Annotated in this window: 58 protein-coding genes and 1 pseudogene; 29 read left to right on the top strand and 30 right to left on the bottom strand. The window is 64.3% G+C overall.

The genetic code is table 11. From position 1 onward, the window contains the following. The 6 genes from MK313_RS02450 to MK313_RS02475 form a co-directional block, all read right to left on the bottom strand. On the bottom strand, nt 1-630 hold a 630-nt coding region (locus MK313_RS02450; RefSeq protein ID WP_287779980.1), incomplete at its 3' end, for a ParA family protein. Further along, nucleotides 614-1,228: a 16S rRNA (guanine(527)-N(7))-methyltransferase RsmG gene (gene rsmG / locus MK313_RS02455; RefSeq protein ID WP_416054105.1), complete on the bottom strand. Its 615-nt coding sequence runs from the start codon at nt 1,226-1,228 to the stop codon at nt 614-616. The genes rsmG and MK313_RS02450, both read right to left, overlap by 17 nt. A gap of 16 nt (nt 1,229-1,244) precedes the next feature. Beyond that, on the bottom strand, nt 1,245-3,131 hold the full coding sequence (mnmG, locus tag MK313_RS02460; protein WP_287779982.1) for a tRNA uridine-5-carboxymethylaminomethyl(34) synthesis enzyme MnmG: 1,887 nt from the start codon (nt 3,129-3,131) through the stop codon (nt 1,245-1,247). 75 nt (nt 3,132-3,206) lie between these two features. Beyond that, the gene (gene mnmE / locus MK313_RS02465; RefSeq protein ID WP_287779983.1) at nt 3,207-4,544 is read right to left on the bottom strand and encodes a tRNA uridine-5-carboxymethylaminomethyl(34) synthesis GTPase MnmE; all 1,338 of its coding nucleotides are present in this window, start codon (nt 4,542-4,544) and stop codon (nt 3,207-3,209) included. Between the two features lie 23 nt (nt 4,545-4,567). Beyond that, complete coding sequence (locus tag MK313_RS02470; RefSeq protein ID WP_040706405.1) at nt 4,568-4,921, bottom strand: (2Fe-2S) ferredoxin domain-containing protein; 354 nt, start codon at nt 4,919-4,921, stop codon at nt 4,568-4,570. 26 nt (nt 4,922-4,947) lie between these two features. Next, nucleotides 4,948-5,211, bottom strand: coding sequence for a DUF6489 family protein (locus MK313_RS02475; RefSeq protein WP_040706404.1), 264 nt, complete (start codon nt 5,209-5,211; stop codon nt 4,948-4,950). A 169-nt stretch (nt 5,212-5,380) separates the two neighbouring features. Between MK313_RS02475 and MK313_RS02480 the strand changes: the two genes are divergently transcribed. From MK313_RS02480 to MK313_RS02495, 4 genes are all read left to right on the top strand, one after another. Beyond that, nucleotides 5,381-7,423, top strand: a complete 2,043-nt coding sequence (locus MK313_RS02480) for a thioredoxin domain-containing protein (protein ID WP_287779984.1) — start codon at nt 5,381-5,383, stop codon at nt 7,421-7,423. Further along, nucleotides 7,420-7,902: a methylated-DNA--[protein]-cysteine S-methyltransferase gene (locus MK313_RS02485; RefSeq protein ID WP_287779985.1), complete on the top strand. Its 483-nt coding sequence runs from the start codon at nt 7,420-7,422 to the stop codon at nt 7,900-7,902. Before MK313_RS02480 ends, MK313_RS02485 begins: the two co-directional genes overlap by 4 nt. 65 nt (nt 7,903-7,967) lie before the next feature. Then, complete coding sequence (locus tag MK313_RS02490; protein WP_287779986.1) at nt 7,968-8,663, top strand: dienelactone hydrolase family protein; 696 nt, start codon at nt 7,968-7,970, stop codon at nt 8,661-8,663. Between the two features lie 12 nt (nt 8,664-8,675). After that, a complete protein-coding gene (locus MK313_RS02495; protein WP_287779987.1) occupies nt 8,676-9,650 on the top strand; it encodes a quinone oxidoreductase family protein in 975 nt (324 codons plus the stop codon). A gap of 107 nt (nt 9,651-9,757) precedes the next feature. On the opposite strand, the gene rho is transcribed toward MK313_RS02495, so the two are convergent. From rho to hemE, 4 genes and pseudogenes are all read right to left on the bottom strand, one after another. After that, entirely contained in the window at nt 9,758-11,014 is a 1,257-nt protein-coding gene (gene rho, locus MK313_RS02500; protein ID WP_008943222.1) for a transcription termination factor Rho, read from the bottom strand. Nucleotides 11,015-11,241: 227 nt separating this feature from the next. Then, a complete protein-coding gene (gene hemJ, locus MK313_RS02505; RefSeq protein ID WP_287779988.1) occupies nt 11,242-11,679 on the bottom strand; it encodes a protoporphyrinogen oxidase HemJ in 438 nt (145 codons plus the stop codon). Nucleotides 11,680-11,721: 42 nt separating this feature from the next. Further along, entirely contained in the window at nt 11,722-12,753 is a 1,032-nt protein-coding gene (gene hemH, locus MK313_RS02510; protein WP_287779989.1) for a ferrochelatase, read from the bottom strand. Nucleotides 12,754-12,795: 42 nt separating this feature from the next. Beyond that, nucleotides 12,796-13,836 (bottom strand): annotated as a pseudogene (hemE, locus tag MK313_RS02515) (uroporphyrinogen decarboxylase). A 437-nt stretch (nt 13,837-14,273) separates the two neighbouring features. Here hemE and MK313_RS02520 point away from each other — a divergent pair. From MK313_RS02520 to dnaQ, 4 genes are read left to right on the top strand one after another with little or no spacing between them, the layout of a single operon-like run. After that, nucleotides 14,274-15,113 carry a pyruvate, water dikinase regulatory protein gene (locus MK313_RS02520; RefSeq protein ID WP_287779990.1) on the top strand — a complete coding sequence of 280 codons (840 nt, stop codon included), beginning with the start codon at nt 14,274-14,276 and terminating at the stop codon, nt 15,111-15,113. Continuing rightward, complete coding sequence (locus MK313_RS02525; protein ID WP_287779991.1) at nt 15,094-15,747, top strand: Maf family protein; 654 nt, start codon at nt 15,094-15,096, stop codon at nt 15,745-15,747. The genes MK313_RS02520 and MK313_RS02525 overlap by 20 nt, the downstream gene beginning before the upstream one ends. After that, on the top strand, nt 15,747-16,373 hold the full coding sequence (coaE, locus tag MK313_RS02530) for a dephospho-CoA kinase (protein ID WP_287779992.1): 627 nt from the start codon (nt 15,747-15,749) through the stop codon (nt 16,371-16,373). The genes MK313_RS02525 and coaE overlap by 1 nt, the downstream gene beginning before the upstream one ends. Then, a complete protein-coding gene (gene dnaQ / locus MK313_RS02535) occupies nt 16,366-17,061 on the top strand; it encodes a DNA polymerase III subunit epsilon (protein WP_287779993.1) in 696 nt (231 codons plus the stop codon). Before coaE ends, dnaQ begins: the two co-directional genes overlap by 8 nt. A 27-nt stretch (nt 17,062-17,088) precedes the next feature. On the opposite strand, the gene secB is transcribed toward dnaQ, so the two are convergent. From secB to MK313_RS02550, 3 genes are all read right to left on the bottom strand, one after another. Beyond that, the gene (gene secB, locus MK313_RS02540; protein ID WP_287779994.1) at nt 17,089-17,601 is read right to left on the bottom strand and encodes a protein-export chaperone SecB; all 513 of its coding nucleotides are present in this window, start codon (nt 17,599-17,601) and stop codon (nt 17,089-17,091) included. A gap of 107 nt (nt 17,602-17,708) precedes the next feature. After that, nucleotides 17,709-18,263, bottom strand: a complete 555-nt coding sequence (locus tag MK313_RS02545) for a histidine phosphatase family protein (RefSeq protein WP_008943213.1) — start codon at nt 18,261-18,263, stop codon at nt 17,709-17,711. Next, nucleotides 18,260-18,808 carry an FxsA family protein gene (locus MK313_RS02550; RefSeq protein ID WP_121221364.1) on the bottom strand — a complete coding sequence of 183 codons (549 nt, stop codon included), beginning with the start codon at nt 18,806-18,808 and terminating at the stop codon, nt 18,260-18,262. The genes MK313_RS02545 and MK313_RS02550 overlap by 4 nt, the downstream gene beginning before the upstream one ends. Before the next feature lie 147 nt (nt 18,809-18,955). Here MK313_RS02550 and MK313_RS02555 point away from each other — a divergent pair, with 147 nt between their 5' ends. From MK313_RS02555 to MK313_RS02585, 7 genes are all read left to right on the top strand, one after another. Continuing rightward, nucleotides 18,956-19,630 (top strand): Tim44/TimA family putative adaptor protein, encoded by a 675-nt coding sequence (locus tag MK313_RS02555; protein ID WP_287779995.1) that lies wholly within the window; start codon nt 18,956-18,958, stop codon nt 19,628-19,630. Between the two features lie 6 nt (nt 19,631-19,636). After that, nucleotides 19,637-20,836, top strand: a complete 1,200-nt coding sequence (locus MK313_RS02560) for a murein transglycosylase A (RefSeq protein ID WP_287779996.1) — start codon at nt 19,637-19,639, stop codon at nt 20,834-20,836. Nucleotides 20,837-20,924: 88 nt separating this feature from the next. Next, the gene (locus MK313_RS02565) at nt 20,925-21,710 is read left to right on the top strand and encodes a (Fe-S)-binding protein (protein ID WP_287779997.1); all 786 of its coding nucleotides are present in this window, start codon (nt 20,925-20,927) and stop codon (nt 21,708-21,710) included. A gap of 4 nt (nt 21,711-21,714) precedes the next feature. After that, nucleotides 21,715-23,136, top strand: coding sequence for a LutB/LldF family L-lactate oxidation iron-sulfur protein (locus MK313_RS02570; RefSeq protein ID WP_287779998.1), 1,422 nt, complete (start codon nt 21,715-21,717; stop codon nt 23,134-23,136). Continuing rightward, complete coding sequence (locus MK313_RS02575; protein ID WP_121221372.1) at nt 23,136-23,819, top strand: LutC/YkgG family protein; 684 nt, start codon at nt 23,136-23,138, stop codon at nt 23,817-23,819. Before MK313_RS02570 ends, MK313_RS02575 begins: the two co-directional genes overlap by 1 nt. A 2-nt stretch (nt 23,820-23,821) precedes the next feature. After that, a complete protein-coding gene (locus MK313_RS02580) occupies nt 23,822-24,442 on the top strand; it encodes a Smr/MutS family protein (protein ID WP_287779999.1) in 621 nt (206 codons plus the stop codon). Further along, on the top strand, nt 24,439-24,807 hold the full coding sequence (locus MK313_RS02585) for a helix-turn-helix domain-containing protein (RefSeq protein ID WP_008943205.1): 369 nt from the start codon (nt 24,439-24,441) through the stop codon (nt 24,805-24,807). The genes MK313_RS02580 and MK313_RS02585 overlap by 4 nt, the downstream gene beginning before the upstream one ends. 72 nt (nt 24,808-24,879) lie before the next feature. Here MK313_RS02585 and phoB read toward each other — a convergent pair whose 3' ends face one another. The 8 genes from phoB to MK313_RS02625 form a co-directional block, all read right to left on the bottom strand. Beyond that, nucleotides 24,880-25,581 carry a phosphate regulon transcriptional regulator PhoB gene (gene phoB / locus MK313_RS02590; RefSeq protein WP_287780000.1) on the bottom strand — a complete coding sequence of 234 codons (702 nt, stop codon included), beginning with the start codon at nt 25,579-25,581 and terminating at the stop codon, nt 24,880-24,882. A gap of 64 nt (nt 25,582-25,645) precedes the next feature. After that, a complete protein-coding gene (phoU, locus tag MK313_RS02595) occupies nt 25,646-26,356 on the bottom strand; it encodes a phosphate signaling complex protein PhoU (protein ID WP_121221378.1) in 711 nt (236 codons plus the stop codon). Nucleotides 26,357-26,496: 140 nt separating this feature from the next. Continuing rightward, nucleotides 26,497-27,876: an ATP-binding protein gene (locus MK313_RS02600; protein ID WP_008943202.1), complete on the bottom strand. Its 1,380-nt coding sequence runs from the start codon at nt 27,874-27,876 to the stop codon at nt 26,497-26,499. An 80-nt stretch (nt 27,877-27,956) separates the two neighbouring features. Continuing rightward, entirely contained in the window at nt 27,957-29,486 is a 1,530-nt protein-coding gene (locus MK313_RS02605) for a UxaA family hydrolase (protein WP_287780001.1), read from the bottom strand. A 42-nt stretch (nt 29,487-29,528) separates the two neighbouring features. Further along, the gene (locus MK313_RS02610) at nt 29,529-30,809 is read right to left on the bottom strand and encodes a TRAP transporter large permease (protein ID WP_287780002.1); all 1,281 of its coding nucleotides are present in this window, start codon (nt 30,807-30,809) and stop codon (nt 29,529-29,531) included. A gap of 43 nt (nt 30,810-30,852) precedes the next feature. Then, nucleotides 30,853-31,407, bottom strand: a complete 555-nt coding sequence (locus MK313_RS02615; protein ID WP_008943199.1) for a TRAP transporter small permease — start codon at nt 31,405-31,407, stop codon at nt 30,853-30,855. 47 nt (nt 31,408-31,454) lie between these two features. Next, nucleotides 31,455-32,429, bottom strand: a complete 975-nt coding sequence (locus MK313_RS02620) for a sialic acid TRAP transporter substrate-binding protein SiaP (RefSeq protein WP_287780003.1) — start codon at nt 32,427-32,429, stop codon at nt 31,455-31,457. Between the two features lie 165 nt (nt 32,430-32,594). Beyond that, nucleotides 32,595-34,868 (bottom strand): NADP-dependent malic enzyme, encoded by a 2,274-nt coding sequence (locus MK313_RS02625; RefSeq protein WP_287780004.1) that lies wholly within the window; start codon nt 34,866-34,868, stop codon nt 32,595-32,597. A 266-nt stretch (nt 34,869-35,134) separates the two neighbouring features. Here MK313_RS02625 and mutS point away from each other — a divergent pair, with 266 nt between their 5' ends. Continuing rightward, nucleotides 35,135-37,756 (top strand): DNA mismatch repair protein MutS, encoded by a 2,622-nt coding sequence (mutS, locus tag MK313_RS02630; RefSeq protein ID WP_287780085.1) that lies wholly within the window; start codon nt 35,135-35,137, stop codon nt 37,754-37,756. A 192-nt stretch (nt 37,757-37,948) separates the two neighbouring features. Here the strand turns inward: mutS and hslU are convergent, their stop codons facing one another. The 3 genes from hslU to hslV are packed head-to-tail and all read right to left on the bottom strand — an operon-like array spanning nt 37,949 to nt 40,858. After that, nucleotides 37,949-39,259, bottom strand: a complete 1,311-nt coding sequence (gene hslU / locus MK313_RS02635) for an ATP-dependent protease ATPase subunit HslU (protein WP_121221385.1) — start codon at nt 39,257-39,259, stop codon at nt 37,949-37,951. 58 nt (nt 39,260-39,317) lie between these two features. Next, nucleotides 39,318-40,301: a glycerophosphodiester phosphodiesterase gene (locus MK313_RS02640; protein ID WP_287780005.1), complete on the bottom strand. Its 984-nt coding sequence runs from the start codon at nt 40,299-40,301 to the stop codon at nt 39,318-39,320. Nucleotides 40,302-40,309: 8 nt separating this feature from the next. Continuing rightward, nucleotides 40,310-40,858 (bottom strand): ATP-dependent protease subunit HslV, encoded by a 549-nt coding sequence (gene hslV / locus MK313_RS02645; protein ID WP_121221388.1) that lies wholly within the window; start codon nt 40,856-40,858, stop codon nt 40,310-40,312. Nucleotides 40,859-41,026: 168 nt separating this feature from the next. On the opposite strand from hslV, the gene hisB reads away from it, so the two are divergent. Genes hisB through MK313_RS02685 form a run of 8 tightly spaced genes read left to right on the top strand, consistent with a single transcriptional unit; the run spans nt 41,027 to nt 45,495 of the window. Beyond that, the gene (gene hisB / locus MK313_RS02650) at nt 41,027-41,626 is read left to right on the top strand and encodes an imidazoleglycerol-phosphate dehydratase HisB (protein ID WP_008943140.1); all 600 of its coding nucleotides are present in this window, start codon (nt 41,027-41,029) and stop codon (nt 41,624-41,626) included. A 9-nt stretch (nt 41,627-41,635) separates the two neighbouring features. Continuing rightward, nucleotides 41,636-42,292: an imidazole glycerol phosphate synthase subunit HisH gene (gene hisH / locus MK313_RS02655; protein ID WP_287780006.1), complete on the top strand. Its 657-nt coding sequence runs from the start codon at nt 41,636-41,638 to the stop codon at nt 42,290-42,292. Then, on the top strand, nt 42,289-42,855 hold the full coding sequence (locus tag MK313_RS02660; RefSeq protein ID WP_121221391.1) for a GNAT family N-acetyltransferase: 567 nt from the start codon (nt 42,289-42,291) through the stop codon (nt 42,853-42,855). Before hisH ends, MK313_RS02660 begins: the two co-directional genes overlap by 4 nt. Continuing rightward, nucleotides 42,852-43,589, top strand: coding sequence for a 1-(5-phosphoribosyl)-5-[(5-phosphoribosylamino)methylideneamino]imidazole-4-carboxamide isomerase (gene hisA / locus MK313_RS02665; protein ID WP_287780007.1), 738 nt, complete (start codon nt 42,852-42,854; stop codon nt 43,587-43,589). The genes MK313_RS02660 and hisA overlap by 4 nt, the downstream gene beginning before the upstream one ends. Before the next feature lies 1 nt (nt 43,590). Continuing rightward, on the top strand, nt 43,591-44,367 hold the full coding sequence (gene hisF / locus MK313_RS02670) for an imidazole glycerol phosphate synthase subunit HisF (protein WP_287780008.1): 777 nt from the start codon (nt 43,591-43,593) through the stop codon (nt 44,365-44,367). Then, the gene (locus MK313_RS02675) at nt 44,364-44,684 is read left to right on the top strand and encodes a phosphoribosyl-ATP diphosphatase (RefSeq protein ID WP_287780009.1); all 321 of its coding nucleotides are present in this window, start codon (nt 44,364-44,366) and stop codon (nt 44,682-44,684) included. Before hisF ends, MK313_RS02675 begins: the two co-directional genes overlap by 4 nt. 11 nt (nt 44,685-44,695) lie before the next feature. After that, a complete protein-coding gene (locus tag MK313_RS02680; protein WP_008943134.1) occupies nt 44,696-45,064 on the top strand; it encodes a histidine triad nucleotide-binding protein in 369 nt (122 codons plus the stop codon). Nucleotides 45,065-45,069: 5 nt separating this feature from the next. Further along, nucleotides 45,070-45,495 carry a VOC family protein gene (locus MK313_RS02685; RefSeq protein WP_287780010.1) on the top strand — a complete coding sequence of 142 codons (426 nt, stop codon included), beginning with the start codon at nt 45,070-45,072 and terminating at the stop codon, nt 45,493-45,495. 15 nt (nt 45,496-45,510) lie between these two features. Here the strand turns inward: MK313_RS02685 and ppa are convergent, their stop codons facing one another. The 3 genes from ppa to MK313_RS02700 form a co-directional block, all read right to left on the bottom strand. Beyond that, nucleotides 45,511-46,044, bottom strand: coding sequence for an inorganic diphosphatase (gene ppa / locus MK313_RS02690; protein ID WP_121221399.1), 534 nt, complete (start codon nt 46,042-46,044; stop codon nt 45,511-45,513). 109 nt (nt 46,045-46,153) lie between these two features. After that, a complete protein-coding gene (locus MK313_RS02695) occupies nt 46,154-47,485 on the bottom strand; it encodes an AmpG family muropeptide MFS transporter (protein WP_008943131.1) in 1,332 nt (443 codons plus the stop codon). Then, a complete protein-coding gene (locus MK313_RS02700) occupies nt 47,482-48,477 on the bottom strand; it encodes an adenosine kinase (RefSeq protein ID WP_287780011.1) in 996 nt (331 codons plus the stop codon). Before MK313_RS02700 ends, MK313_RS02695 begins: the two co-directional genes overlap by 4 nt. Before the next feature lie 29 nt (nt 48,478-48,506). Between MK313_RS02700 and MK313_RS02705 the strand changes: the two genes are divergently transcribed. The 3 genes from MK313_RS02705 (at nt 48,507) to MK313_RS02715 (ending at nt 50,657) form a co-directional block, all read left to right on the top strand. Beyond that, nucleotides 48,507-49,337 carry an EI24 domain-containing protein gene (locus tag MK313_RS02705; RefSeq protein ID WP_287780012.1) on the top strand — a complete coding sequence of 277 codons (831 nt, stop codon included), beginning with the start codon at nt 48,507-48,509 and terminating at the stop codon, nt 49,335-49,337. Nucleotides 49,338-49,512: 175 nt separating this feature from the next. After that, nucleotides 49,513-50,004: a bactofilin family protein gene (locus MK313_RS02710; RefSeq protein ID WP_287780013.1), complete on the top strand. Its 492-nt coding sequence runs from the start codon at nt 49,513-49,515 to the stop codon at nt 50,002-50,004. 35 nt (nt 50,005-50,039) lie between these two features. After that, nucleotides 50,040-50,657: a hypothetical protein gene (locus MK313_RS02715; protein WP_156816140.1), complete on the top strand. Its 618-nt coding sequence runs from the start codon at nt 50,040-50,042 to the stop codon at nt 50,655-50,657. Nucleotides 50,658-50,664: 7 nt separating this feature from the next. On the opposite strand, the gene nth is transcribed toward MK313_RS02715, so the two are convergent. Continuing rightward, the gene (gene nth / locus MK313_RS02720; RefSeq protein WP_008943126.1) at nt 50,665-51,312 is read right to left on the bottom strand and encodes an endonuclease III; all 648 of its coding nucleotides are present in this window, start codon (nt 51,310-51,312) and stop codon (nt 50,665-50,667) included. Nucleotides 51,313-51,423: 111 nt separating this feature from the next. Between nth and MK313_RS02725 the strand changes: the two genes are divergently transcribed. Next, the gene (locus MK313_RS02725) at nt 51,424-51,936 is read left to right on the top strand and encodes a DUF2244 domain-containing protein (RefSeq protein ID WP_008943125.1); all 513 of its coding nucleotides are present in this window, start codon (nt 51,424-51,426) and stop codon (nt 51,934-51,936) included. Here MK313_RS02725 and dapB read toward each other — a convergent pair. Beyond that, complete coding sequence (gene dapB / locus MK313_RS02730; RefSeq protein ID WP_287780086.1) at nt 51,926-52,729, bottom strand: 4-hydroxy-tetrahydrodipicolinate reductase; 804 nt, start codon at nt 52,727-52,729, stop codon at nt 51,926-51,928. The genes MK313_RS02725 and dapB overlap by 11 nt on opposite strands. A 234-nt stretch (nt 52,730-52,963) precedes the next feature. Here dapB and MK313_RS02735 point away from each other — a divergent pair, with 234 nt between their 5' ends. Then, nucleotides 52,964-53,500 (top strand): PadR family transcriptional regulator, encoded by a 537-nt coding sequence (locus MK313_RS02735; protein WP_287780014.1) that lies wholly within the window; start codon nt 52,964-52,966, stop codon nt 53,498-53,500. 204 nt (nt 53,501-53,704) lie between these two features. On the opposite strand, the gene dnaJ is transcribed toward MK313_RS02735, so the two are convergent. Then, on the bottom strand, nt 53,705-54,847 hold the full coding sequence (gene dnaJ / locus MK313_RS02740; RefSeq protein ID WP_287780015.1) for a molecular chaperone DnaJ: 1,143 nt from the start codon (nt 54,845-54,847) through the stop codon (nt 53,705-53,707). Nucleotides 54,848-54,920: the final 73 nt, after the last annotated feature.

A 54,920-nucleotide genomic window follows, 5' to 3' on the forward strand; every position in this document is an offset into this window, starting at 1 on the left:
CGACAGGTTGTTGCGGCGGTCGAACATGGTCAGCACCACGCCCTGAATTTCCAGCCGCGGGTTCAGGTTCTTCTTCACCCGTTTGATGGTGTTCAGAAGGTGGCTCAGCCCTTCCAGGGCATAGAATTCACACTGCAGCGGGACCAGCACCGCATCCGAGGCGACGAGCGCGTTCAGCGTCAGCAAGCCAAGCGACGGCGGGCAATCGACCAGGACATAATCGTAGGAATCGGCAAGGCCCGCCAGCGCATCCTGCATGCGGTATTCGCGGCGCTCGAAATTCACCAGCTCGATCTCGGCCCCGGAGAGATTGACCGAGGATGGCACGATCGACATGCCCGGAATGACCGTCGGTGCCACAGCAGCCCCAATATCCAGCCCGTCGCAGATCACGGCGTAGATATCCTGTTCGCGGGCCGTCCTTGGGATACCGAGGCCGGTTGATGCATTGCCCTGCGGATCGAGATCGATCAGCAATACCGATTTCCCGCACGCGGCAAGTGCCGTCCCCAGATTGATGGTGGTCGTCGTCTTGCCGACGCCGCCCTTCTGATTCACCACGGAAATGATACGCGGCCCTTGCCGCACCATGGCGGCCGGCGCTTCAGACTCGTCAAGCATCTCCAACATGACGTATGCCCTCCAGTTGAAGGATCACCCCGTCCGGCGCCGTGCGGCTGGGATATTTGGTGACCCGCATTTCCCAAAGCGATTCCACCTCTTTTAGCTCCTCATCGACACCCTTGCCCTTGAGGAAAAGGCACCGGCCCTCCGGCTTCAGGTATGGCCAAGTATAGCCAAGGAGTCCGGCCACATTTGTCAGCGCCCGGGCGGTTATCAGATCGGCCCTCCTGGCCGGAAGCGTCTCGATCCGGCCATGAAAGACCTCCAGTTCCGTCTCGCTCACCCGCGCCGCCTCCCGAAGAAAGGCAGCCTTGCGTGCATCCGATTCGACCAGAACCATCCCCCTAACCCCCGCGATTGCCAGGACCAGTCCCGGCAGGCCGGCGCCACTTCCAAAGTCGAGCGCAGAAGCGGTTTCTTTAGGACTATACGGCATTAGCTGAAGGGAATCGAGAATATGGCGACGCCAAACATCTTTTAGCGTACGAGGACCGACCAGGTTGACTGCTTTTTGCCATTTGGCCAGCAACGCCACATAGGCCTCCAGACGCTCCAGTGTTTCACGTGAAACATTCGTGGCCATCTGGACGTCTCCCGGCGTCAAAGGCGCTAATGACGCCTCACCCGGCAAGATCAACCTCGTCTTTCGCGGCTGAAGAGCGGTTCCGCACATGGCGCAACAGAGCTGTCAGTGCCGCTGGGGTCACCCCAGGGATGCGGGCTGCAGCACCCAGGGTGGCCGGGCGCGCCCGGTTTAGCTTGTCGCGAATTTCCGTCGACAGTCCACCAACCGACCCATAATCGAGCCCGTCGGGCAGCAGTAGAGATTCATCCCGGCGATAGGCATCGACATCGGCTTGCTGGCGCTTGAGATACCCCGCATAGGTCCCGTCGATCTCAAGCTGTTCGGCAATGGAGGTCTCAATAGCGGACAGCTCCGGCCAAATCTCCGCCAAGCGCGACAGGTTAATATCAGGATAGGAGAGAAGTTCTGCCGCCGAACGGATCACGCCGTCCTGATTAATCGGGACGCCCTGCCGGGCCAGCGTCGTCGGAGTTGCCCGCAGACCCTCCAGCAGAGTCCGCGCTTCAGACAAAGCAGCCTTCTTCTCCGAGAAGACTCGTGCCCGCTCGCTTCCAACAACACCGAGCGCCATTCCCTTTTCGGTCAACCGCTGGTCGGCGTTGTCGGCGCGCAACAGCAGGCGATATTCGGCGCGGGAGGTAAACATCCGATAGGGTTCGTCCGCGCCGCGCGTCACCAGGTCGTCGATCATCACGCCGATATAGGCCTCGGCGCGGTCCAGCATGAAGGGCTCCGATGCGCCGCCCGCAAGCAAGGCCGCATTGATACCGGCGACCAGCCCCTGCCCTGCCGCCTCTTCATAGCCGGTGGTACCATTGATCTGGCCGGCGAGAAACAGGCCCGGCAGACGCCGCGTCTCCAGGCTTGGCGTCAGCTCGCGCGGGTCAATGAAATCATATTCGATGGCGTAGCCCGGCTGCAGGATGCGTGCCTGTGCCAGGCCCGGCATCGTCGCGATCAGCGCCTCCTGCACGTCAACGGGCAGAGAGGTGGAGATGCCGTTGGGATAGACCGTGTCATCGTCCAGCCCTTCCGGCTCCAGGAAAATCTGGTGCCGCTCCTTCTCTGCGAAGCGCACCACCTTGTCCTCGATGGACGGACAATAGCGCGGCCCGGTTCCTTCGATCTGTCCGGAATAAACCGCCGAGCGATGAAGATTGGCGCGGATGATCTCATGGGTTTCCGGCCGCGTCTCCGTGATATGGCAGACGATCTGCGGCGTGGTGATCCTGTCGGTCAGAAAGGAAAATGGCACCGGCGGCTCATCGCCTGGCTGAACCTCCAGCGCCGCCCAATCGATGCTCTTGCCGTCCAGCCGAGGCGGTGTCCCCGTCTTCAGCCGCCCCATCGCGAAGCCGGCGCGCTCCAGCGTTCGCGCCAGACCGAGAGCCGGCGCTTCGCCAACCCGGCCTGCCGGAATTTGCTCGTCGCCACGATGGATGATCCCGCGCAGGAAAGTGCCCGTCGTAACCACGACTGCGGCGGCCGCGATTTCCTCGCCGCTGGCCAGGATAACGCCTGTCACCTTCCCGTGGGCACCAAGGCGCAAATCCTCGACCGCCCCCTCCTGGATTGACAAGCCCGACTGTTCCGCCAGCAAAGACTGCATCGCTTCTTTGTAGAGGCGTCGGTCGGCTTGCGCACGGGGTCCGCGTACGGCAGCGCCCTTGCTGCGATTCAGCAGCCGGAACTGGATGCCCGCGCGATCAATGGCACGGGCCATCACACCATCCAGCGCATCGATCTCCCGCACCAGGTGGCCCTTGCCCAGGCCACCAATGGCCGGATTGCAGGACATCGCACCGATCGTGCCGAGCCGGTGCGTCAACAACAACGTGCGGGCGCCAAGGCGCGCCGAAGCGGCTGCCGCCTCGCATCCGGCATGCCCGCCGCCAACAATGATCACATCATAGCTTTGCATGGCCGGACTTTAGCGAGTCAGACGCCGATCATAAAGCGGTGTTTCACGTGAAACATGCCAGCAACTATCACCCCGTCATTTCCCGAGGCAGAAATCTCGGAAGATGACGTCCAACAGATCCTCGACATCCACGCGGCCGGTAATCCGCCCGATCTCCCGCACAGCCAGCCGCAAATCCTCGGCCGCCAGATCAGGCGACGGTGCCTGAAGAAACCGCATCAGCGATTCCCTCGCAGACTCCAGGGCCATACGGTGGCGAATCCGCGTCAGCGCCGGTGCCTCTCCGGGAGCCGCCAGGTGCGCTACCTCCAGCTCCAGCCGCGCCAGAAAATTGGCCATTCCCTGCCCTGACTTCACCGAAACAGACAGGGTCTCACCTACCGCAGTAGCGCTGGTAGGCCACGACATCATGAGGTCTGACTTATTTACAGCCACAAGAGATGGATTCTCTTGGCTCGTGAATTCCGCAGCTTGCCGCTCATCATACGCTGCGCCATCGAGCAGCAAAATACGGTAGTCCGCATCCTGCGCCCAACGCCGCGCCCGTCGTATTCCCTCTTCTTCCAGCGCATCCACGGTCTCCCGCAAGCCTGCCGTGTCGGCCAGCAAAACTGGGTAGCCGCCCAGGTCCAGATGCACCTCGATGACATCGCGCGTGGTTCCCGCAGTAGCAGAGACGATGGCCGCATCACGCCCGGCCAGCCAATTCAGCAGACTGGATTTCCCGGCATTTGCCGGCCCGATGATTGCGACACGGATACCTTCGCGCAGCCTCTCGCCACGCCGGGAATCCGCCAGATGCGCGTCGATTTCTTCCAGTAGAGCCATCACCCCGGCCCGCAGATGCGCATTGGTTTCTTCCGGCAGATCCTCATCCGGAAAGTCGATGATCGCCTCCGCATGCGCCAGAACCCGCAACAGCCGCGCACGCCAGCCCTCATAGAGCGCCGACAGGGCGCCGCCCATCTGGCGCAGAGCCTGGCGCCGCTGCACCTCTGTCTCCGCATCGATCAGATCCGCGAGCCCCTCGACCGAGGTCAGGTCCATCTTGCCCGCCAGAAAGGCGCGGCGCGTGAATTCGCCAGGTTCGGCCAAACGCAAGCCAGGCTGGCGCGACAGGACCTGCATCACTGCGGCGATAACCGCACGGCCGCCATGCAGATGGAGCTCCGCCACATCCTCACCGGTGAAGCTGCCGGGGGCTGGAAACCAGAGAATCAGCGCCGAATCCAGCACCTCGCCCGTCTCCGGGTCCCGCACGGACCGGAGCACGGCCTTCCGGCCCGGCGGCAAGCGTCCGTCCGTTATCTTCTGCAAAACCGCACCGGCAGATGGGCCCGACAGCCGCACGACAGCAACGCCGGAGCGGCCCTGAGGCGTCGCCAGCGCAAAGATGGTCTCTGGAGATGTCATCCCGCTGCCTGAAACGGAGAATGTCAGCCGGCCTTGTCCGGCCCGTCCTCGGGGCGCAGCAGCAGCCGCTCGACCCGGCCGCCGTCACGCAAATGCACGGTCAGAATTTCATCGATATCGGCCTGGCTCTGATAGGTGTACCAGACGCCTTCCGGGTAAATGACCAGCACAGGGCCAAGCTCACAGCGGTCGAGACAACCGGCCATATTGATGCGGACACCGGGAAGTGCCAGCTCCTTCGCCCGCGCCTTCATGTAGGCGCGAAGCGGCTCCGCGCCCCGTTCGGCACAGGAACCGCGCTTGTGCCCGTCAGGCCGGCGGTTCGTGCAGCAGAACACATGGCTTCGGTAGTACTGCTCGAAGTCCTCTTGATTCATATCGGTAATTCCGGTCGAGATATCGGTCACTCTGTCTTTTCTCCCTTATTTCCGGCGTCACCGAACTGGCTCCAGAACATTTTCTGAAGCGCTTCCATCGAGGCCATACCACTGGGCACTCCCTGGAACCAGTTCTTCAGCATGGTGTCCGGATCCATCTGCTTGATGCCACCAAGCAGCCTTTCCTGCAATTCGGCCATCACGGCCTCCTGCATCGGCTGGACATCGGGCAATCCGAAGAAGCGTCGGGCCTCTTCCGGCGTGCAATCGATATTGACCGTGATCTTCATGGACACCTCATATACCGCTTGCGTAACGATTTTCTGGCCCTGACGATCCTGATCGACGTCCAGACCGTCCGCAGACTTGAAGTCAAGCGACGGATTGCCAACCATTAAGACTGGCACAGCCAAGCCGAAATCAACCCTATACCGGGCACAGCAGGCGGGAAAGGCACAGATGAGCGGCAACCTCCTAGCACAAGAAGCCAGCCCCTATCTCCTGCAGCACAAGGATAATCCCGTCCATTGGATGTCCTGGGGCCGCGAGGCGCTGGATCGCGCCCGAGCCGAGGGCAAGCCGATCCTGCTGTCCGTCGGCTATGCCGCCTGCCATTGGTGCCACGTCATGGCCCATGAAAGCTTCGAGGATGACGAGACAGCTGCGCTTATGAACCGGCTGTTCGTCAATGTGAAGGTGGATCGTGAGGAACGCCCCGACATCGATCACATCTACCAGTCCGCCCTTGCCATTCTGGGCGAACAGGGCGGCTGGCCGCTCACGATGTTCCTGACGCCTGACGGCGATCCGTTCTGGGGCGGTACCTATTTTCCAAAGGAAGCCCGCTACGGTCGGCCTGGCTTCAAGGCGGTGCTGCAGGCCATCGCGGATGCTCATGCCGAGGGTTCCGACAAGGTGTCGCGCAATGCCAGCGCACTGCGCCAGGCGCTGCGGCAACTGGCCGAGCCGGCGGCGGGTGAGGGTATCGAGCCGGGCCTGCTGGATCGCATCGCCGAGCGACTGCACCGGGAGATCGATCCGATCCATGGCGGCATCGGCGGGGCGCCGAAATTTCCCCAGCCTGGCATGCTGATGCTGCTGTGGCGGCACTGGCTGCGTAGCGGCAATCAGGACTCTCGCGATTATGTGCTGCTAACACTCGAACGCATGTGCCAGGGTGGCATCTACGATCATCTGGGGGGCGGTTTTGCCCGCTATTCGACCGATGCGCAGTGGCTGACGCCGCATTTCGAGAAGATGCTGTACGACAATGCCCAGCTGATCGAAATGCTGACCCATGCGGCGCTGGAGACTGGCCGCCCACTGTTCCGCCAGCGCCTGGAGGAGACGATCGGCTGGGTTCTCCGCGAGATGGTCACCGATGAAGGTGGTTTCGCCAGTTCGCTGGATGCCGACAGCGAAGGCGAGGAAGGCAAATTCTATGTCTGGCGCGAGGCTGAGATCGATCAGCTGCTCGCTCACCTGCCGGGCGAGGCCCTGGAGAGCTTCAAGCGCGCCTATGATGTGACGCCGGAGGGCAACTGGGAAGGCGTGACCATCCTGCATCGAAACCGCCGGCCCGATCTCGGGAATGGTGCGGCGGAGAGCCAGCTCGCACAAATCCGGCAGTTCCTTTTCGAGCATCGCGCGCAGCGGGAAAGGCCCGGCTGGGACGACAAGGTGCTCGCCGACTGGAACGGGCTGATGATCCGCGCCCTCGCTCAAGCCAGCTTTGCCTTTGCCCATGCTGACTGGCTCCGTGCGGCCATCCGGGCCTTCGATTATGTTGTCGAGAAGATGACCCTCGATGGAAGGTTGCGGCACAGCCGGCGCGGCGATATCCTGCGCCACCCGGCAACGCTGGAGGATTATGCCAACATGGCCTCCGCGGCGCTCGCGCTGTTCCAGATTTCCCGTCATCAGCGTTTCCTTGGCCAGGCCATTGCCTGGGTGGATGTGCTGGACCGCCACTATTGGGATCATGATAGTGGCGGTTATTTCACCACCGCCGACGACACGAATGATGTCGTGCTACGCGCCAAAAATGTCCAGGATAATGCCGTCCCGGCCGGAAACGGGACCATGCTGCAGGTGTTGACAACGCTTTATCACCTGACTGGTGACGACAGCTACCGCGGCAAGGCCGATCGCCTGATCCCACGCTTTGCCGGCGAGATCGGGCGCAATTTCTTCCCGCTGGCGACCTTCCTCAATGGCTGCGACATCGCACAGCGGCCGCTACAGATTACCCTCACGGGCGATCCGGCAACACCGACCTATGTCGGCTTGCTGCGCGCCATCGCCGAAGTCTCCGCGCCGGGCCTGATCCTGCACCAGCTGGGGCAGAAGGGCGCCCTGCCCTCGAACCACCCGGCCAGCACCGCGCTGGAAGGCACTTTGCAGAGCGCTGCGTACCTGTGCGTCGGCCAGCGCTGTTCCCTGCCCCTGCGGGAGCCAAAAGCGCTCAGCGAGGCCCTGCTGACCGCCCGGAGCGATACATGACTGCGCCGCTCGCCCGCCTCACTCTGAACAGCCCCGTTGGTCCCCTGACACTGACGGTGCAGGATGGCGCAATCTGTGCGGTGCGATTCGCGCAAGGCGGCCCGGATAAAAGCGAGAATCCTGTCCTGCAGGAAGCTGCCAAGCAGATATCCAGCTATTTCGCACGAGAGCTGAAGCAGTTCGACCTGCCGCTCAACCTGCGTGGATCGGATCACAATCTTGCCGTCTGGCAGGAAATGCTGACCATCCCCTATGGCGAGACGCTCACCTATGGCGATATCGCGCAGCGCATTGGTTCCAATCCCCGCGCTGTTGGCACCGCCTGCGGCGCCAATCCCATCCCGCTGATCGTTCCCTGCCATCGGGTGATTGGCAAGGATGGCACTCTGGTGGGTTTCAGCGGCGGCGATGGCAAGAAAACCAAGGCCCGGCTGCTGGACCATGAAGCGCCAGCGCTTCCGCTTCTGGCCGGATTGTAGGAGCGGCTTGAATCTTTGCCTCAAGCCGCCATGATCTCCCCATCTGTGCACACTCGGAGGAACAAATGCCCGAGATAAATATCAAAGCCGCCGATGGCGGCTCTTTCATGGCCTATGTCGCCAAACCCAAGGTGACGCCTGCCCCTGTCATTGTGGTGATCCAGGAGATTTTCGGCGTCAATGAGGTGATGCGGGATATCTGCAACGACCTTGCCAGCGATGGCTTCATCACAATCTGCCCAGACCTGTTCTGGCGCCAGGAGCCCGGCATCCAGATCACCGACCAGAGCGAAGCCGAATGGGCACGCGCCTTCGAGCTGTTCAACGGCTTCGATGTCGAGAAAGGCGTCTCCGATCTGGTGGAAACCATCAAGGTCGCCCGCAGCATCGATGGCAGCAACGGCAAGGTCGGTACGATGGGCTTCTGCCTCGGTGGCAAGATGGCCTATCTGATGGCCACCCGCTCCGATGCCGACTGCAATGTCAGCTATTACGGCGTCGGAATTCAGGATCTGCTGGGCGAATCCGCAAAGATCAAGAACCCCCTGCTGATGCACATTGCTGCCCTCGACAAGTTCGTGCCGAAAGAGGCGCAGGAGAAGATCCTGGCCGGCCTGAAGGATCATCCTCAGGTCGAGGCCCATGTCTATCCGGGGGTCGATCACGCCTTCGCCCGCATCGGTGGCGAGCATTACAACAAGGAAGCTGCCACGCTGGCGCATCAGCGCACAGCTGCCTTCCTGAAAAACAACCTGTCCTGAGGAAAAAGCCCAATGGTCCAAGCAATCCGCATTCAGCAGCCCGGCGGCCCGGAAGCAATGCAATGGCAGGAAATTGATCTGCCCGCCCCCGGCCCCGGCCAGGCCCGCGTCCGCCATACTGCGGTTGGCCTCAACTATATAGACACCTATCACCGCAGTGGCCTTTACGCCCTGCCCCTGCCCTCAGGCATTGGCATGGAGGGTGCCGGCATCGTCGAGGCTGTCGGGCCTGACGTGAAGGATCTGGCGGAAGGCGACCGCGTTGCCTATGCCGCCGGCCCTCCCGGCAGCTATTCCGAAGCCCGCATCATCGCCGCTGACCGTCTGGTGAAGATCCCCGAGGGCATCAGCGATCAGCAGGCCGCAGCCATGATGCTGAAGGGCCTGACCACCCAGTATCTCATTCGCCGCACCTACAAGGTGAAGCAAGGCGATACAATCCTGATGCATGCCGCCGCCGGCGGTGTCGGCCTCATCCTGTGCCAGTGGGCCGCTGCACTGGGGGCCACCGTCATCGGTACGGTCGGCGACGAGAAGAAGGCCGAGCTGGCAAAAGCTCATGGCTGTCACCACACCATCCTGTACAAGCAGGAGGATTTTGTCGAACGGGTGAAGGAGATCACCGGCGGCAAGGGCGTACCGGTGGTCTATGACGGTGTCGGCAAGGACACCTTCATGAAGTCGCTGGACTGCCTGTCCCCGCTGGGCCTGATGGTGGCCTTCGGCCAGTCCTCCGGCAATGTGCCGCCGCTGGAGCTGGGCGTGCTCTCCGCCAAGGGATCGCTGTTCCTGACCCGGCCGACAATGATGACCTATACCGCCAAGCGGGAAGATCTGCTGGCCATGTCGGCAGAGCTGTTCGACATCGTGAAATCCGGCAAGGTGAAGATCGACATCAACCAGACCTATCCGCTGAAGGATGTCGTTAAGGCTCACCAGGATCTGGAAGCGCGCAAGACCACCGGCTCGACGGTCTTTCTGCCGTAACCGGGTCCCTACCCGGGTAGGACTCTGTTTCACGTGAAACAGCCGATAGAGAAAGGGCGGGAGAAATCTCCCGCCCTTTTTTCATACCCAGCCCTACCGACGCCAGATCAGGTGTTCATCGAATCGAAGAAGTCGGAGTTGGTCTTGGAATATTTCAGCTTGTCGAGAAGGAACTCCATCGCATCGACCGTGCCCATGGGCATCAGCACGCGGCGCAGCACCCACATCTTGGACAGCGTGCCCTTATCGACCAGCAACTCTTCCTTACGGGTACCGGACTTGGTGATGTCGATGGCCGGGAAGCTGCGCTTGTCGGCCAGCTTGCGATCCAGGATCAGTTCCGAATTGCCCGTACCCTTGAACTCTTCGAAGATCACTTCGTCCATGCGGCTGCCTGTATCGACCAGCGCGGTGGCGATAATGGTCAGCGAGCCACCTTCCTCGATGTTACGCGCGGCACCGAAGAAGCGCTTCGGGCGCTGCAGCGCATTGGCATCGACACCGCCGGTCAGCACCTTGCCGGAGGACGGCACGACGGTGTTGTAGGCACGAGCCAGGCGGGTGATCGAATCAAGCAAGATGACAACGTCCCGCTTGTGCTCGACAAGGCGCTTGGCCTTTTCCAGCACCATCTCGGTGACCTGGACATGGCGGCTGGCCGGTTCGTCGAAGGTCGAGCTGATGACCTCGCCCTTAACCGAGCGGTCCATGTCCGTCACTTCTTCCGGCCGCTCGTCGATCAGCAGGACGATCAGATAGACTTCCGGATGATTGGCGGCAATCGCATGGGCGATGTTCTGCAGCATCACTGTCTTACCTGTGCGCGGCGGCGCCACCACCAGCGCGCGCTGCCCCTTCCCCATCGGCGAGATCAGATCGATGACGCGAGTCGTCGGGTCCTTGGCCGTCGGATCGTCGATCTCGAACTTCAGCTTCTCGTCCGGATAGAGCGGCGTCAGATTGTCGAAATTGATCCGATGACGCACAGCCTCCGGCGGCTCGAAATTGATCTCGTTGACCTTCAGCAGCGCGAAATAACGTTCGCCATCCTTCGGCGCCCGAATCTGACCTGACACCGTATCGCCGGTCCGCAGCCCGAAACGGCGCACCTGGCTCGGCGAGACATAGATATCATCCGGACCTGGCAGATAGTTCGATTCCGGGGATCGCAGGAATCCAAAACCGTCCTGCAGTGTCTCCAGCACGCCTTCCCCGAAGATCGGGATGTCCTTTTCCGCCAGTCTTTTCAGAATGGCGAACATCATATCCTGCTTGCGCAGGGTGCTGGCGTTCTCCACCTCCAGTTCTTCGGCAAAGGCCAGCAGCTCGGAAGGCGATTTGGATTTGAGTTCCTGCAAATGCATGGATGTTTCTTAATTTTCAGGTGGTGGGGAAACCAGAAGCGCGTTCCAACGAACGGTCCTTGTGGAAGGACGATCGGCATGAAAGCCGGTGGAAGCGGGCGGTTTTTTTTGGGAATGATATTGATGGCGAGCGAACGCCATATTTTTCAGACAAATAGTGCGTCCTAAGCAGCAAGTCAATCCGCCATCGCACCACGCCTCTGACGTTTCTTTCGTTTTGCCCCGGATCAGAAGGGTTTCACAATAACCATGATGACGATCACGATCATCAGCACCGTCGGTACTTCATTGGCAAATCGATAGAATTTCGCCGAGCGCTGATTGCGGTCGGCTTCGAAGTCACGCCGCCAGCGCGAGAGGAACATGTGATAGGCGCCCATCAGGATGACCATCGTCAGCTTCACATACCACCAGCCCTCTGACCAGACGGAGGGGCCGAGCAGGACCAGCATCCAGATGCCGAAGATGAAGGTGGCAAACATCGCCGGATTGATGATCGCCCGCAGCAGCCGGCGTTCCATTACCTTGAAGGTCTCGGACTGCGGTGAGCCGACCGGTGCCGCCACATGATAGATATAAAGCCGCGGCAGGTAGAACATGCCCGCCATCCAGGCGATCACGCTGATCACATGCAGCGCCTTGATCCAAGAATAGAGATCGCCCATCCCTAACCCTCTCGACTCACGAAATCCTGTACTGACCGATCCTCAGGCAACCTGCCGACAGGCGCATTTTCCAAACTGCGCCGGGCAGATTCGCGTTCCCTCACCGCAATCCACCCCCACCGGCCGGAGAACCGCCTCGCGCACCAGCTTGGCCAGCGCGTCGATGAACAACGGATGGTCACCAGGCGTCGGCACCCTGGCGAAGGCCGGCACGCCCGATTCCTCTGCCAGCTCCCGATATTCCATTTCGATTTCTACAAGAGTTTCAGAGTGTTCTGAAACAAAAGCAATAGGACAAACGATAACGCCAACACCGTCATTGCCTGCCCTCTGGATCTCCGCATCGGTTGAGGGACCGATCCATTCCAGCGGACCGACACGGCTCTGATAACAGACGATCCAGTCCAGATCCGGGATATTCAGCGCCTTCACGACCTCCTCGGCGCTGCGTTCTACCTGCCACTGATAGGGATCGCCCTTGTCCACGACCTTCTTTGGCAGGCCATGGGCAGAAAACAGCACCCGCCTGGGCCCATTCATGCCGTCATAGGCCTTGCGCACCAGTTCGGCGACGGAGCGGATATAGCCGGAAGACCTTGGATAACAGCCGATAACATGCGTCGGGACAGAAAGACCTGCCTTCTCCGCTTCTTTATTCCATAAACGTAATGAAGACGCTGTCGTGGTCGTCGAATATTGCGGATAAAGCGGCAGCAGGACGATGCGGTCCGGCGCGAAAGCCTTCACCGCCTGGACCGTCTCGGCCGTCATCGGATGCCAGTAGCGCATGGCGATGAAGCTCTTCACTTCGCCGATGTCCGAAAGAGCAGCATCGAGGGCACTGGCCTGGGCCTGCGTATTGGGCAGCAGCGGCGAACCGCCGCCCAGATGATCGTATATCTCGCGGGCAATCGGCGCGCGCTTGCGCGAGATCAGCTTGGCAACCAGAAACCGGAATGGATTCGGCAGGGAAATGATCGCCGGATCGTTGAACAGGTTGAACAGGAAGGGCTCAACCGATTCCGGCCGGTCCGGGCCGCCAAGATTGAAGAGGATAATGGCTGTCTTTGTCATGGCGAAGAAGTGGTACTCCTGTCCGCACTTTCCAGCCCGATCCTAGCCATCTGCGCGCAAACGCCGCGCCAGCCGCTCGACATTCTCCGGCGGTGTCGTCTGAGTCACGCCATGGCCGAGATTGAAGATGTGCGCGCCGCCCGAAAATCCCTCGAGGATACGGTCCGCCTCACGGTCGAGGGCTTCGCCGCCGGCAACCAGCAGGATCGGGTCGAGATTGCCCTGCACCGGCAGTTTCGGCTGCAGCGTCCTGGCCGCCCAGCTGATCTCCATGGACGTATCCAGCGAGACCGCATCCACACCGGTCTCCATCGCATAATCATGGCACAGCGTGCCTGCCCCGCGTGGAAAACCGATGATCGGGATATCGGGATGACTCCCCTTCAGCGCGGCAATAATCTTTCGGGTCGGCTCGATGCACCAGCGCCGGAAGGCCGGCTCCGGCAGCACGCCAGCCCAGCTGTCGAACAGCTGCAGCACCTCGGCACCGGCCTCAGCCTGGCGCTTCAGATAGGCGATGGTGGCCTCGACCAGCAGATCGATCAGCTGTGCGAAACCTTCCGGATCGCCATAGGCCCAGCGCTTCACGGCAACGAATTCCTTGCTGCCGCCGCCTTCGGCCATATAGGTCGCGACCGTCCATGGCGATCCGGCAAAGCCAATCAGCGTGGTTTCCTTGGGCAGGGCCTCGGCGAGGCGGGAAACCGTCTCATAGACCGGGGCCACGCGTTGGTGAAAACTATCTAAGGACAAACGCTTCAGTTCACTGGCGTTGCGGATGGGGTCGAGAACAGGGCCTTCGCCTTCCTTGAAAGCCACCTGCTGTGCCAGCCCGTGGGGAACGACGAGAATGTCGGAGAACAGAATGGCAGCATCCATCCCATAGCGGCGGATGGGTTGCAGCGTCACCTCGCAGGCAAGCTTTGGCGAATAGCAGAGATCGAGGAAGCCCCCGGCCTGGCTGCGTACTACGCGCTATTCCGTCAGATAACGCCCGGCCTGACGCATGAGCCAGAAGGGCGGTTTATCGAGTCGCTCCCCGCTCAGGGCACGCAGCATCCGTTTTGCGGGTTTGGCAGCCATTTTCGTCTCCTGAAGGCGGGGCCGATAGCGCTAAGGCCTGTATTTCCTTACCTAAACTAGACTCTAAAATATAGTGGTAGCGGTAGTATGTAGGGGTGAGGATCGGGGATTATTCGGATCGCCGGCTTTCTCCACAGGCTTGGTCACATTGTCTTATGCCATCGGCGCCACTGTGGATTTCATCGGCTGTAAGCGGCATTCTCCAAGCCATGCTGGCCATTCGACCGGGCTATGCTGAAAAGCTGAATCATGGGGATGAAATTGGAATCTCGCTTGGGTAGGACCCTTTTCCCGCAGTCCCCCGGATATTTGTCCCGGGCAGAACAAATGCCCGTGGGAAAAACCCGGTGCCGGGATCGTTCTGGCGGCGCGGGGGATAAGTCGGCCTTTATCCCCCGGATTCACGATTATTCACAGGCTGAGCCGGGCCTCCTGGTATGATGGCCACCGAGGGGCCGGTCCATCTGCATCTCGTCTCGGACTCCACGGGCGAGACGATCCATCAGGTGGCCCGTGCCTGCCTTGTCCAGTTCGAGGGGGTCAAGGCCATCGAGCACACCTGGTTCCTGGTCCGCACGGCGGCCCATGTGGACAAGGTCATTGCCGGCATCGAAGCGCATCCAGGCCCGGTCCTGGTCACGCTGGTGGACCCGCATCTCCACAGCAAGCTGGAGGCGGCTGGCCGCGCCTTGAAGGTGCCGGTGATCTCGGTTCTCGATCCGGTTCTGGGCGCGCTGCATCATTATCTGGGGAAAAAGGCACGTGGCCGCCCCGGCCGGCAGCATGAAATGGATGCGGCCTATTTCAGCCGCATCGAGGCGATGCAGTTCACCCTGATGCATGATGACGGGCAGCATCTGCACGATATCGACCTTGCCGATATCGTGCTGGTCGGTGTGTCCCGCACCTCCAAGACGCCGACCTGTCTCTATATCGCCAATCGCGGCTTCAAGGTCGCCAACGTGCCGCTGGTGCCGGGCATCAGCCTGCCGCGCGAGCTGACCACGGCCACGCACCCGCTGATCGTCGGGCTGACCAATGATCCGAACCGGTTGGTGCAGATCAGGCGCAACCGGCTGCTGATGCTCAATCAGGGCTCCGAGAGCGATTATATCAATCTCGACGAAGTTCGCCGCGAGGTCACGGAAGCCCGCCGCCTGTTCGAACGGCAGGGCTGGCCGGTCATCGATGTGACTCGGCGTTCCATCGAGGAAACAGCAACCGAAATTCTGCAGATTTATCAGGACCGTAAAGACAGTGACATCGACCGGAACTAAGAGCGGGGCGACCCTCCTGGCAGGGGACGCCACCAGCGACACCACACTGATCCTGGCCTCCGGCAGCACCATCCGTGCGCAGCTTCTGCGCGGCGCCGGGCTGGATTTCATCATCGAGACGGCGCCGGTCGATGAGGCGGAAATCCGTATCGCCCTGCAGGCGGAGGGTGCCAGCGCCGGCGATACCGCTGTCGCCCTGGCTGAGGCGAAGGCCCTGCGGGTGTCCCGCAAGCGCCCCGGTGCGCTGGTCATCGGCTGCGACCAGATGCTCGATTGCAACAATGTCTGGTTCGAAAAGCCCGGCGACCGCGATCATGCCCGCGCCCATCTGCAGGCCTTGCGGGGCCGCGCCCACACGCTGTCCAGCGGCATCGTCGTCGCCCGGGACGGGCAGCGCATCTGGCATGAGCTGTCGACCGCGCGCCTGACGATGCGGCCCCTGAGCGAGGAATTCATCGAAGCCTATCTTGATGCGGCCGGCGATGCCGTGCAGAGTTCGGTTGGCGCCTATCAGCTGGAAGGACTTGGTGCACAGCTGTTCAGCCGTATCGAGGGCGATTATTTTACCATCCTGGGTCTGCCCCTGCTGCCTTTGCTGGATTTCCTGCGCCAGCACGGCCTCCTGAAACGCTGATGTTCATCCTCGGCCTCACCGGCTCGATTGGCATGGGCAAGACCAGTGCCGCCCGGTCATTGCGCCGGCTCGGAGTACCCGTTCACGATGCCGATGCCACCGTGCATCGCTTGTTGGGAGCCGGCGGCAAGGCGGTTCCGGCGATCCAGCGGCTTTTTCCCCGGGCGGTCGAGAATGGGGCCGTCAATCGGCGCACCCTCGGCGGGATCGTGTTCGCCGATCCGGCCGCCTTGCGCCAGCTGGAAGCCGTCCTGCATCCGATGGTCCGCGAAGCGGAGCGCACCTTTCTGAAGCGGATGCGCCGCCGCCACCAGCCGCTCGTGGTTCTGGATATCCCTCTGCTGTACGAGACCGGCGGCGCCGCCCGGATGGATGCGGTTGTCGTGGTTTCCGCCCCCGCCTTGCTGCAGGCGCGGCGTGTCCTCGCCCGTCCGGGCATGACGCCGGAGAAGTTCGCGCAGATCCTGCGGCAGCAAACGCCGGATGCCGAGAAGCGCCGGCGCGCGGATTTCGTCGTCACCACCGGCCTCGGCCACGATAGAAGCTTGCGGCAGCTGAAACGCATCGTCAGACTCATCCGGGAGAACCCGGACCTTTACCACCGCCGACGGAGACAGCATGCGTGAGATCGCGCTCGACACGGAGACCACGGGCCTTGACCCCAAGGCGGGCCATCGCATCGTCGAAATCGCCTGTGTCGAGCTGGATAATTTCCTGCCGACGGGCCGTACCTATCAGCAATATATCAATCCCGAACGGGACATGCCGGAAGAGGCATTCAAGGTCCACGGCCTGTCCGCCGACTTCCTCGCCGGCTATCCGGTATTTTCCGTGATCGCACAGGACTTCCTGGATTTTATCGGCGATGCCCGGCTGGTGATCCACAATGCCGAGTTCGACATGCGGTTCCTGAACGCGGAACTGACACAACTCGGCCATCCCGCCCTGCCGAAGGATCGCGCTGTCGATACGCTGGCCATCGCCCGCCGGAAATTCCCGGGCGCACAGAGCAGCCTGGATGCGCTGTGCCGGCGTTTTGGCATCGATAACAGCCATCGCGACCTGCATGGCGCGCTGGTCGATGCCGACCTGCTGGCCGCGGTCTATCTGGAACTCATCGGCGGCCGGGAGCCGGGCCTTCTGCTGGCCGGGACGGGCGAGGAAAAGCAGGTGGCCGACACAGTCCTGGTCGTGCCGCCCGGTGCCGAGCAGAAACGCCCGGTGCGCGCGCACGCCCCCATCCCGGCTGAGCTGGAGGCGCATGCACGCATGCTGGAGAAGCTGAAGAACCCGATCTGGCTGAAAGAGGGCTGAAATCAGGGCTCTTCTAGCGCCGGCGCCTCAGGCGGTGCCTTCGGCCTCGCTGTTGGCCAGGGAATCGCCCTGCTGGGCCAGGCGACGCCGGTACAGCTCCACGAAATCGATGGGCTGCAGCATCAGCGGCGGGTAGCCGCCGTCGCGCGTGGTTTCGGAAACGATGGCGCGGGCATAGGGGAACAGCAGGCGCGGGCACTCGATCATCACCATCGGGTGCAGATGCTCCTCCGGCGCGCCGCGCAGGCTGAACACGCCGCCATAGGTCAGCTCCAGCAGGAACAGCTGCTGCTCCTCGTTCTTGGTCTGGGCGCGGATCGTCAGCAGGACCTCGAAGACGGGATCTTCCTCTCGCATCCGGCGCGCCTGCACATCGACACCAACCTCGACATCGGGCTGCTTGCCGGTCGGCTGCAGGCTCATAGGCGCGTTGGGGTTCTCGAAGGAGAAATCCTTGATGTACTGCGCATGCACGACCAGCGGCAGCCCGCCCGCCTGTGTCGCCTGATCCTGCCCGTTGCTCGCCGTCGTGTCGGTCATATCGCTATCGCCTCTCGGTTCGGTAACTGGCCGGCTCGCTATCACGGATCAGCCGGCGGAACAAGCGCGGCCCGAAGAAACCGTTGGGCCGCAGGAAAATGGGTGGTTCAGGCCATCTCGCGTGGGTGCAGCAGTTCAGCCGCGCCCGGTGCCGTAAAGCGCACCAGATGGCCGTTGCCGACACGCAGGCCGGTCAGTGCCCGGATGAAGCCCCAATGGGTGACGACCAGTGTACGCGGCCTTGCCTCATGCGGTTCGATCAGGCCCCAGAAACGCTGGCAGCGCGCGTGCAGCTGCTCTTCCTCCTCCGCCTCCGGCCACCAGCGATCCGGCAGGTGGTCGAAGCGCCAGTCCGGCCAGCGTTTCGCCAGGTCGCGCGCCGAGGTGCCGATGTCGCAGACGAAAGCGGCATGCTCATGCACCAGGGGCTCGATCTCGACCGGCAGCTTCAGCGTATCGGCGATGATCTCTGCGGTCTGCAAGGTGCGGGTGAAGGGGCTGGCCAGCAGCCGTTCGATCTCATGCTCGCGTAGTATCTCGGCGGCGGCCTGTGCCTGCCGTCGCCCCTCTTCGGTCAGGGCCGGATCGACAATGCCGGGATCGACCCGGGTCTTGGCGAAATGCACATTGAATTCGGACTGGCCGTGGCGGACCAGAATCATGGCTGTTTATCCGTCTTGTCGGAGGGGGTGTCGGGCGCGTTGGCGTCGGGCAGCTGGCGCCAGGGCGAGTCGGGATTGCCCGGCTGGCCGCCTTCGGTCTCGGTGATGTCGCGATAGTCGCCATCGATGATCGGTCCACCCCGGCGCGGGCCACCGGGGAACGGCGTGCCGACCACATGAAAGCGGCCGCTCTTCACAAGGCTACGCCATAGCCAGCGGCCGATGCCGCGCCGGATGGCCGGTATGAACAACAGCAGCCCGACGGTGTCTGTGGCAAAACCGGGGGTCAGCAGCATCGCGCCGGCAATGGCGAGACCGATACCGTCCAGCATTTCGCGCACCGGCATCTCGTCGCGTGCCATGGCGGCGCGGGCCCGCGTCAGCGTCGACAGGCCCTGGACACGCAGCATCAGGCTGCCGGCCAGCGCGGTGGCAATACAAAGGCCGATGGTGGGCCAGACGCCGATCTCCTCGCCAATCTCGATAAACAGGGCGATTTCGACCAGCGGGATACCGATCAGCAGGGCGAGTATCAGGAGGGGCATGCTTGCTCTTTCATCTGTTCGCCCCTATTTAGGGATTGATTCGTCTATTGAAACAGCACGCATCATGCTGTCATGGCTGACAGACGTGATTTTACTTAGCGCAAAGGGCGGGTGACGGTCCAGTTTGGTCCGGCCCGATGTAACTAGATGGGCGACGGACTACCATTTCTGGACATCATTTTTTTCGCCATGGTGGCGGCTTTCCTCATTCTGCGCCTGCGCAGCGTGCTTGGCCGCCGTACCGGTAACGAGCGCGACCGGCCTGATCCGTTCAGCCCGAAGCCGGAAGCCGAGAGTGATGCGGACAATGTCGTGGCCTTGCCGCAGCGCGCGAAGCTGGCCGCCGAGCTGGAGAACGCCCCTCCCGGTTCGGTCGCGGCAGGCCTGACCCAGATCAAGCTGGCCGATGGCAACTTCGAGGAAAAGCAGTTCGCCAACGGCGCGCGTGCCGCCTTCGAGATGATCGTCCTGGCCTTCGCCAATGGCGACAAGGACACGCTGCGCCCGCTGCTCGCCAACGATGTCTATGACCGTTTCGTTGGCGCCATCGATGCCCGTGAGGCCCGCAAGGAGACGCTGGAGACCCGCCTTCTGTCGCTTAATGCCGCCGATATCACCGAGGCGCGGATGAAGGGATCGGTCGCCGAAGTGACCGTCGAATTCGTCAGCGAGCAGGTCAATCTGACCCGCAATGCGGAAGGCGAGGTGATCGACGGTGACCCCGACGGGATCGAGAGCGTCGTGGATATCTGGACCTTCCGGCGCGACACGCGGTCAGACGATCCGAACTGGCTTCTGTCCGCGACCCGCACGCCCAGCTGACGGTTCATGGTTGCCCGCTCAGGCCTCAACCGGCTCCCGGATCATTTTCTTGCCCTGACGGCAGGCCTGCTCCTGCTGGTCGTGGCAGCCTGCGCACCGGTAACGGAAAAGCCGGATCAGCTGACCCTGAAACCGGTCGGCTATGCCGATCTGCCGGGATGGCAGGCAGATTCCCTCGCCGAGGTCATGCCGGCCCTGCTGAAATCCTGCGATCGGCTGAAGCCGCAGCCGCCTGCCCGCAATTTCGGACCGGACGAGCGCTTCGGTACCATCGGCGACTGGCTGCCGGTCTGTGAGACGGCACGTGCTGTGCCGGCGGGTGACGCGACCGCCGTCCGTACCTTCTTTGAATCGAACTTCCGCCCCTATCGCGCCGGCAACAACGGCGCGCCGGAGGGGCTGTTCACCGGCTATTACGAGGCGGAGCTGCGTGGCGCCTTGCAGCGCTCGGCGCGCTATCCGGTGCCGCTGCATCGCCGGCCGGACGATCTTGTCATGGTCGATCTCGGCCAGTTCCGCGACGAGCTGAAGGGCCAGCGCATCGCCGGCCGTGTGGTGGGCGGCAATCTAAAACCCTATGAGGACCGCAAGGCCATCGTCGAGGGTGTCCTTGATCCTCGCAAGCTGGAGATCGTCTGGGTGGACGACCCGGTCGATGCCTTCTTCCTGCAGATTCAGGGCTCCGGCCGGGTGACGCTGGAGGATGGAAGGGTGATGCGCCTGGGCTATGCCGGGCAGAACGGCCACCCCTATGTCGCCATCGGGCGGGAGCTGATCGCGCGTGGCGCGCTGACCCGCGAGACTGTCTCCATGCAGTCGATCCGCGCCTGGCTGGCGGCCAATCCGGGCGAGGCGGCGGCGCTGATGAACACCAACCCGTCCTACGTCTTCTTCCGAGAACTGCCCGGCGACGGGCCGCTGGGTGCACAGGGGGCCGCTCTGACGCCGTTGCGCAGTCTGGCCGTCGACCGCCGTTTCGTGCCGCTGGGCACGCCGGTCTGGCTGGACGCCCAGCATCCGGATGCTGGTGCCGAGCGGTTGCGCCGGTTGGTCGTGGCCCAGGATGTCGGCGGGGCGATCCGCGGCCCCGTGCGCGGCGACCTGTTCTGGGGCCATGGCGATGCCGCTGCCGATCGGGCCGGACGGATGAAGTCCAACGGCCAGTATTATCTGTTGCTGCCCAAGGGTCTGGCGCCGGCTTCCTGACTGGTAATACCGGTCCGGCTTGTCAAGCAACTCGGCAACCGTCATCTTAGCGGCGAAGCAAGAAATGCCACGGCAGGAAGAGCCCGCAATGGTTGAGGAAGCGCCGCAGAAGAAGCCCCGGGTCGGGCTGTTCGTCACCTGTCTCGTCGATCTGTTCCGCCCGTCCGTCGGTTTTGCTGCGATCCGGCTGCTGGAGCAGGTGGGCTGCATTGTGGAGGTGCCGGAGGCGCAGACCTGCTGCGGCCAGCCGGCCTATAATTCGGGCGATTTCCAGGACACGAAGGACATCGCGCGCAACACCATCCGCGCCTTCGAGGGTTTCGATTACGTGGTCGCCCCTTCCGGCTCCTGTGCCGGGATGCTGCGCGATCATTATGCCGAATTGTTCAAGGAGGATGCCGAATGGGGGCCACGCGCCCATCATGTCGGCCACCGCACCCATGAGCTGGTCTCCTTCCTTGTCGATGTGATGGGGATGAAGGGCGTCGAGGCGCATTTCGACGGTACGGTGACCTATCACGACAGCTGTTCCGGCCTGCGCGAGCTGGGCGTGAAGCAGCAGCCGCGCAGCCTGCTCGGCTCGGTTGAAGGGTTGAAGCTGAAGGAACTGCCGGGTGCGGAAACCTGCTGCGGGTTCGGCGGCACCTTCTGCATCAAGTACCCTGACATTTCCGACCGCATGGTCTCCGACAAGGCCGACGACATCGTGAAGACCGGTGCCGGGACCCTGCTGGCCGGCGATCTCGGCTGCCTGCTGAACATGGCCGGCAAGCTGAAGCGGCGCGGCGAGAAAGTGCAGGTCCGCCATGTTGCCGAGGTGCTGGCCGGTATGACCGATCAGCCTGCCATCGGCGAACCCGGACGCGGGAGCTGACGCCATGCAGCCCACCAGCCACGCCTTCAAGGACAATGCCCACACCGCACTGCATGACGAGCGGCTGCAGCGCGCGCTGGGCAACATGCGCGCCGGCTTCCAGGACAAGCGCCGTGCGGCCATCGACAGGTTGCCGGAGTTCGAGGCGCTGCGCGACCAGGGCCGCGACATCAAGAACCATACGCTGGCCCATCTCGATTATTACCTGGAGCGCTTTGAGCGCCGGGTGACCGAGAATGGCGGCCATGTGCACTGGGCACGCACGCCGCAGGAAGCGCGCGAAAAAATCCTGGAAATCTGCCGCTCGGTGGAGGCGAAGACCGTCACCAAGGGCAAGTCGATGATCGCCGAGGAGATCGCGCTGAACGATTTCCTGGAAGAAAGCGGGATCGAGCCGATCGAGACCGATCTGGGCGAATATATCATCCAGATTCGCAAGGAACCGCCCAGCCACATCATCGCGCCGGCGGTGCATCTGAACCAGTCGGATGTCGAGGAAAGCTTCCGCAAGATCCACACCGACCTGCCAGCCGACCGGCCGCTGTCGGAGCCGCGCCAGCTGCTCGACGAGGCACGCGCGAAACTACGGAACAGGTTCATCAAGGCCGATGTCGGTATTACCGGGGCCAACTTCCTGATCGCCGAGACCGGCTCGACCGTCATAGTGACCAACGAGGGCAATGGCGACCTGACCCAGACCCTCCCCCGAATCCATATCGTGCTGGCCAGCCTGGAAAAGACTGTGCCGACGCTGGAGGATGCGGCCACGATCATGCGCCTGCTGGCCCGCTCGGCCACCGGGCAGGAAATGTCGGTCTATACTACCTTCTCCACCGGGCCGCGGCGGCCGGAGGATCTGGACGGGCCGGAACAGTTCCATGTCGTGCTGCTGGATAATGGCCGCAGCGCCATGCTGGGCACCGAATTCCAGGAAATGCTGCGCTGTATCCGCTGCTCGGCCTGCATGAATCACTGCCCGGTTTACAGCGCGGTTGGCGGCCATGCCTATGGCTGGGTCTATCCCGGGCCGATGGGCGCGGTGCTGACCCCGACCCTGGTCGGTGTCGAGGAGGCCGGGCACCTGCCGAACGCCTCCACCTTCTGCGGGCGCTGCGAGAGCGTATGCCCGATGCGTATTCCGCTGCCGAAGATGATGCGGCATTGGCGCAAGCGGGAATATGAACGCAAGCTGTCACCGGCCCCCTACCGCTCGGGCCTCGCCCTCTGGGCGTTCTTCGCCAAGCGGCCGGCGCTCTATCAGCGCCTGACCGGCATTGCCATGAAGCTGCTTGGCCGGTTCGGCCGGGATAAGGGGCGGTTCCGGTCGCTGCCGCTGGCCGGGGGCTGGACTTCGGTGCGCGACATGCCCGCCCCGCAGGGTCGCACCTTCCAGGAGCTTTACCGCGAAAAGAAGGGGGCCGCCTGATGCCCGACATGTCCCCGCGCGATCAGATCCTGGCCGGCATCCGCCGGTCGCTTGGCCGCAGTGCGCTGGACGGCGAGCCGGCGGCGCAGCTGGAACAGCGGATCGCGGAGCACAGGCCGAACCTGATCCCGCAGCGGGCGCAGCTGCCGCACGACCAGCAGGTCACCCTGTTCGTCGAGATGGCTGAAGGCGTGCAGGCCACCATCAGCCAGGTCGCGGATGCCGCAGAGGTCCCTGACGCCATCGCCGAGTATCTGGCGCAGCATAATCTGCCGGCCGAATTGCGCGTGGCGCCGGATGCCTGGCTGTCCGGCCTTCCCTGGGACAAGCGCCCGACCCTGACCATCAATACCGGCAAGGCCGAGGAGCCGGATACGGCCAGCGTGACCCCGGCCTTTGCCGGCATTGCCGAGACCGGCACGCTGATGCTGACCTCCGGCCCGCACAGCCCGACCACACTGAACCTGCTGCCCGAGACCCATATCGTGGTGCTGAAGAAGAGCCAGATCGTCGGTTCCTACGAGGATGGCTGGGCGCGGCTGCGCGATGCGCAGGCGAAGGATTCCATGCCGCGCACGGTGAATTTCATCACCGGCCCGTCGCGCACCGGCGATATCGAGCAGAAGATCCTGATGGGCGCCCACGGACCGCGCCGGCTGCACATTGTCCTGATCGACGGCTAGGCATGGCCCGGCGGCGCGCCAGCAAGGACGAGGCTGAGCTTTTCCGCCAGGTCGTGAAGGACGCCAAGCCGCTGCCGCAGGATAAGCGCCTGCGGCTGGGCATGCTGGATGAGCTGCCGCCGGAACCGGTTCCCGCCGTGCCCGAGGCCGAAGGCATGGCGCCGGCCAGCCGCAAGCGCGGTCGGGTGTCAAAGGATGAGCCACTTCCTCAGCCGGTCGCACCGCCGGTCAAGGCGCCGGTCGTTCTGCCGACCCTGAAGCATGACAGCGCGCCGGGGCTCGACAAGCGCAGCCAGATGCGCCTGAAGCGCGGCCAGGTCGCCATTGAGGCGCGCATCGATCTGCATGGCATGACGCAGGATGCCGCCCATGTGGCGCTGAACGGATTCATCGCCCGGTCGCAGGCGCGCGGGCTGCGCTGCGTGCTGGTGATCACCGGCAAGGGGACGCGGCGTGACGAATTCGGCCGTTACGAAGCCGGTGTGCTGAAGCGCGAGGTGCCGCGCTGGCTGAATGAGGGCGGCAACCGCGAGAAGGTGCTGGCCTTCGTCCATGCGCAGCCGAAGGATGGCGGGGGCGGCGCGCTCTATGTCCTGCTGCGACGGGTGCGGGAGGAGGCATGACGCCGTTCGGGGAAAGGCTGCGGGCGCTGCGCGCCGCGCGTGGCGTTACACTGAAGGAGATGGCGGCGGCGCTGCAGGTCTCCTCGGCCTATCTCTCGGCGCTGGAGCATGGCCATCGCGGCCGGCCCACCGACGGGCTGATCCATCAGATCTGCGGTTATTTTGGGCTCATCTGGGACGATGCGGAAGCGCTGAATCGGCTGGCGGAGATATCCCATCCGCGCGTCACCATCGACACGGCCGGCCTGTCGCCAAGCGCCACCAGGCTGGCGCACCAGCTGGCGCGGAAGATCGGGATCCTGGACGAGGAGAGGCTCGCGGCGCTCTTGAGCCAGCTCGAAGACTCGCCGAAAAAGCCGGAATGACAGGGCGATAAACGGCAATAAAATAATATTTTACATTAATTTCTTATATAGAGTCGACGCACTGATGGGGTGTCAGGCGAATTGCGGCGCGACGGCATCCAGCGCATAGCCGGCCGACCGGACGGTGCGGATCGGATCACCCTCGGCATCCTCGTTCAGTGCCTTGCGCAGGCGGCGGATATGCACATCCACGGTGCGCGGCTCGACATAGACATCCGCTCCCCAGACCGAATCCAGCAGCTGCTCGCGGGAGAAGACGCGGCCCTGATGCTCCAGGAAATGGCGCAGCAGGCGGAATTCGGTCGGCCCCAGATGCACATCGCGGTCGCCGCGCTTCACCTTGTGGGCGGCAACGTCCATGACGATGTCGCCGCAGCGCAGCGTCTCGGCATCGGCGGCAGGCCGGGCGCGGCGCATGACGGCGCGGACGCGGGCCAGCAGTTCGCTGGGGCTGAAGGGCTTGGTGACGTAATCGTCGGCGCCGGCATTCAGGCCTCGTACTCGGTCGCCTTCCTCGCCGCGGGCCGTCAGCATGATGATCGGGATGCTGCGGGTCTGCGGGGTGCGGCGCAGCCGGCGGCAGACCTCGATGCCGGACAGCAGCGGCAGCATCCAGTCCAGCAGGATCAGGTCGGGCCGGCGCTCGGTGGCCAGCAGCAGCCCTTCCTCGCCGTCGCGCGCTTCGAGGACCTGGAAGCCCTCGCGCTCCAAATTGTAGCTGAGTAGCGTGACGATCGCGGCTTCGTCTTCGACAATCAGGATCAGCGGCTTCATCGTGTGGTCCAATCTCGGCAGGCCTCAAGGGAAAAAGGCCAGTGGAAATGTTTCAAACCGTAGGTCAGTTCTCCGGCTCGACGACGGTGAACGCGCTGGTGTCGCCCTTCGGCCGCTCGGCGGTCAGCGGCCGGCCGGTTACCTGGTAGTACAGCGTCTCGGCGATATTGGTGGCGTGGTCACCGATGCGCTCAATGTTCTTCGCCATGAACAGAAGATGCGTGCAGGGCGTGATGTTGCGCGGGTCTTCCATCATGTAGGTCAGCAGCTCGCGGAACAGGCTGGTGTACATCTCGTCCACCTCCTCGTCCCGGCGCCAGACCAGCAGGGCCTTTTCGGCATCCTGTTCGACATAGGCGTCCAGCACTTCCTTCAGGATCTGCTGCACCATCCGGCCCATGCGCGGAATACCTGTCGCGGGCCGTGCCGGCGGCACCTGGTTCAGGGCGACTGCCCGCTTGGAAATGTTCGCGGCGTAGTCGCCAATGCGCTCCAGATCGGCGGAAATCTTCAGCGCGCCAACAACGCGGCGCAGATCCTCGGCCAGCGGCTGGCGCAGTGCCAGCATGCGAACCGTCAGATCGTTCACATCATGCTCCAGGCTGTCGATCTTCAGATCGCCCTGGATCACCCGCTCGGCGATGGTGCTGTCGCGCTTCGCCAGGGACTGGATGCAGTCCTGCACCTGCGTCTCCACCAGCCCGCCCATCTGCGAGATGAGATTCATCAGCCGCTTCAATTCCTCGTCGAAGGATTTCACGGTATGGGTGGGCATGAGACTTCCTTTCCAAGGGCATGATCGATGGCGGACCGTGCGCCTGCGCTATCAATAACGGGCTTGCACGGCATAAATACTACGTTTCGATGACGCTTTTATTACATCGACATCGAATCGGGGGTTTTCGCGGCGGCCGTTCAGCCCGCGGATGCGGCGACCGGCAGATAGACGGTGAAGGCGCTGCCCTTGCCGACCTGGCTGTCGACGGAAAGCGCCCCCCGGTGGCGGCTGACGATGTGCTTCACGATGGCAAGGCCAAGACCGGTGCCGCCAAGATCGCGGCTGCGCGCCTTGTCGACCCGGTAGAACCGTTCGGTCAGGCGCGGAATATGCTCGCGCGGGATGCCCTCGCCCTGGTCCTGAACACGGATCAGGACCGCGCCATGCGGTGCCTTGGGGAAGGCTGCCGGTACGCTGTCGGCGCGCCGGGCCGTCACCCGGATCGGGGTGCCGGGTCGGCCATATTTGGTCGCATTGTCGATCAGGTTCTGCGCCACCTGCGCCAGCTCGTCCTCGTCGCCGGTGACCGGCGGCAGCCCGTCCTCGATATCGAGCTGGATGTCCATGTCCTTGGTCGCCGCCTGCATGTCCAGCGTCGCCTTCACGCTGGACAGAATGCGCGACAGGTCGGCCAGCCCGCGCGGCGGCGTATGCTCGTTCAGCTCGATCCGCGAGAGCGACAGCAAGTCGTTCACCAGCCGCGACATGCGCAGGCTCTGCTCATGCATGATTTCCAGGAACCGCTCATGCGCTTCCGGATCGTCCTTGGCCGGGCCGCGCAGCGTCTCGATGAAGCCGACCAGCGTGGAGAGCGGCGTGCGCAGCTCATGGCTCGCATTGGCAACGAAATCGGCGCGCATCTGCTCCGTGCGCTTCATCGCCGTCAGCTCGTGCATCAGGATCAGCGCCCGGCTGTCATCCGGCCCCGGTTCGCGCAATGGTTCGACACTGACGGCGAAACTGCGCTCGATGGGGACCAGCATGGTCATCTCGACAGTGCGGCCCTGCCCCTGTTCAAGGGCTGTCTCCACCGCCTTCAGCACCTCCGGATGGCGCAGATTGCTGGCTACCGCCCTGCCCGCCAGCGCCTCGCCGAAGATCTCGCGGGCGGCCCGGTTGGTGGCCACGATGGTTGCCTCGGCATCGATCAGCAGCAGCGGGTCGGGCAGCGATTCCAGCGCGACATGGGCGGCATGGAGGCGCTGCCGCAGGGCGCCCAGATTTTCCGCCTGCACGCGATGCAGCGATTCGATGCGGCCGGCCAGCGGGGCGAGCGGGCTGTTCGGCTCGATCTCCGCCGAACCACCCTCAACCGCCGCTTCCAGCCGGGCAATGCGCTGAAAATGACGCTGCACCAGCAGCGCGAAGATGCCGGGAGAAATCGCCCAGCCCAGCAGGGCGGGCCAGCCATTCAGCTGGCCGCCGGCGACCAGCACCAGCAGCACCAGCCCGACAGGCAGGGACAGCAGCAGGCTGGTCTTGACGATCGCGGAGCGCGACAGTCGGGTTGCGGGCATGGGGGCCTCGGGCTGGCGGAAGGCTTAACGGAACCTACAGCATAGGCCGGCAGGGATGCCGCCGGTCAACCGCCATATCGTTACATTACGGCGCCAACCTGCCAGGGGATGAATTCCGCATCGCCGAAACCCTGCGCCTCGCTCTTGGATTTCTCGCCCGAGGCCACGCGCAGGATGAGGTCGAAGATGCGCTGGCCCATATCCTGGATCGAGATGCCCTCATCCAGCACGGCGCCGCAATTCACATCCATGTCCTCTTCCAGCTTGCGGTACATGGCAGAGTTGGTGGCAAGCTTCAGCGAGGGCGAGGGCTTGTTGCCGAACACCGAGCCGCGCCCGGTGGTGAAACACACGATGTTGGCGCCGCTGGCCACCTGCCCGGTCACCGAGCAGGGGTCATAGCCTGGCGAGTCCATGAACACGAAGCCCTTGGTGTTGATCGGCTCGGCATATTTGAACACGCCGGTCAGGTTCGTCGTGCCGCCCTTGGCGGCGGCCCCCAGCGACTTTTCCAGGATGGTGGTCAGGCCGCCGGCCTTGTTGCCGGGCGAGGGGTTGTTATTCATCTCCCCGCCATTGCGGGTGGTGTATTCCTCCCACCAGCGGATGCGCTCGATCAGCTTCTCGCCGGTCTTGCGGTCGATGGCGCGCCGGGTCAGCAGATGCTCGGCGCCATAGATTTCCGGCGTTTCAGAGAGGATCGCCGTGCCGCCATGCCGGACCAGCAGGTCAGCGGCCGCGCCTAGCGCCGGGTTGGCGGTAATGCCGGAATAGGCGTCGGAACCGCCGCATTGCAGCGCCAGCGTCAGGTGGCTGGCCGGCACGCTGGTGCGGCGCGCCTCGTTCGCGGCCGGCAGCATGGATTTCACGATCTCGACGCCGCGGTCCACGGTCTTGCGGGTGCCGCCAATGTCCTGGATCGTCATGGTCTGGAAGCGCGGGCCGCGCTCCAGCCCGTAGGCCTCCAGCAGGAAGTCGATCTGGTTCACTTCGCAGCCCAGGCCGACCATCAGTATGCCGGCGAAGTTCGGGTGCCGTGCATGGCCCCACAAGGTGCGCTGCAGATTGGCGTAGCCCTCCCCCGAATCTGCCATGCCGCAGCCGGTGGAATGCACCAGCGCCACCACCCCATCGACATTTGGGTACTGCGCCAGAATGTCCGGCGTGATCGCGGCGGCGATGTATTTCGCCACCGTGGCCGAGCAGTTCACCGAGGTCAGGATGCCGATATAGTTGCGGGTGCCGGCCATTCCGGTCGGGCGCAGGAAGCCCTGGAAGGTCGCGCGCTCCGCCTCCGGCACGAAGGCGGTCGGCTTTGCGGTGCTGGAAAAGGCATAGTCGCGCTCGAAATCGCGCATCTCGACATTCTGCACATGGACGTGATCGCCGATCGCGATGTCGTCGGTCGCGAAGCCGATGATCTGGTCGTATTTGCGGATCGGCTCGCCGGCCCGGATCGGCGCTGTGGCCACCTTGTGGCCGGCGGGGATGGAGCCGTTGACCGTCAGTTTCTCCGCCGGCAGGGCGGTGCCCGGCATCAGCGCCAGGCGGGCAACCACGACATTGTCCGCCGGATGCAGGCGGATGCTGAGGCTCTCGGTTCCGGACATTGGCTCATGCCCCTCCTACAGGGCGCCCCCAGCGCAGGGGGATTAGCGATAGATCAGGGTCGGCAGCCACAATGAGAGCTGCGGTATGAAGGTGATCAGCAGCAGCACCGTTACAAGCGGGATCAGGAACGGCGCCGTCGCGGCCACGCATCGCTCGAAGGATACGCCAGATACCCGCGACAGCACATAGAGCACCATGCCGACCGGCGGCGTCAGCAAGCCGATCATCAGGTTCAGCACCATGACGACGCCGAAATGCACCGGGTCGATGCCCAGCTTCTCCACCACCGGCAGCAGCACCGGCACCAGGATGGTGATGGCGGCGATGGTCTCCATGAAGCAGCCGACGACGATTAGGATCAGGTTGATCAGCAGCAGGATCAGGATCGGATTTTCGGTGACATGCAGGACGATATCGGCGAAATGCTCGGTCGCCCGCGTGCTGGTCAGGATCCAGGAGAAGATGGAAGCGCCGGCAACGATCAGCAGGATGATCGCCGTGGTCTCGACCGTGTCCATGGTGACGCGCACGATGCGCCGCCAGCCCAGCGTGCGATAGACCAGCACGCCCAGCAGCAGCGCATAGAAGACGGCGGCGATGGCGGCTTCGGTCGGGGTGAATAGGCCGAACAGGATGCCGCCGATGATGATGACCGGCGTCATCAGCGAGGGGATGGCATAGAAGAAGCTCATCACCAGACGGCGTACGGAGAACGCCGAATCGCGCGGATAGCCGCGCTTGTGCGAATACCAGAACACCATGATTGCCAGCGCGACCGCCATCATCAGGCCGGGGATGAAACCGGCGGCGAACAGCTGGCCGATGGAGGCATTCGCCATCACTCCATAGATCACGATGGGCAGCGACGGCGGAATAATCGGCCCGATGGTGGAGGAGGCGGCGGTGACGCCGACCGCGAACTCATCATCATAGCCGGCATCGCGCATCGCCTTGATCTCGATGGTGCCGAGGCCGCCGGCGTCGGCCACCGCCGCACCGGACATGCCGGCGAAGATCACGCTGGCGCCGATATTCACATGGCCAAGGCCGCCGCGCGCCCAGCCGACACAGGCCTTGGCGAAGTCGAAGATGCGGTTGGTGATGCCGGCGGAATTCATCAGGTTGCCGGCCAGGATGAAGAACGGGATGGCCAGCAGCGGGAAACTGTCCACGCCATTCACCATCCGGTGCAGCACCACCACGTCCGGCACGGTCCCCGCCAGCAGGATATAGATCAGCGAGGAGGCGGACAGGGCGATGGCGACGGGAACGCCCATCACGAGCATGCCGAACAACATCACGAACAGCAGGGTCAGCAGCACGGTCGCAGCCTCCGACTGAGGGGAAAATAAGGAGAAGCGGGCGTCAGTCCGTCGTCTTGATATCGCCGGTCGGCCGGGTCAGGTCGCTATAGCCCTGGCGCCAGTGCTTCAGCGCGACGAGGACGGAATAGATCGTCATGCCGGCGAAACCGGCCACCACGACCCAGTAGACGATGGATTTCGGCAGATCGACCACGGCCATGTACTGCCGCGTGCGCATCGCCAGCTTGATGCAGATCCAGGTTGCGGCGGCGTAGAAGGCGATGTTGCCGAGATCGACCAGCGTGGACAGCCCCCGTCCAACATTGACCGACAGGTAGCGGTAGAAGAACTGCACCGCGATATGAGTGTTCTTGCGCGTCGCGATGATGGAGCCGAGGAAACCGACGCCAATCAGCAGATAGCGGGCGATTTCCTCGGTCCAGCCGATGGAATTGTTCAGCGCGTAACGCGTGAAGAACTGCAGGAACACGACGCCGGCCAGCGCCCAGAACACCAGCAGGTTGAGGATATCCTCCGGCCGGAAGTCGGAAAGATCGACCGCCGAATCGGGTTCGTCCTCGGGAAACAGCTGGGTTTTCGCGGAATCGTCGCTCATTGCAAGGCTTCCGTGTCTGGGTGGGGCGGGCCGGCGTCGCGGGTCGCTTACTTCAGCGCCTGCAGTTTGTCGTAGGTCGCCTTATCCCAGGTCGCGGACGGGCCGTTATGCAGCTTCACCACGGCCTCGCGGAACGGAGCGCGATCCACCTTGTTCACGGTGACGCCTTCCTTCACGAACCAGTCGGCCAGCTTCTGCTCCGACTCGACGATATCGGCGGTCGCCTTGGCGGCAGCCTCCTTCAGCACGCTGGCGAAGATCTTCTGATCCTCCGGCTTCATGCTGTCCCAGCGCATGCCGCTGACGATGGTCAGCAGGGCGTCGGTGATGTGGCCGGTCAGGTTGATGTGCTTCTGCACCTCATAGAACTTCTTGGCCTGGATGGTCGGCAGCGGGTTCTCCTGCGCGTCGGCCACACCCTGCTGCAGGGCCAGATAGACCTCGGCGAAGGCGATCGGCGTCGGGTTGGCGCCGACCGCTTCCGGGAACATCCGGTAAAGCGGTGCATCCGGCACGCGGATCTTCAGATTCTTCATGTCCTCGGGCTTGAGGATCGGCTTGTTCGAGGTGACGTGGCGCTGGCCGTAATAGGTGAGCGCCAGTACCTGATGGCCGGTTTTCTTGCGATAACCTGCAGACAGCTCGCCGAACAGGTCGCTGGCGGCGTAGGACTTCCAGTGATCGAAATCGCGGAACATGAAGGGCGCCCCGGAAATGGCGATCGGCCCGTAGAAGCGGCCGGCAAACAGCGCGCCGGTATAGATGATATCCACCGTGCCGAGGCCGAGACCTTCATTGATGTCGGATTCCTTGCCGAGCGACGAGGCCGGGAAGACTTCGATCTCGTAGCGGCCATTGGTCTGCTTCTTGATTTCCTCGGCCGCCCACAGCGCCCGCTTGTGATAGGGCTCGGTGGTCTCATAGACATGGGCGTATTTCAGTTTCTCGGCAGCCTGGGCAACACCGAGACCGGCGGCGCCAACAATGGCGGCGGCGGCAAGAGACAATACGAGTCTTTTCATTTTGGTTTCCTCCCTTTCCCTTTTTCGAGGCGCAGTTGAATCTGGCCGTACGATCATTAGTCATTAGTTTTTATGCGTGCAGCCTAAGTCGGAAAAACAGAAAAGGGCAAGGGGTCTCACAACCCCTTGCCCTTTTTGAGTTGATTCAGCCTGGCTGGAGTAAGGTCAACGTACGGCGTCGTGCGCCGCCAGCGCCGCCGCATTCACGATGTCGGAAACGGTGGCGCCCATCTGCACGATCTGCGCCGGCTTCTCCAGCCCGATCAGCAGCGGGCCGATGACCGAGGCGCCCGACAGCTCCTGCATCAGCTTGTAGGAGATGTTGGCCGAATGCAGGGCCGGCATAATCAGGATGTTGGCGGCCCCGGTCAGGCGGCAGAACGGGTAAAGCTTGTGCAGCTCCGGGTTCAGCGCCACATCGGCGGACATTTCGCCGTCATACTCGAAATCGACATTGCGCCGGTCGAGAATCTCCACCGCCTCGCGGATGCGCTGTGCCTTTTCCCGGTTCGGATTGCCGAAATTGGAGAAGGACAGCAGCGCCACCCGCGGCTCATGGCCCAGCGCGCGGGCCTTGGCGGCGGTCTGCACGGCGAGGTCGGCCAGCTCCTCAGCACTCGGCAGCTCATGCACCGAAGTATCGGCGATGAACACGGTGCGGTTGGCCGCGATCACCATGGCCAGCGCGAACAGGCGCTTGCCCGGCTGCGGGTCGATCACCTTGGTGATGTCGTCCAGGCACACCGCAAGGCTGCGTGTCAGGCCGGTCACCATCGCATCGGCATCGCCGCTGGCGACCATGCAGGCGGCGAAGACGTTGCGGTCCTGGTTCACCAGCCGCTGGCAATCCCGGTACAGCGCGCCCTTGCGCTGCGTGCGCTTGTAGAGGAACTCGGTATATTTCTTGTTGTTGGTGGACAGCCGCGCATTATGCACCTCGATACCGCCCGGATCGCTGAGGCCGATCTGCGCCATAGTGGCGCGCACCCGGTCCTCACGGCCGACCAGCACCGGCGTGCCATAGCCGGCATTCTTGAACAGCACGGCGGCGCGGATCGTCTGCTCCTCTTCGCCCTCGGCGAAGACCACGCGTTTCGGATTCGCCGCTACCCTGTCGAAGATGCGCTGCAGGCTGGCCGCCGTCGGGTCGAGGCGGGCGGACAGCTCGTTGCGGTAGGCGCGCATATCCTCGATCGGCTTGCGCGCGACGCCGGTATCCATCGCGGCACGGGCAACCGCCGAGGAGACGGCGACAATGAGGCGCGGATCGAACGGCGCCGGGATGATGTATTCCGGCCCATAGCGCAGCCGACGGCCGGAATAGGCTTGGTCCACCTCGTCCGGCACGTCCTCGCGGGCCAATGCGGCAATGGCCTCGGCGGCGGCGATTTTCATCTGGTCGTTGATCTCGCTCGCCTGCACGTCCAGCGCGCCGCGGAAGATGTAGGGGAAGCCCAGCACGTTGTTCACCTGGTTCGGATAGTCCGACCGGCCGGTGGCGACGATGGCGTCAGGCCGCACTTCCCTCACCTCCTCCGGCGTGATCTCCGGATCCGGGTTGGCCATGGCGAAGATGATCGGCTTGTCCGCCATCTTCTTCACCATGTCCTGGGTGACGGCACCCTTGGCCGACAGGCCGAAGAACACGTCGGAGCCTTCCAACGCCTCGGTCAGGGTGCGCGCCTTGGTCTCCGCCGCATGCGCCGATTTCCATTGGTTCATGCCGGCGCTGCGGCCCTTGTAGATGACGCCCTTGGTGTCGCACAGGATGACGTTGTCGTGCGGCATGCCCATGGCCTTCACCAGCTCGGCGCAGGCGATGCCTGCCGCGCCGGCGCCGTTGATGACCATGCGGCTCTTCTTGATGTCACGGCCGGTCAGGTGCAGCGCATTGATGATGCCGGCCGCCGCGATGATGGCGGTGCCGTGCTGATCGTCATGGAAGACGGGGATGTCCATCTCCTCGCGCAGGCGTTGCTCGATGATGAAGCATTCCGGCGCGCGGATATCCTCCAGATTGATGCCGCCGAAGCTGGGCGACAGGAAGCGGACCGCGTTGATGAATTCCTCGACATCCTTGGTATCGACCTCAAGATCGATGGAATCGACGTCGGCAAAGCGCTTGAAAAGCACCGCCTTGCCCTCCATCACCGGCTTGGATGCCAGCGCGCCGATATCGCCCAGTCCCAGCACCGCGGTGCCATTCGAGATCACCGCCACAAGGTTGCCCTTGGAGGTGTATTCATAAGCCAGGCGCGGGTCTTTCTCGATATGCAGGCAGGGCACGGCGACGCCGGGTGAATAGGCCAGCGACAGGTCGCGCTGGGTGGTCAGCGGCTTGGTCGGGGCAATCGAGATCTTGCCTGGTCTGCCGGCTGAATGGAAGGCCAGCGCCTCCTCATCGGTGATGCGCTTGTTGGTATTCTCGGTGCTGTCCATTGACGGAATCCTTGGGTTTCCTCCGGCGCCGGTCTGGGCGCCATTCTTTTTCGCCTTTTAAGCTACTTGGGCGAAAGTGGCATTACCAGTGGCTCTTTCACAGGAGGGGCATGGGGAGGCGCATGGGGAGGGGCTTGCGGCCTTCCGGGCAGCGGACGCGAGATGCTATGGTCGGCCACCGTCACCGAAACCCGTGCGATGCCGCCTTGAACGCCCAGACAGATATTTCTCCGGAAACTCCCCAGGAGCCGGCCGCCACGACGCCGATGCTGGCACATTACATCGAGACCAAGCGGGCACACCCAGACTGCCTGCTGTTCTATCGCATGGGCGATTTCTACGAGCTGTTCCTGGAGGATGCGGTCACCGCCGCCGCCGCGCTGGACATCACGCTGACCAAGCGCGGCCAGCAGGCCGGTCAGGACGTGCCGATGTGCGGCGTGCCGGTGCATGCCTATGACGCCTATCTCTCGCGCCTCGTCCGGCAGGGCTACAAGGTGGCGATCTGCGAGCAGGTGGAAGACCCGGCGGAAGCCAAGAAGCGCGGCGGCAAGTCGCTGGTGCGGCGTGAGGTGGTGCGCATCGTCACGCCGGGCACGGTGACCGAGGACACGCTGCTGGATGCGCGCCGGCACAACCATCTGGTCTGCCTGGCCGATGCGCAGGGCAAGCTCGGCATCGCCTGGGTCGATATGTCCACCGGCGAGTTCCAGGTACAGCCGCTGGAGGAAAAGTCGGTGGCCGCGGCTCTCGCCCGGCTCGATCCGCAGGAATTGCTGCTGCCCGACCGGCTGCTGCAGCGCGAGGCGCTGTTCGAGGCCTTCGCCGACTGGAAGCAGGTGATGACGCCGCAGCCCGGTTCCCGCTTCGACAGCGTGGCCGGCGAGAAGCGGCTAATGGCACTCTATGAAGTGCAGGCGCTGGACAGTTTCGGCCGCTTCGAGCGGGCGGAGCTGGCCGCCGCCGGTGCGCTGGTGGACTATGTCGAGCTGACTCAGAAGGGCAAGCTGCCGCGCCTCTCCGCTCCCCGCCGTCTGCAGGCCGGCGCGGTCATGGAGATCGATGCCGCGACGCGCCGTTCGCTGGAGCTGACCCGCACCCAGGCGGGGGAGCGCAAGGGCAGCCTGCTTTCCGTCATCGACCGCACGGTGACCGGCGCCGGCGCGCGGCTGCTGGCGGCTTGGCTGTCGGCGCCGCTGACCGACGTGCCGGCCATCGAGGACCGGCTGGACCGGGTGCAGTTCTTCTTCGATCAGGAAGGCTTGCGCGGGAAGCTGCGCGAGACGCTGAAGCGCTGCCCGGATGTGGAACGCGCGCTGACCCGGCTGACGCTGGACCGGGGCGGTCCGCGCGACCTAGCGGCGATCCGCGACGCGCTGGCGGAAAGTGCGGTGCTGCGCGATCTGGCTGGCGCGCCCTCGCTGGCGCCGCTGCCGAAGGGGATATCCCAGGCGCTCGACGATCTTGGCCGGCATGGCGCGCTGGTGGACCGCCTCGGCCGCGCGCTGGCGCCTGACCTGCCGGTGCTGACCCGCGATGGCGGCTTTATCGCGCCGGGCTACGCGCCGGAGCTGGACCAGCTACGCATGCTGCGTGACGAGAGCCGCCGGCTGATCGCCGGGCTGCAGGCGCGCTACCAGCAGGAGACCGGAGTTTCCAGCCTGAAGATCAAGCACAACAATGTGCTGGGTTATTTCATCGAGGTCTCGACCAATCACGGCGACAAGCTGCTGGCGCATGAGGACTTCATCCACCGCCAGACCATGGCCAGCGCGGTGCGCTTCACCACGGTGGAGCTGGGCGAGCTGGAACAGAAGCTCTCCAACGCCGCCGACAAGGCGCTGGCGGTTGAACTGGCGCTGTTCCGCGATCTGGTCGGTGAGGTGACGGCGCATGCCGATGCCATCGCGTTGGCCGCCAATGCCATCGCCCGGCTGGACGTCGCCTCGGCGCTGGCCGAGCTGGCGACGGACAACCGCTATGTCCGCCCGGAAATGACCGAGGGCACGGAGTTCGCCATCACCGGCGGCCGCCATCCGGTGGTGGAGGCGGCGCTGCAGGCGGCGGGCGAGCGCTTTGTCGGCAATGATTGCGTGCTGGAGGGCGACAAGCGGCTGTGGCTGCTGACCGGTCCCAACATGGCCGGTAAATCGACCTTCCTGCGGCAGAACGCGCTGATCGCCATCCTGGCGCAGATCGGCGGCTTCGTGCCGGCGGAAACGGCGCGCATCGGCGCGGTGGACCGGCTGTTCAGCCGGGTGGGTGCCGCCGACGATCTGGCGCGCGGGCGCTCCACCTTCATGGTGGAGATGGTGGAGACGGCGGCGATCCTGAACCAGGCCGGTCCGCGCTCGCTGGTCATCCTGGATGAGATCGGCCGCGGCACGGCGACCTATGACGGGCTCTCCATCGCCTGGGCGACGGTCGAGCATCTGCACGCGGTGAACCGCTGCCGCACGTTGTTCGCCACGCATTATCACGAGCTGACGCAGCTGGCGGAGAAGCTGGAGAACCTCGCCTGCCACACCATGCGGGTGAAGGAATGGCAGGACGAGATCGTCTTCCTGCATGAGGTCGCGGCGGGCGCTGCCGACCGCTCCTACGGCATCCATGTCGCCAAGCTGGCCGGGCTGCCGGCCCCGGTGGTGGCGCGCGCCGAATCCGTGCTGAAGAAGCTGGAGGCAGGCGAGACGGGGGCGGCCTCGGCCCGCATCGCCGAGGATCTGCCGCTGTTCGCCGCGATGGTGCAGCGCCCGGCAGCAACCCCGGCGCTGCCCTCCGGCCCCTCGCCCGCCGAGGCGGCGCTGGCCGAGATCAATCCGGACGAGCTGACGCCGCGCCAGGCGCTTGACGCGCTCTACCGGCTGAAAGGTCTGGCGGGGGCGTAGGCCGCCCTACTCCAAACCGTCATTCCCGGGCTTGTCCCGGGAATCCAGGGTTCAGCTTTCTCGACCGCTATCCAGCGAGCGGAGACATGGACCCCCGGTACAAGACCGGGGGTGACGGACGGAGTGGGTTGCAGCAAAGGCGCTGTCTTTGCGGGATCTAGCCCGAGGGTGGCGAGAAAACGCCGCCGTCCTCTACAGAATAAACTTGCTGAGGTCGGCGTTCTTGGCGAGGTCGCCGACATGCTTCTGCACGAAGGCGGCATCCACGGTGATCGTCTCGCCCGGCTTGTCGGTGGCGGTGAAGCTTACCTCCTCCAGCAGCCGTTCCATGACGGTGTGCAACCGGCGCGCGCCGATATTCTCGACAGAGGCATTCACCTCCGCCGACAGGGTGGCCAGCGCGTCGATGGCATCGTCCCGGAAATCCAGCGTCACCTGCTCGGTTGCCAGCAGAGCCACATACTGCTTGATCAGGCTGGCTTCCGGTTCGGTCAGGATGCGCTTGAAATCGTCACGGGTCAGCGCCTGCAGCTCGACGCGGATCGGCAGGCGGCCCTGCAGCTCCGGCAGCAGGTCGGAGGGCTTCGCTAGATGGAAGGCGCCGGACGCGATGAACAATATATGGTCGGTCTTCACCGGCCCGCGCTTGGTGGCGACCGTGGTGCCCTCAATCAGCGGCAGCAAATCGCGCTGCACGCCCTCACGGCTGACATCGGCGCCGGACCGTTCGGAGCGCGCGCAGATCTTGTCGATCTCGTCCAGGAAGACGATACCGTTCTGCTCCACCGACTGGATCGCCTCGCGGGTCACCGCCTCCTCGTCCAGCAGCTTGTCGGCCTCCTCCTCGGTCAGCACGGCGTAGCTGTCGGCGACACTCATCTTCTTCTTGCGGGTACGCTGGCCGAAAGCCTTCCCGAAGATGTCGTTCAGGTTGATCATGCCCATCTGCGCGCCGGGCATGCCGGGAATATCCATGGTCGGCATGGACGCACCGGCATTGTCGGCGACCTCCACCTCGATCTCGCGGCTATCGAGCTGGCCTTCCCGCAGCATCTTGCGGAAGCGGTGGCGGGTATCGGCCGCCGCGCCCTCGCCGACCAGCGCGGTGATGACGCGCTCCTCGGCGGCAAGCTCCGCCTTGGCCTGTACTTCCTGGCGCAGCCGCTCGCGGGTCTGGGTCAGGGCGATCTCCACCAGGTCGCGGATGATCTGCTCGACATCGCGGCCGACATAGCCGACCTCGGTGAATTTGGTCGCCTCGACCTTCATGAACGGGGCCTGCGCCAGCTTGGCGAGGCGGCGGGCGATCTCGGTCTTGCCCACACCGGTCGGGCCGATCATCAGGATGTTCTTCGGCAGCACCTCCTCGCGCAGATGCTCGGGCAGCTGCTGGCGTCGCCAGCGGTTGCGCAGCGCGATGGCGACGGCGCGCTTGGCGTCCTTCTGGCCGACGATGTAGCGGTCGAGTTCGGAGACGATCTCGCGGGGGCTGAAAGCGGTCATGACGGGTTCTGTCTCTGTCGGATCGGAATGCGTTAGATGGGCCCTTTTCGGGCTGATACTAGGGCTGGACCGGATAGGCGGCAGGCAGCGGCAGGGCCTTTTCCGCCAGCACGGTGCGCAGCCGGTCGGGATAATCGGTTATGATGCCGTCCACGCCGCGCGCGATCAGGTTGGCCATGTCCTGCGGGTCGTTCACCGTCCAGGGGATGACCTGAAGGCCGAGCGCATGCGCTTGCCCGATATCCTCATCGGTCATATCGCGGAAGAAGGGCGACCAGATCGCCCCGCCGGCGGCCTTCACGGCCTTCGGCGCGGAGCCGGCGAAATCGTCGATATCCAGCCCGCCCATCCAGGGCGAGGCACCGGGCCGGCCGCGCTGGATATTATCGTTGCGGCCGCGCGCGATGGTTAGATAGGCGGTCTTCAGCGCCGGCTCCAGCTGCTGCGCCTGCATCGGTACCGCCCAGTCGAAGGATTGCAGGGTGGTGCGTTCGACAATGCCCAGCCGCACGATCTCCGCCACCGCCGCGCGGGTGAAGGCCTCGCGGCTGGCGGTCAGCTCCGGCCGTGTCGGGTTCACCTTAACCTCGATGTTGAAGCGCATGGCGGCGGCACCGGCCCGCTCGGTGAGCGCGACCACCTCGGCCAGCGTCGGCATGGATGTGCCGGGCACCGGCTGCTGGTCCCGGAAATTGCCGGCATAGGCGCTGCCGGGGCGCAACGTGCCGACATCATAGGTCTTGACCTGCGCCAGCGTCAGGTTACGGACCAGCGGCCCGTCCTCGCCGACATAGGCGCCATCCGGCCCCTGCACGAGATCGCCATTTAGCTTCGGGTCGTGGGTGACGACAAGCTGCCCGTCGGCGGTCATCGCCAGGTCGAGTTCCAGCGTGGTGACACCCAGGCTCAGCGCCTTCGCGAAGCCGGGCAGGGAATTTTCCGGCATCAGCCCGCGGGCGCCGCGATGGCCCTGCAGGTCAAAGGCGAGCACGGGGCCGCTGGCCAGCAGCAGAGCCAGGCCGGCGGCGGCGAGTACCCTCACCTGTCCCGTCACAGGCTTTCGACCGTCAGGTTGGTGTTGGTATAGACGCAGATATCGGCGGCGATGCCCATGGCGCGGCGGGCCACCGTCTCGGCATCCATATCCTCACGGTCGATCAGCGCGCGGGCGGCGGCCAGCGCGTACATGCCACCGGAGCCGATGGCGATGATGCCATCCTCCGGCTCCAGCACGTCGCCGGTTCCCGACAGGATCAGCGACACATTCTGGTCGGCCACCGCCATCATCGCCTCCAGCCGGCGCAGATAGCGGTCGGTGCGCCAGTCCTTCGCCAGCTCCACGCAGGCGCGGGTCAGCTGGGTCGGGTACTGTTCCAGCTTGGCTTCCAGCCGCTCAAACAGGGTGAAGGCGTCAGCCGTAGCGCCGGCAAAGCCGGCCAGCACGGCGCCGCCGGCCAGCGGACGCACCTTGCGGGCATTCGACTTGATGACGGTCTGGCCAAGGCTGACCTGGCCGTCGCCAGCAACGACCACACGGCCGCCCTTGCGAACGGAAAGGATCGTGGTGCCGTGCCAGACGGCCTGGTTGTTTTCCGACATGGAGGCTTGCTTTCGTTGCGGGGGGCGGGCGTCCTGGGAGACCCGCCGAAACTAGCAGAGCATGTTGGTTGCCGCGACTGTGCGGTCAAGATGCCCGCCGCCCTTGGCCCGGAGGCCCGCAACTGCTACATAAGCCCCGTCCTATCCATTCCAGCGAGGAGAGTGCCGATGCGCGTGGGCAGCGTCGTGCGCAACACCAAGGAAACCCGTATCTCTGTCGAGCTGAATCTCGACGGCACCGGCGTGTATGACGTGCATACCGGGATCGGCTTCCTCGACCACATGCTGGAGCAGCTGTCGCGGCATTCGCTGATCGACCTGAAGGTGCGCGCGGAAGGCGATCTGCACATCGACTATCACCACACCACCGAGGATAGCGGGATCGCCATCGGCGAGGCCTTCACCAAGGCGCTGGGCGAACGCAAGGGCATCACCCGCTATGGCTCGGCGCTGATCCCGATGGACGAGACGCTGACCCGCGTGGCGCTGGACTGCTCGAACCGGCCCTACCTGATCTGGAAGGTGAATTTCACCCGGCCGAAGCTGGGCGAGATGGATACCGAACTGTTCAAGGAATGGTTCCAGGCCTTCGCGCAGGCCGGCGGTGTGACGCTGCATGTCGAAAACCTCTATGGCGAGAACAACCACCATATCGTCGAGAGCTGCTACAAGGCGCTGGCCCGCAGCCTGCGCCAGGCGATCGAGATCGACCCGCGCAAGGCCGATGCCGTGCCCTCGACCAAGGGTGTCCTCGGCGGCACTCTCTAGGAGGCAGCGATGACAGGGAAGAAGCGGGCCGTCATCATCGATTACGGCTCCGGCAACCTCCGTTCGGCCGCCAAGGCCTTCGAGCGTTCGGCGCGCGACAATGGCATCGAGGCCGAGGTGATTGTGACTGCCGAGGCGGCGGCGCTGGCCGGCGCCAGCCACATCGTGCTGCCCGGCGTCGGTGCCTTCGCCGACTGCAAGCGCGGGCTGGCGGCGGTGCCGGGCATGATCGAGGTGCTGGAAGCGCAGGTGATAAGGGGCGGCAAGCCGTTCCTCGGCATCTGTGTCGGCATGCAGCTGATGGCGGATCGTGGCCTGGAATTCGAGACTAGCCAGGGGCTGGGCTGGATTCCCGGCGACGTGGTGGCGCTGACACCGTCGGACAAGACGCTGAAGGTGCCGCATATGGGTTGGAACGAACTGCAGTTGGCTGACACGGAGCATCCGGTGCTGGCCGGCATCAGCTCCGGCGACCATGCCTATTTCGTGCATTCCTACCATCTGGCCGCGTCCGACCCCGCGCAGGTCCTGGCGACCGTCGATTATGGCGGGCCGGTCACGGCCATCGTCGGCCGGGACAATCTGGTCGGCACCCAGTTCCACCCGGAAAAGAGCCAGGAGGCGGGCTTGCGGCTGATCGCCAATTTCCTGGGCTGGACGCCATGACGGAAATCGCGGTCAGGGTATCGGCCGAGCGGCTGGAGGAATTCTCGGGCAGTGACCTTGAGGATCTGTGCGACGCCACCGAGGGCGCCATCCTGGATGGCGGCGGCTTCGGCTGGGTGACCCCGCCGGCCCGCCATGTGCTGGAGGCCTATTGGCGCGGCGTGCTGCTGGTGCCCGAACGGCACCTGTTCGTTGGCCGGCTGGACGGCACCATCGCGGCGGCGGCGCAGACCCTGCGCCCGGCCCGCAACAATGAGGCGCAGGCCTTCGCGCTGCAGCTTACCGGGCATTTCGTGGCTCCCTGGGCGCGCGGCCACGGGCTGGCGCGGGCCATCGTCGTGGCCGCCGAGCAGGCGGCGCGGGCCTGGGGCTTCCGCAGCATCAACCTGGATGTGCGCGACAGCCAGTCGGCGGCAATCAAGCTTTACGAATCGCTGGGCTATGTGCGCTGGGGCACGCATCCCTATTATGCCCGGGTGGAGGGCGACATCGTCGCCGGCCACTTCTATTACAAGAACCTCAGCGAGACAGAAGCGCCGAAGCAGGAGATACCGCTGTCATGATCCTCTACCCCGCCATCGATCTGAAGGGCGGCCAGTGCGTCCGCCTGCTGCATGGCGAGATGGACAAGGCCACTGTGTTCAGTGACAACCCGGGTGCGCAGGCCGCCAAGTTCCAGGCCGCTGGCTGCCGCTGGCTGCATGTGGTCGATCTGGACGGTGCCTTCGCCGGCAAGGCGGTGAACGAGGCGGCGGTGCGCTCCATCCTCGGTGCCGTCACCGTGCCGGTGCAGCTCGGCGGCGGCATCCGCGACCATGCCGGCATCGAGCGCTGGCTGGACGCCGGCATCTCCCGCGTGATCCTGGGCACGGCGGCGCTGCGCGACCCGCAGCTCGTCATCGATGCCTGCAAGGCGCATCCGGGCAAGATCGCGGTTGGCATCGACGCACGCGGCGGCATGGTGGCTGTGGAGGGCTGGGCCGAGACCTCGGATGTTACCGCGCTCGACCTCGCGCGCCGCTTCGAGGATGCCGGCGTCGCTGCCATCATCTATACCGATATCGACCGCGACGGTGCCTTGAGCGGCGTGAATGTGCAGGCAACCGCCGACCTCGCCCGCGCCATCTCGATCCCGGTCATCGCCTCGGGCGGGGTCGCCTCACTGGACGATCTGCGCGGGCTGATGGCCGTGGCGGAGTCCGGGATCGAAGGCGTGATCAGCGGCCGCGCGCTCTATGACGGGCGCATCGACCTCGCGCAGGCGATTGCCGTTCTCGATGGGAAGGAGGCCGCCTGACATGCTGAAGACCCGCATCATCCCCTGCCTCGACGTGAAGGACGGGCGCGTCGTGAAGGGCGTGAACTTCGTCGATCTGCGCGATGCCGGCGACCCGGTCGAGCAGGCCCGGCTCTATGACCGCGAGGGTGCCGACGAGCTGTGCTTCCTCGACATCACCGCCTCGTCCGACAATCGCGGCATCATCCTCGACGTGGTGTCCCGCACCGCCGAGCAGTGCTTCATGCCACTGACCGTTGGCGGCGGCGTGCGCACGCTCGACGATATCCGCCGGTTGCTGCTGGCCGGTGCGGACAAGGTGTCGATCAACACGGCGGCGGTGAAGGACCCGGATTTCGTGCGTCAGGCGGCGGAGAAGTTCGGCAGCCAGTGCATCACCGTGGCGGTGGACGCCAAGCGCGCGGGCGACGGCTTCGAGGTGTTCACCCATGGCGGCCGCAATGCGACGGGCATCGAGGCGGTCGGCTGGGCGCGGCGCATGATGGAGTATGGCGCCGGCGAAATCCTGCTGACCTCGATGGACCGCGACGGCACCAAGCAGGGCTTCGACCTGCCGCTGACCCGCGCCATCGCGGATGCCATTACCATCCCGGTCATCGCCTCCGGCGGGGTCGGCAATCTGAAGCATCTGATCGAGGGCGTGACCGAGGGTCATGCCTCGGCGGTGCTGGCTGCCTCGATCTTCCATTTCGGCGAATACCGGATCTCCGAGGTGAAGGCGGCGATGGACGCCGCCGGTATTCCCGTCAGGCTGACCCCGGAAAGGCAGGCGGCATGAGCCAGAGCACGCTAGACGATCTGTTCCGTATCCTGGAATCGCGCAAGGACGCAGACCCTGCCGTCAGCTATACGGCGAAGCTGTTGGGCGACCGCAAGAAGATCGCCAAGAAGCTGGGCGAGGAAGGCGTCGAGGCCGCGCTGGAAGTGCTGCAGGGCGACCGCGACAAGCTGGTCTCCGAAAGTGCCGATGTGCTCTATCATCTGCTCGTCGCCTGGGTGGCGCTGGGTATCCAGCCGGAAGAGGTCTGGCAGGCGCTGGAGGCACGCATGGGGCGCTCCGGCATCGACGAGAAGAAGTCGCGCAAGGCGGAATAAGGGGGAAGCTGATGGCCTATGATCCGAACAACATCTTCGCCCGCATCCTGCGCGGCGAGATTCCCTGCAAGAAGATTGCCGAGGACGAGCACACGCTCGCCTTCCACGACATCAACCCGCAAGCGCCGGTGCACGCGCTGGTGATTCCGAAGGGAGCCTATGTCTCCTTCGACGATTTCTCGGAAAAGGCATCGGACGCGGAAATCGCGGCGCTGACGCGCATGGTCGGCAAGGTGGCGCGCGATCTGGGCTGCGCAGCGGATGGCTACCGTATCCTCTCTAACATCGGCCAGCATGGCCATCAGGAGGTGCCGCACCTCCATATCCATGTGTTCGGTGGCGCCTCGCTTGGCCGCATGATCAACAAGGTGACGGCATAGCGGCGATGGAACAGCGGCTCAGCCTGATCACGCTGGGTGTGGCCGATATCGCCCGCAGCCGGGCCTTCTATGAGGGGCTGGGCTGGACGGCATCGGGCATCGGCGATGGCGAAGTCGCGTTCTTCCAGTGCGGCGGCATGATCTTCAGCCTGTTCGGCCGAATCGACCTTGCGAAGGATGCGGGCGTATCCGCCGAGGGCGCCGGCTTTCGCGGCATCGCGCTGGCCTATAACAGCCGCAGCCGGGAAGAGGTGGACCGGGTGCTGGCGGAAATGGTTGCGGCGGGGGCAGCGCTGGTGAAGCCGGCGGCCGAGGCCCCCTGGGGCGGCTATTCCGGCTATGCCGCCGATCCTGACGGCCATCTGTGGGAAATCGCCTGGAATCCCGGCTTCCCCATCGCGGCGGATGGCAGCGTCAGCCTCCCCGGCTGACGCCGATCCTTCTGCTTACTTTGCGGCCTTGGCGCGCTCGATGGCAGCGGTGATCATGTCGCGGGCCTGTTCGGCCTCGCCCCAGCCATTCACCCGCACCCACTTGTTCGGCTCAAGGTCCTTGTAGTGGGTGAAGAAGTGCTCGATCTGGTGCAGCAGCACCTCGCGCACATCCTTGTAGCTGGCAATGTTGTTGTAATAGGGATGCAGGTCGTCCACGGGGACGGCCAGAATCTTCTCGTCCGGCCCCTTCTCGTCTTCCATCATCATGACGCCGACCGGACGCGAGCGCATGACGGAGCCCGGCACCACCGGCACATTGCCCAGCACCAGCACATCGACCGGATCGCCATCCTCGGACAAGGTGTGCGGTACGAAGCCGTAATTGGCCGGGTAATACATGGCGGTGTGCAGGAAACGGTCGACGAACATCGCGCCCGACTCCTTGTCCACCTCGTACTTCACGGGTGCGCCGCCCAGTGGAATCTCGACGATGACGTTCACGTCGTAAGGCGGGTTCTTGCCGATCGCAATCTTGCTGATGTCCATATTGGTCTCGCTGGCTGAATAGACTTCAGGCCTCAGGGGCCGGAGTTTGCGCGCATCCTACGCATTTGTTGCGGCGCAGCAAGTGCCGTCTGGGGATTCCAGCGAAAATTCAGTCCGCCGCGCTGTCCTGCCGCACCGGGCCGGCGCGGGTGCTGGCCGGCAGGGCGCGCATAAGCCAGAGTAGCATCAGCAGGCCGGGCAGCGCGGCCGCCGCCGACAGCAGGAAGAAGGCGACCCAGTCCATGTGATCGGCCAGCCAGCCGCCCGAGGAGGCGAGCAGCGTGCGCGCAAAGGCCATCAGTGAACTCAGCAGCGCATATTGCGTCGCCGTATAGGCGACGTTGCACAGGCTGGAGAGGTAGGCGACGAAGGCTGCCGTGCCCATGCCGCCGGTCAGATTCTCCAGCCCGATGGTCACGGTCAGCAGCGCCAGGTCATAGCCGGCCATCGCCTGTACCGCGAACATCAGGTTGGAGGCCATCTGCAGCACGCCGCAGACCAGCAGGCTTTTCAGCAAGCCGAGCCTGGCCACCATGATGCCGCCGATCAGCCCGCCGGCCAGCGTCGCCACCAGGCCGAACAGTTTGGAGATGTTGGCGATCTCGATTTTGGAGAAGCCCATCTCGATATAGAACGGGTTGGCCATCACCCCGGCCAGCGCATCGCCGAACTTGTAGAGCACGATGAACAGCAGGATGCCGAGCCAGACCGGCCTGCGCATGAAATCGGCGAAGGGGGCGACGACCGCGCCATGCAGCCAGGCGCCGAGGCCCGGCTTGCCGTCTGCTGCCAGCTGGCCATCCGCCGGTTCCGGACTCAGCAGGATGGCAAGGCTGCCGGTCAGGGCGAGGACCGCCATGATGGCGTAGGTCGCGAACCAGCCATGGAAGGCCGCGAGATAGAGCGACCCGGCACCAGCCACCAGCATGCCCATGCGGTAGCCGAACACCAGGATGCCGGCACCCGCACCTTGCTGGCGGGCCTCCAGGCTTTCCACGCGGAAGGCGTCGATCACAATATCCTGGCTGGCAGAGAAGAAGGCGACCAGCAGCGCGAAGATCGCGGTCTGGCCGGCATCCACGGCGGGGTCGCTGGCGCCGAGGCCGAGGATCGCCAGCACAAGGCCGGCCTGACAGGCCAGCATCCAGCCGCGCCGCCGGCCGAACAGCCGGGTCAGCCCCGGGATCGGCAGCCGGTCAATCAGCGGCGCCCAGACGAACTTGAAGGTATAGGGCGCGCCGACCAGGGCGAACAGCCCGATGGCGGTCTTCGACACGCCGGCCTCGGCCAGCCAGACCGTCAGGGTGGACAGCGTCAGCAGCAGCGGCAGGCCGCTGGCGAAGCCCAGGAAGAACTGGGTGAGGACTGGCCGTTCCAGATAGATTCTGGACTCGGCCAGCCAGCCCTTCAGGCTATGGACGAAACGGGCGTTTGCGCTCACCCATGCACCTTGTCCGCCACCAGCTCTGCCAGGGAGCGTTCCGGCCGGGCGCCGAAATGCGAGATCACCTCGGCGGCGGCCAGCGCCCCCAGCGACCCGCAGACCGCGACCGGCATGCCGCGCGTCAGCCCGTAAAGAAAGCCGCTGGCATAGAGGTCGCCAGCGCCGGTGGTGTCCACCACCGCCTCGACCGGCTCGGCGTCCAGCACATGCACCTCATTGGCGGTGACGATGACCGCCCCCTTCTCGCTGCGGGTGAGCGCGGCTACCTCGACCTTGCCGCGGATCGCCTGCATCGCATCGTCGAAGCTGGCGACCTCGAACAGCGCCTTGATCTCAACCTCGTTGGCGAACAGCACATCGACATGCTTTTCCACCAGCGCGCGGAATTCGCGGCGATGGCGTTCCACGCAGAAGGCGTCGGACAGTGACAGCGCCACCTTGCGGCCAGCGGCATGTGCCGCATTCGCTGCCTTCAGGAAGGCGGCCTTGGCCTGCGGCGGGTCCCACAGATAGCCTTCGAGGTAGGTATAGGCTGAGGCGGCAACGAGATCGGTGTCCACATCCTCAGGCGTCAGCTCGACGCAGGCGCCAAGGAAAGTGTTCATGGTGCGCTGCGCGTCAGGCGTCACCAGGATCAAGCAGCGCGCGGTCGGCGGGCCATCGCTGGCGGCGGCGGTCTCGAAGCTGACGCCGGCCGCCTTCATGTCGTGGCGGAAGATGTTCCCCAGCGTGTCGTTGCGCACCTTGCCGATGAAGGCCGCCCGCCCGCCCAGCGAGGCGATGCCGTGCAGCGTGTTGGCCGCCGACCCGCCGGACATTTCCATGCCCGGCCCCATCTGGCCATAGAGACGTTCCGCCCGTTCCGCATCGATCAGACGCATCGCGCCCTTATCGAGCCCATGCGCCTCCAGGAAGGCATCGTCGGTGCGGCTGAGCACATCCACGATGGCATTGCCGATGCCGAGAACGTCGAAGCGTGTGTCTGTCATCACTATATCTTCCCGGCGCAGTGCCAAGCTTGCGGAATCACGATCAATGGCGTGGCAGTATAACCGCCGCGCTGCCGGCAACAAGCGGCGCTTGCCGTTACGCCTTGTATTTCCGATCTCTAGCCCATTCTTCCCGTTTCGAAAGCCACCCGATGATTGATGCACTTGTGAAAGCCCTCAGGCAATTCTCCGATCCGCGGTTGCGCGGCGTGGTCTGGCTGGGTATCGGCGCGGCCGCGCTGGTGTTCGCCCTGCTGTTCTGGGGAATCGGCTGGCTGCTGTCCGGCGTCAGCCTCACGGATCTCGGCCTGTCGCCGGAAACCGCGTCGCCCTTCGAATATCCCTTCCGCCTGCTGGTCGATGTGCTGGGCGGGCTGGCGGTGCTGGGGCTGACCTGGCTGCTGTTCCCCGTGGTGGCGACGGCGGTAACCGGAATTTTCCTGGAACGCGTCGCAGTCGCCGTGGAGGGCCGCCACTATCCGGGCCTGCCGGCGGCGCGGGAGCAAGGCATCGGCGAAGCAGTGGGCATGGCGGCGCGGTTCCTTGCCCTGTCGCTTTTGCTCAATCTTCTGGCCCTGCCGGTCTATCTGCTTTTTCCCGCCGTGAATTTTTTGCTTTTTTATTTACTGAACGGCTATTTGATCGGCCGCGAGTATTTCGAGATGGCGGCTTTGCGGCGGCTGGACCCGGCGGAGGCTGCCGCGTTGCGGAAACGGTATGGTGGCCGGATCGTGACTTTCGGGGCGCTGTTCGCCTTCCTCATGACGATTCCCCTGGTGAATCTGGCGGCACCTGTTTTCGCAACCGCAGCGATGATTCATCTATTCGAGGGCTTGCGGCGCCAAGCAAATCCGGCATAATTTCGAAGCCATAATGTTCGGCTTGCTGCAGCCGCACGGAAACGATTAATAGTTTATTTACATGTTTGGGCGCAAAAAAGTATCTCCTGAAGTAATCGCCACGCAGAATGCGGTTTCGGGCCAGCCCGAAAAAGCGGGGGAGCCGGCGGGTGCCGAGGGAAAACGGGGGAGCACCATGTCAACGATCAAGCCGAGTTCGCCGAGTTTCGTACCGGAATTGCCGCGCCGCAGCCTGGATATTCCGGGTGCCGGGCGCCGTGGCGAGGGCGCCGTGCGCAGCAACGTATCGGACAGCCGCCGTCTGACCGTCGGCCGGGAGATCGTGCTGAGCGGCGACATCACCGCCTGTGAGGTGCTGGTGGTGGAAGGTCGCGTGGATGCGAAGCTGAAGAACTGCCAGGCCATCGAGATCACGCCGTCGGGCGTGTTCAAGGGCGAAGCAGAAATCGAGGAGGCCGATATCAGTGGCAGCTTCGAGGGGGTTCTCACGGTGCGGGGCCGGCTGACCGTCCGCAATGGCGGGCGCATTCAGGGCACGGTGCGCTATGGCCAGCTGGAAGTTGAAGCTGGCGGCGAGATCAATGGCGATCTGCAATCCGCCACACCGGCCAAGGCAGAAGCCAAGGCCGCGGCCAAGGCGGAAGACCGGCCGACCGCCACTCCGTAAAGCGGGCTGGCGGCGGGGCCCATGAAATAAGGCCCATGAGTAAAGACGTGCGGGATTCTGGCAGGGACGGCATGGAGATGACGGGCAGGCATATCGGGCAGGACAGGCGGACGGGCCGTTGCAGCGGCCTGCAGCCGGCTCTTCTGTCAGCGCCGGCGATGCTCTCGGCCCTGGTCGTTTCGCTGCTGCTGTCCGCTTGTGCGACCGATGCGCCTTCCGGTCCATCGCTTGCTGCCGCGCCGTTACAGGCTGCGGGATCGAAGGGCGCCGATGCCTCTGCCAGCTCCGTGAAGCCTGGCCTTGCGGCGGGGCTGTCGGGCGGGCTGGCCGGATTGCTGCCGGAGCCGCCCCGGCCGGACAATATGTCCCTGGCGCCGCAGGCAGCCGCCCCCGCGCCCGACCTCGTCGGCATGACGGCGCAGCAGCTGGGCGGCCTGCTTGGCCAGCCGCGCTATCTGCGGCGGGAAGCGCCGGCGCAAGTCTGGCAATATACCGACCGCCGCTGCATCCTCGACATCTTCCTGTATCCCGAGCATGGCGAATACCGTGTCGTGCATGTGGAGACACGCGATCCGCGCAGCCTGTCGGCGCTAAATGTCGGCTCCTGCCTGAACGGTCTGGCTGTGCTGCCCGCCTCGTTGCGCGGCAGCTGAGTCGGGCTTAACGCAGCGCCGGGTCCGGCGTCTTTTCCTTGAATTTGCAGAATTCCGAGACGATGCAGCGCCAGCAATCCGGCTTGCGCGCCTTGCAGATATAGCGCCCGTGCAGGATCAGCCAGTGATGCGCATGGCGCAGGTAGGGCTTGGGAATACGCTTCTCCAGCGCCAGTTCAACCGCCAGCGGCGTCTTGCCGGGAGCAAGGCCGGTGCGGTTCGAGACCCGGAACAGATGCGTGTCCACGGCGATGGTCGGCTGTCCGAAGGCGATGTTCAGCACCACATTCGCCGTCTTGCGGCCAACGCCGGGCAACGCCTCCAGCGCCAGGCGGTCGGCCGGCACCTCGCCGCCATGCCGCTCGATCAGCAGGCGGCTCATCTCGATGACGTTCTTCGCCTTGGAATTGAACAGGCCGATGGTCTTGATGTGCTGCTTCAGCCCGTCCTCGCCCAGCGCCAGCATCTTCTCAGGCGTATCGGCGATGGGGAACAGCTTCTCGGTCGCTTTGTTCACTGACACGTCGGTCGCCTGCGCCGACAGCGCGACAGCCACCAGCAGCGTATAGGGGTTCACATAGTTCAGCTCGCCCACCGGCTCCGGGTTGGCGTTCTGGAGCCGGGTAAAAAACCCTTCGATGTCAGCCTTGGTCATGCGTGCCATGGAGGATTTTCTAGCTGCCCGGCCGGCCGCGGGCAAGCGGGCTGCTGAGGGACCTTAACGGGCAGGCTTTACGCAATGGCTGCGCAATCCTAATTTGATGCCATGGAGATCGCGGAAACTCTTGAGGCCGCCGCGCCGCGCCGTCCTTATCTCGATGTGACGCTGACGCCGCATCGCAGCCTGCCGCCTGCCGGCTTCTACCTTCTGATGGGGATGGTCGGCGGCGTGTCGCTGACCATGGGGATTATGTTCCTGATCGTCGGCGCCTGGCCGGTTTTCGGCTTTCTGGGGCTCGATGTCGCGCTGCTCTATTTCGCCTTCAGAATGAATTACCGCGCGGCACTGGCCCGGGAGACTGTCCGGCTGGACGAGACGGAACTGGCGGTGCAGCGCTTCAGCCCGGCGGGCCATGTCCGGCGCTGGAGCTTCCAGCCCTACTGGTTGAAGGTGCTGCATGAGGCGGCCAGCGAATATCCGGTCCCGCTGGTGCTGGCGAGCCATGGAAGGCGGCTGGAGATCGCCAGCTTCCTGAGCCAGCCGGAAAAGACGGAACTCGCCGAGGCGCTACGAGAGGCGCTGGCGCGCAGCCGTGCGCCGGACCTTCCTACGAGTTAAGCCCCAGCACGTCATCCATGCCGTAGAGGCCGGGGGCGCGGCCCTTCGTCCAGAGGGCAGCGCGCAGCGCGCCATCGGCATAGATCGTGCGGTTGCTGGCCTTGTGGGTCAGCTCGATCCGTTCGCCCTCGGCGGCGAACACCACCGTATGGTCGCCGACCACATCGCCGCCCCGCAGCACGGCGAAGCCGATATCGCCAGGCTTGCGCGGACCGGTATGGCCGTCGCGGGCGCGCTGCTGCACCTCGGCAAGCCCGACGCCCCGCCCGGTCGCCGCCGCCTCGCCCAGTCCCAGTGCCGTGCCGGACGGGGCATCCACCTTGCGGCGGTGATGCATCTCGACGATTTCGATATCGTAACTATTGTCCAGGACAGCGGCGATCTGGCGCGTCAGCGCGAACATCAGATTCACGCCAATGCTCATATTCGGGGCGAAAACCAGCGGGATCTTCGCGGCATGAATCGCCAGCACCGCTCGGTCCGCCTCCGACAGGCCGGTGGTGCCGATCACCAGCGCGGTGCCATGGCGGGCAGCCAGCTCGGCATGCGCCAGGCTGGCGGCCGGCGCGGTGAAATCGATGATCGTTTCGGCTGCAGCGAACAGCGTCTCGGCATCCTCGGTGATCGGCACCTGCAACGCCTCGATACCCGCGACCAGACCGGCATCCTTGCCGATCTGCGGCGTGCCGGGCCGGTCGGTGGCGCCCGCAAGCTGGGTCTTGTCCGAGCGCGCCACGGCCTGGATCAGCATGCGGCCCATGACGCCGCCCGCACCGACGATTCCGATCTTCATGGTGGCCATTTCGCATCCTCCTGCCCGGTAGCGCCTTGCCCAGCGCCGGTTATAGCCGGTTTTCCGGTGGATTACCAAGCGGCACTTCCGCCCTTTGGCGGCATCGCGGTGCCTGCCGGCGCTTGACGGAGCGGCACTCCGTCATTTCGGGCTATCCAGTGAAATCGGGACATGTTATTTGAAATATATACTAAAATCTTTCCGATATACTGACCAGAAACGCAGGATCCCGGTATGATCGACATTCGTTGCCTCTGTCTCGGCGTGCTCAGTCTTGGCGATGCCACCGGTTACGAGATCAGAAAGCGGCTGAAGGACAGTTTCGGGCCCTATCAGGGCATGAGCTACGGCGCATTGTACCCGGCACTGGCGAAATTGCTGGCTGCCGGGGAGGTCGAAAGCCTGGATGGCGACCGGGTATCGGCACTCGACAAGCGCACTTACCGCCTGACCGAAAAAGGGCGGGAATCCCTGCATTCCAGCCTGATTCGGGCGAAGGGGCAGGAGCAGACACGCTCCGAGTTCCTGGCTGCCATGTTCTTCGCCGACATGCTGGATCGCGACACACTGGACCGGCTGGTGGATGAAAGACTGGCGGAATTGCGCGGCGTGCTGGCGCATTTCCAGACCTATCGCGGTAGTCCGCCGACCGAAGGGCAACGTTTCGTCGGCCGCTTCGGGCAGGTGATGGCGCGCGCCGCGATCGACTTCCTGCAGGGCGAGGGCCGCGCCATCGTGAACGCCATCGAGCGTGACCGCAAGACGCGCTAGGCTGGTTGAAACGCCGGGAAAGGGCCTCGTTTCTCGGTATTACTTCTATTGAAATCAATATATTAACCTGCACTACGGCTGAGACGGCAGTGGCGTCGCCGGAAGCTGAAACAGAGACTTCGGAAGGCCACTCTCGGCGCATAAAAAAGCCGGGGAGCAGCAGCGCTACTCCCCGGCGATACCTCTCCGCTGTGGCGGGATTGGCTAGTCCCGCAGGTCCTCCCACAGCTCCTTCACCTTGGCGAAGAAGCCGGCTGATTCCGGGCTGGTCTTGTCGCGGTTGCCGGTCTCCTCGAACTGCTTCAGCAGCTCCTTCTGCTGCTTGGTCAGGTTCACCGGGGTCTCGACAGTAACTTCAATATACAGATCGCCGTGCAGATTGCTGTTCAGCACGGTCATGCCCTTGCCGCGCAGGCGGAACTGATGGCCGTTCTGGGTGCCCTCGGGCACGCTGACCTTCACCCGCTTGCCTTCCAGAGTCGGCACCTCGATGGAGCCGCCCAGCGTCGCCCTCGTCATCGGGATCGGCACACGGCAATGGATGTCCGCCCCGTCGCGCTGGAAGAAGCGGTGCGGCGCGATGGTCAGGAAGATATAGAGATCGCCACTGGCGGCTCCGCGCAGCCCGGCCTCGCCCTCGCCGGACAGGCGGATGCGCGTGCCTTCCTCGACGCCGGCGGGGATGGAGACGGACAGCGCCTTTTCGCGCTGCTGGCGCCCGCTGCCACCGCAGGAACGGCACGGCTTCTCGATCACCTTGCCAGCCCCGCCGCAGGTCGGGCAGCTGCGCTCGATGGTGAAGAAGCCCTGCTGCGCACGCACCTTGCCGGCGCCGCCGCAGGTGCCGCAGGTAACCGGCTGGGAATCGGCCTCCGCCCCGCTGCCATGGCAAGTATCGCAGGCCACGGAGGTCGGGATGCGGAGGTCTTTGGTGGCGCCGGCGAAGGCGTCCTCCAGGGTGATCTCCAGATTGAGCCTGAGGTCGGCGCCGCGGCCGCGCTGGCCGCCACGACCACGCTGGCCGCCCATGAACTCGCCGAACATCTCGTCGAAGATATCGGCAAAGCCGCCGCCGAAATCGAAGCCGCCGGCGCGGCCATTGCCGCGCGGACCGCCGCCATTCTCGAAGGCGGCGTGTCCGAAGCGGTCATAGGCAGCCCGCTTCTCGTCATCCTTCAGAACGTCATAGGCCTCGTTCACTTCCTTGAACTTGGCCTCGGCTTCCGGATCGTCCGGGTTACGGTCCGGATGATACTGCATGGCGAGCTTTCGATAGGCCCGCTTCAGCGCTTCCTTGTCGGCGCCCTTATCGGCGCCGAGAGTCTCGTAATAGTCCCGCTTCGCCATGATTCAGCGGCCCCTGGACTGGCGATAAGAAGACGCCATGTTCCCCGGGGTGCTGACCCCGGAGGACATGGGC

Origin of the sequence: Oceanibaculum sp. (genome assembly GCF_022449305.1) — a bacterium.
GTDB classification, from domain to species: domain Bacteria; phylum Pseudomonadota; class Alphaproteobacteria; order Oceanibaculales; family Oceanibaculaceae; genus Oceanibaculum; species Oceanibaculum indicum.

What these genes read in the sequence shown, in the direction of transcription:
- mnmG (WP_287779982.1), bottom strand. Translation starts at nt 3,131, where the DNA reads ATGCAAAGCTATGATGTGATCATTGTTGGCGGCGGGCATGCCGGATGC.
- mnmE (WP_287779983.1), bottom strand. Translation starts at nt 4,544, where the DNA reads ATGACATCTCCAGAGACCATCTTTGCGCTGGCGACGCCTCAGGGCCGC.
- MK313_RS02470 (WP_040706405.1), bottom strand. Translation starts at nt 4,921, where the DNA reads ATGAATCAAGAGGACTTCGAGCAGTACTACCGAAGCCATGTGTTCTGC.
- MK313_RS02475 (WP_040706404.1), bottom strand. Translation starts at nt 5,211, where the DNA reads ATGAAGATCACGGTCAATATCGATTGCACGCCGGAAGAGGCCCGACGC.
- MK313_RS02480 (WP_287779984.1), top strand. Translation starts at nt 5,381, where the DNA reads ATGAGCGGCAACCTCCTAGCACAAGAAGCCAGCCCCTATCTCCTGCAG.
- MK313_RS02485 (WP_287779985.1), top strand. Translation starts at nt 7,420, where the DNA reads ATGACTGCGCCGCTCGCCCGCCTCACTCTGAACAGCCCCGTTGGTCCC.
- MK313_RS02490 (WP_287779986.1), top strand. Translation starts at nt 7,968, where the DNA reads ATGCCCGAGATAAATATCAAAGCCGCCGATGGCGGCTCTTTCATGGCC.
- MK313_RS02495 (WP_287779987.1), top strand. Translation starts at nt 8,676, where the DNA reads ATGGTCCAAGCAATCCGCATTCAGCAGCCCGGCGGCCCGGAAGCAATG.
- rho (WP_008943222.1), bottom strand. Translation starts at nt 11,014, where the DNA reads ATGCATTTGCAGGAACTCAAATCCAAATCGCCTTCCGAGCTGCTGGCC.
- hemJ (WP_287779988.1), bottom strand. Translation starts at nt 11,679, where the DNA reads ATGGGCGATCTCTATTCTTGGATCAAGGCGCTGCATGTGATCAGCGTG.
- hemH (WP_287779989.1), bottom strand. Translation starts at nt 12,753, where the DNA reads ATGACAAAGACAGCCATTATCCTCTTCAATCTTGGCGGCCCGGACCGG.
- MK313_RS02520 (WP_287779990.1), top strand. Translation starts at nt 14,274, where the DNA reads ATGATGGCCACCGAGGGGCCGGTCCATCTGCATCTCGTCTCGGACTCC.
- coaE (WP_287779992.1), top strand. Translation starts at nt 15,747, where the DNA reads ATGTTCATCCTCGGCCTCACCGGCTCGATTGGCATGGGCAAGACCAGT.
- dnaQ (WP_287779993.1), top strand. Translation starts at nt 16,366, where the DNA reads ATGCGTGAGATCGCGCTCGACACGGAGACCACGGGCCTTGACCCCAAG.
- secB (WP_287779994.1), bottom strand. Translation starts at nt 17,601, where the DNA reads ATGACCGACACGACGGCGAGCAACGGGCAGGATCAGGCGACACAGGCG.
- MK313_RS02545 (WP_008943213.1), bottom strand. Translation starts at nt 18,263, where the DNA reads ATGATTCTGGTCCGCCACGGCCAGTCCGAATTCAATGTGCATTTCGCC.
- MK313_RS02550 (WP_121221364.1), bottom strand. Translation starts at nt 18,808, where the DNA reads ATGCCCCTCCTGATACTCGCCCTGCTGATCGGTATCCCGCTGGTCGAA.
- MK313_RS02555 (WP_287779995.1), top strand. Translation starts at nt 18,956, where the DNA reads ATGGGCGACGGACTACCATTTCTGGACATCATTTTTTTCGCCATGGTG.
- MK313_RS02560 (WP_287779996.1), top strand. Translation starts at nt 19,637, where the DNA reads ATGGTTGCCCGCTCAGGCCTCAACCGGCTCCCGGATCATTTTCTTGCC.
- MK313_RS02565 (WP_287779997.1), top strand. Translation starts at nt 20,925, where the DNA reads ATGGTTGAGGAAGCGCCGCAGAAGAAGCCCCGGGTCGGGCTGTTCGTC.
- MK313_RS02570 (WP_287779998.1), top strand. Translation starts at nt 21,715, where the DNA reads ATGCAGCCCACCAGCCACGCCTTCAAGGACAATGCCCACACCGCACTG.
- MK313_RS02575 (WP_121221372.1), top strand. Translation starts at nt 23,136, where the DNA reads ATGCCCGACATGTCCCCGCGCGATCAGATCCTGGCCGGCATCCGCCGG.
- MK313_RS02580 (WP_287779999.1), top strand. Translation starts at nt 23,822, where the DNA reads ATGGCCCGGCGGCGCGCCAGCAAGGACGAGGCTGAGCTTTTCCGCCAG.
- MK313_RS02585 (WP_008943205.1), top strand. Translation starts at nt 24,439, where the DNA reads ATGACGCCGTTCGGGGAAAGGCTGCGGGCGCTGCGCGCCGCGCGTGGC.
- phoB (WP_287780000.1), bottom strand. Translation starts at nt 25,581, where the DNA reads ATGAAGCCGCTGATCCTGATTGTCGAAGACGAAGCCGCGATCGTCACG.
- phoU (WP_121221378.1), bottom strand. Translation starts at nt 26,356, where the DNA reads ATGCCCACCCATACCGTGAAATCCTTCGACGAGGAATTGAAGCGGCTG.
- MK313_RS02600 (WP_008943202.1), bottom strand. Translation starts at nt 27,876, where the DNA reads ATGCCCGCAACCCGACTGTCGCGCTCCGCGATCGTCAAGACCAGCCTG.
- MK313_RS02605 (WP_287780001.1), bottom strand. Translation starts at nt 29,486, where the DNA reads ATGTCCGGAACCGAGAGCCTCAGCATCCGCCTGCATCCGGCGGACAAT.
- MK313_RS02615 (WP_008943199.1), bottom strand. Translation starts at nt 31,407, where the DNA reads ATGAGCGACGATTCCGCGAAAACCCAGCTGTTTCCCGAGGACGAACCC.
- MK313_RS02620 (WP_287780003.1), bottom strand. Translation starts at nt 32,429, where the DNA reads ATGAAAAGACTCGTATTGTCTCTTGCCGCCGCCGCCATTGTTGGCGCC.
- MK313_RS02625 (WP_287780004.1), bottom strand. Translation starts at nt 34,868, where the DNA reads ATGGACAGCACCGAGAATACCAACAAGCGCATCACCGATGAGGAGGCG.
- mutS (WP_287780085.1), top strand. Translation starts at nt 35,135, where the DNA reads ATGCTGGCACATTACATCGAGACCAAGCGGGCACACCCAGACTGCCTG.
- hslU (WP_121221385.1), bottom strand. Translation starts at nt 39,259, where the DNA reads ATGACCGCTTTCAGCCCCCGCGAGATCGTCTCCGAACTCGACCGCTAC.
- hslV (WP_121221388.1), bottom strand. Translation starts at nt 40,858, where the DNA reads ATGTCGGAAAACAACCAGGCCGTCTGGCACGGCACCACGATCCTTTCC.
- hisB (WP_008943140.1), top strand. Translation starts at nt 41,027, where the DNA reads ATGCGCGTGGGCAGCGTCGTGCGCAACACCAAGGAAACCCGTATCTCT.
- hisH (WP_287780006.1), top strand. Translation starts at nt 41,636, where the DNA reads ATGACAGGGAAGAAGCGGGCCGTCATCATCGATTACGGCTCCGGCAAC.
- MK313_RS02660 (WP_121221391.1), top strand. Translation starts at nt 42,289, where the DNA reads ATGACGGAAATCGCGGTCAGGGTATCGGCCGAGCGGCTGGAGGAATTC.
- hisA (WP_287780007.1), top strand. Translation starts at nt 42,852, where the DNA reads ATGATCCTCTACCCCGCCATCGATCTGAAGGGCGGCCAGTGCGTCCGC.
- hisF (WP_287780008.1), top strand. Translation starts at nt 43,591, where the DNA reads ATGCTGAAGACCCGCATCATCCCCTGCCTCGACGTGAAGGACGGGCGC.
- MK313_RS02675 (WP_287780009.1), top strand. Translation starts at nt 44,364, where the DNA reads ATGAGCCAGAGCACGCTAGACGATCTGTTCCGTATCCTGGAATCGCGC.
- MK313_RS02680 (WP_008943134.1), top strand. Translation starts at nt 44,696, where the DNA reads ATGGCCTATGATCCGAACAACATCTTCGCCCGCATCCTGCGCGGCGAG.
- MK313_RS02685 (WP_287780010.1), top strand. Translation starts at nt 45,070, where the DNA reads ATGGAACAGCGGCTCAGCCTGATCACGCTGGGTGTGGCCGATATCGCC.
- ppa (WP_121221399.1), bottom strand. Translation starts at nt 46,044, where the DNA reads ATGGACATCAGCAAGATTGCGATCGGCAAGAACCCGCCTTACGACGTG.
- MK313_RS02700 (WP_287780011.1), bottom strand. Translation starts at nt 48,477, where the DNA reads ATGACAGACACACGCTTCGACGTTCTCGGCATCGGCAATGCCATCGTG.
- MK313_RS02710 (WP_287780013.1), top strand. Translation starts at nt 49,513, where the DNA reads ATGTCAACGATCAAGCCGAGTTCGCCGAGTTTCGTACCGGAATTGCCG.
- MK313_RS02715 (WP_156816140.1), top strand. Translation starts at nt 50,040, where the DNA reads ATGAGTAAAGACGTGCGGGATTCTGGCAGGGACGGCATGGAGATGACG.
- nth (WP_008943126.1), bottom strand. Translation starts at nt 51,312, where the DNA reads ATGACCAAGGCTGACATCGAAGGGTTTTTTACCCGGCTCCAGAACGCC.
- MK313_RS02725 (WP_008943125.1), top strand. Translation starts at nt 51,424, where the DNA reads ATGGAGATCGCGGAAACTCTTGAGGCCGCCGCGCCGCGCCGTCCTTAT.
- dapB (WP_287780086.1), bottom strand. Translation starts at nt 52,729, where the DNA reads ATGAAGATCGGAATCGTCGGTGCGGGCGGCGTCATGGGCCGCATGCTG.
- MK313_RS02735 (WP_287780014.1), top strand. Translation starts at nt 52,964, where the DNA reads ATGATCGACATTCGTTGCCTCTGTCTCGGCGTGCTCAGTCTTGGCGAT.
- dnaJ (WP_287780015.1), bottom strand. Translation starts at nt 54,847, where the DNA reads ATGGCGAAGCGGGACTATTACGAGACTCTCGGCGCCGATAAGGGCGCC.